Genomic DNA, 56,744 nt, shown 5'->3' with positions numbered 1-56,744 from the left:
GCATGAAAGTCGCCGTGGTCGAAAAGAACGCGACGCTGGGCGGCACCTGCCTCAACGTCGGCTGCATGCCGTCGAAGGCGCTGCTGCACGCGTCCGAGATGTTCGAGGAAGCCGGGCATTCCTTTGCGAAAATGGGCATCAGCGTTTCCGCGCCGAAACTCGATTTGCCGTCGATGATGAACTTCAAGCAGCAGGGTATCGACGGCAACGTCAAAGGCGTCGAGTTCCTGATGAAGAAAAACAAGATCGACGTCATCAGCGGCACGGGCAAAATTCTTGGTGCCGGCAAGGTCGAAGTGTCAGGGAGTGACGGCAAGGCGCAGACGGTCGAGACCAGGAACATCGTGATCGCCACCGGCTCCGATATCGCGCGGCTGAAGGGCATCGAGATCGACGAGAAGCGGATCGTGTCGTCGACCGGCGCACTGTCGCTCGACAAGGTCCCGTCGAGCCTGCTGATCGTCGGCGCCGGCGTGATCGGTCTCGAACTCGGTTCGGTGTGGCATCGTCTTGGCGCGAAAGTCACCGTGGTGGAGTTCCTCGACCGAATCCTGCCCGGCACGGATGGCGAGGTGGCAAAACAATTCCAGCGCATCCTCGAAAAGCAGGGCTTTGCGTTCAAGCTCGGCGCCAAGGTCACCGGCGTCGACACGTCAGGCAAGACGCTGTCAGTCAAGGTCGAGCCGGCCGCGGGCGGTGCGGCCGAGGCCATCGAAGCCGATGTGGTGCTGGTCTGCATCGGCCGCGTGCCCTACACCGACGGCCTTGGCCTGAAGGAGGCCGGTATCATCATCGACAATCGCGGCCGCGTCGAGATCGATGCGCATTTCTCGACCAGCGTGAAGGGCGTCTATGCGATCGGCGACGTGGTGGCGGGTCCGATGCTCGCGCACAAGGCCGAGGACGAAGGCGTGGCGTGTGCCGAGATCATCGCAGGGCAAGCCGGGCATGTGAATTACGACGTCATCCCAGGCGTTGTGTATACCACGCCGGAAGTGTCGTCGGTCGGCAAGACCGAGGAAGAGCTGAAGCAGGCGGGCGTCGCATACACCTCGGGCAAATTCCCCTTCACTGCCAACGGCCGCTCCAAGGTCAACCAGACCACGGACGGCTTTGTGAAGATTCTCGCAGATGCGAAGACCGATCGCGTGCTCGGCGTGCACATCATCGGCCGCGAAGCCGGCGAAATGATCCATGAAGCCGCCGTTCTGATGGAATTCGGCGGTTCCGCCGAGGATCTGGCACGAACCTGCCACGCGCATCCGACCCGCTCCGAGGCCATCAAGGAAGCAGCGCTTGCGGTCGGCAAACGGGCGATCCATATGTGATCGATGCCCGGCACACGCCGGGTCGAGATGACCCGATGATGCGCCGCCTACTTAAGCCGTTATGGGTTCTGCTTGCGATCATCTTCTTGATCGAAGCATGGCTGTGGGATCATCTCGAGCCGATCGTCGAGCGCGTTGTCGCGTGGATTCCGTTCCGTGCGTTCAAGCGATGGCTGTCCGAGCGTGTCGATACGCTGTCGCCGGCGATGACGTTGATCGTATTTGCGGTGCCGGTGATCCCGCTGTTTCCGCTCAAGCTGGTCGGGCTGTGGCTGCTGGCGAATGAATATTGGATCAGCGCGATCGTCGTCATCGTTCTCGGCAAGTTCGTCGGCGTCGGCGTCACCGCCTTCATCTTCGATGTGACGCGGCCGAAGCTGCTGAAGATGCAGTGGTTCAAAAAGGTTTATGAGTTCATCATGATGCTGCGCGCCAGGGCAGCTGCATTGGTCGAGCCGGTCAAGCGCCGGATCGCCGAGATGCTGCGCGGCGACGGCGAGGGCTGGTCAGGTCGGATGCTGAGGCTGATCCAGCGCTTTCGCAAACGCGTGCACGAAGCGCGGTAATCGAACTCACTCTCACTGAGATCGGCTTCACCTCCCCCGATGGGAGAGGTGAAGCACGCTACATCAAATGCACGGCATGCGGCGCGAACAGGCCGATCAAGGTGAATCCAATTCCGATCACGGCGAGCAGGGCGGAACCCCAGGCCAGCACGATCATGCCGGTGATGATGGTCGCCGATGCCAGCACGATGCCGATCTGGAACGCGGCCGAGGCGACTTCGTAGTGATGGTACTTGGCCATCGCCTCGTCGCGCAAATGTTCGGCTTGCTTGGCGCGCTTCATGAGCTCTTCCGAGCCCTCGCCGGTTTCCGGCTCCGAGCGATAGCGCGCCGCAGTCTTGGTCCAGTCGTCGATCTGCTTTTGCAGCGCCGCCTTTGCGGCCGGATCAGTAGTGACCCCGAGGCTCAGCTTGGCGTGCTCGGCGGTGGCCTGAACCGTGGTGCGGCGGATGCTCTTGGCCTGGAAGAACGCCCAAAGGTTCGACGCCTCGACATTTTTGCTGATCGATTCGGTCTGCGCGCCCTTGCCGAGGGTCTCCGACAGCGCAAGAAACAGCGCAATGACGGCGATCAGCAATGCGATTCTCTTGTTGGAGCTGGAAGCGTGCTCGGCGTGCTCCGCATGCTCCATACTTTCATGTGCGCCCATGATTCCCTCCTGCCAGGTGACCTGCTTACGATTGCCGGAACCATTCGGCCAGCGCAAGGGGCGGGCAGGGGAAGTGCACGATGTGACGATAGTATGTCGGAGCGCGGCCGGCGTTCAGCCGCGCGGATGCGCCGTCTTGTACACTTCCAGCAGCCGCTCGCTGTCGATGCCGGTATAGATCTGCGTGGTCGAGAGCGAGGCGTGGCCGAGCAATTCCTGGATCGCGCGCAGATCGCCGCCGCGCGACAGCAGGTGGGTAGCAAATGAATGCCGCAGCGCATGCGGCGTCGCGCTGTCGGGCAGGCCGAGCGCGCCGCGCAGCCGCTCCATGGTGAGCTGGATGATTCGCGGGCTGAGCGGCCCGCCGCGTGCGCCGACGAAAATCGGTCCCTCCGGGTTAAGCTGATGCGGGCAGACGGCGGTGTAATCGGCGATCAGCGCCAGCACGTTTTGCAGCACCGGCACCATGCGGGTCTTGTTGCCCTTGCCGGTCACGATGATGACGTCACCTTCGCCGGGCAGCGGAACGTCGCGCTTTTTCAGCCCGAGCGCCTCGGAGATGCGCAGGCCCGAACCATACAGCAGCGCCATCACGGCGGCGTCGCGCGCCCAGATCCAGGGATCGCGATCCTCGCCGGCGCGTTCGTCGGCATCGGCAAAACGTTTGGCGGCCGCCATCTGGATCGGTTTCGGCAGGCTCTTGCCGATTTTCGGCGCACGGATCGCCGAGAGCGCGCCGACCTTGCCCTTGCCTTCGCGCTCCAGGAAACGTCCGAACGAGCGCAGCCCCGCCAGCGCCCGCATCAGCGAGCGGCCCCCGATGTCGTCGGCGCGGCGCATCGCCATGAAGGCCCTGATGTCGCTGGCTTCCAGCGCTGCAAACCCCTTGAGCGTAACTTTTCGGCCCCAGTGCTCGGCGAGAAAGATCAGGCATTGCCGGAGGTCGCGGGCGTAGGCCTCCAGCGTCTTGGGCGACAGCCGCCGTTCGGCGCGCAGATGCGACAGCCAGCGCGTCATTTCCAGCGCCAGCGTCGCGTCGGCGCAATCGAGTTCGATCGGTTGAAGTGACGGAACAGGCTTGGTCATGGACTATGGGCGCCCTGATTCTCCTGATTATATCGCACCTCTTTCGTTTACCGTTCGCTAACTTGCCCCCAGCAGCGCCGGTGCCACTGGCCCTCGCCGTCGGGCGCCCCTAACTTGAGCGCCTCTTAACTTAAGTCCCTGCACCCCTTAAGCCTGATTCCCGATGGACCATTCGACGCGCAGCAGCAGTTCCTCCGCCTCATCGACACGCGTCGTCGATGTGCTGGTGCCGGTTGCGCTCAATCAGGCCTATTCGTATCGCGTGCCGCGCGGCATGGAGCTGAAGCCCGGCGACGTCGTCTGCGTGCCGCTGGGGCCGCGCGAGGTGGTGGCGGTGGTGTGGGCGGAAAACGCCAATCCGGATCCGCGACTGCATAACCGCTTAAAGGATGTCGGCGAAAAGCTCGATGTGCCGCCGTTGAAGGAGGAACTGCGTTCGCTCGTCGATTGGGTCGCCAATTACACGCTTTCCGCCCGCGGCATGGTGCTGCGCATGAGCTTGCGGATGGGCGAAAATCTCGGCCCCGAACGGATGCGCCTTGGCGTGCGGCTGGTCGGTGAGCCGCCGCGGCGCCTGACGCCGGCGCGACGGCGGGCGATTGACGTGCTGTCGGATGGCCTGCTGCACGGCAAGTCCGAAGCCGCCCGGGAGGCCGGCGTCAGTTCGGGCGTGATCGACGGGCTGGTCGATGAGGGAACGCTTCAAATCGAGGCGATGCCGCCGCCGCTGGCGCCGCCGGCACCCGATCCGTCGTTTGCCCAGCCTGAATTCTCCCGGCAGCAGCGCACCGCCGTGGACGCGATGCGGGCGCTGGCAGCGAATGGCAGCTTTCACGCCGCACTGCTCGACGGCGTCACCGGTTCGGGCAAGACCGAAGTCTATTTCGAGGCGATCGCCGAAATCATCCGCCGCGGCAAGCAGACGCTGATCCTGATGCCGGAGATCGCGCTGACAGGACAATTCCTCGATCGCTTCGCGCTGCGTTTTGGCGTGCGTCCTCTGGAGTGGCATTCCGAACTGACGCCGCGCACCCGCGCCCGCAACTGGGCGGCGATCGCAGCCGGCGAAGCGCCGGTCGTGGTCGGCGCGCGCTCGGCCTTGTTCCTACCCTATGCTGATCTCGGCCTGATCATCGTTGATGAGGAGCACGACCAGGCCTACAAGCAGGATGACGGCGCGCATTATCACGCCCGCGACATGGCGGTGGTGCGCGCGCATATCGCGAAAATCCCGATCATCCTGGCCTCGGCCACGCCGTCGATCGAGACCGAAGTCAACGCGCGCAAGGGGCGCTATCAGCGCGTCGCGCTGCCGTCGCGTTTCGGCGGCCAGCATATGCCGCAGATCGAGGCGATCGATTTGCGCCGCGAACCGCCGCCGCGCGGCCGCTTCGTCTCGCCGCGGCTTGCCGATTACATCGGGCAGGCGATCGAGAAGCGCGAGCAGGCGCTGTTGTTCCTCAATCGCCGCGGCTACGCACCGCTGACGCTGTGCCGCGCCTGCGGGCATCGCTTCTCCTGCACGATCTGTGACGCCTGGCTGGTGGATCATCGCTTTCGCCAGCGGCTGGTCTGTCACCATTGCGGCTTCTCGATGCCGCGCCCGAATATCTGTCCGCACTGCGCAGCCGAGGAATCGCTCGCCGCCATCGGGCCCGGTGTCGAACGCCTGCAGGAGGAGGCCGCGCAGTTGTTCCCGAACGCGCGCACCATGGTGCTGTCGAGCGACCTGATCACCTCGATCGAAACCATGCGCAGCGAGCTGAATGAAATCGCCGAGGGCCGCGTCGACATCATCATCGGCACGCAACTGGTGGCGAAGGGGCATAATTTCCCGCGGCTCAATCTGGTCGGTGTCGTCGATGCAGATTTGGGCCTGAGCAATGGCGATCCGCGCGCGGCCGAGCGGACGTTTCAATTGCTCAACCAGGTGATCGGCCGCGCCGGGCGCGACCAGGGCCGCGGCATCGGTTACCTGCAGACCCATCAGCCCGATCATCCCGTGATGAAGGCGTTGGTCGCAAGCGATCGCGAGGCGTTCTATGCCACTGAAATTGATCAACGCGAACGATCGGGCTATCCGCCGTTCGGTCGGCTCGCCAGCCTGATCATTTCCGCCGGCGACCGGCCGACCGCCGAAGGTTTTGCGCGCAAGCTCGCTGCCATCGCGCCGATCGATGAGCGCATCCAGGTGCTGGGCCCCGCCGAAGCGCCGCTGGCAGTGATCAAGGGCCGCTATCGCTTCCGGCTATTGGTGAAATCGCTGCGCAATGTCGATTTGTCGGACTATCTGCGCGAATGGCTGGCGGCGGGCCCAAAGACAAAAGGCAATCTCAAGCTCGAGGTCGACGTCGATCCGCAGAGTTTTTTGTAGAAGCCCATTATTTGCGGGTGGCAGTCCACCTCAACCATTCGACCACAGATTGGTCGTGTATCCCTGCTCGACAAAGGCATCGATTTTCGCCGCCTGATCCTCGTCGGCGCCGGCCCTCGCCGCGAAGACTTTTCCGAACGAGATGCGCTTGGGTTCCGGCCAATGCTCGGGTTGCCAGAGCTTTGACCGGAGCACCGAGCGCGCGCAGTGGAAATAGCAGCGTTCGATATGGATCCGGATCGCCAGCAGCGCCGGGCGGCCTTCCTTGCCAAGTGTCGCCAGCAGTTCGGCATCGTCAAAGATCTCGGCCCGGCCCGAGAGCCGCAGCGTCTCGCCGGTCCGGGGGCGCAGGAAAATCATCCCGATCCGGCCGGTCTCGATGATGTTCTGCAGGCCGAACGCAAGGTTGTTGCCCGCCCGTTCCGGGAGCAGAACCGTTGTTTCATTTTCGACGCGGACGAACCCGGGCTCGTCGCCTTTCGGCGATACCTCGATCGGCCCGTCGCGACCGGCCGTGGCCATCAGCCCAAACGGGCACGTTTGCAGGAAATCGATCGCCTGTTCGTCGAGATAGGGAGCTATCTTGGCCTTGGTGGTCGCCCGGGGTTCGGGAAGAACATTTCTCAGTTGTTCCACGGTTTTGATCTGGCTCATGATCGATCTCGTCAGTGCTGGTTCAAGGCTGCGGAAGGCGGTGCGCCTGTTGCCTTCGGAACCTAGCACGATCCTCCTGCCACCGTGGTGGCCAGAGCGGCTCCGCGCCGTGCGGGCGGGGTAGCAGCAAGTGGCCCTGCCGGCTCGAGCGCGCCCAAATAAAAAGCCTGCCGTCATTTGCGACGGCAGGCCCTTATCGGTGCGCGAAAGATTCCGCGATCGTTACGCTACGCAACGCTTACCAGGTCTGTTGAACCGGAAACGGCGCTTGATCAGCGCTTTTAGGAGACGACCTCGGCGGTGATGCGGCCGACGCCCTTGGCGCGGGTCAGTCCGACCGCGCTGGCAGCGCCGGTCGAAAGGTCGAGCACGCGCCCCTTAATGAACGGGCCGCGGTCGTTGATGGTGACGATGACGCTGCGGCCGCCATGGGTCACCCTGAGCTTGGTGCCGAACGGCAGGCTGCGGTGGGCGGCGGTCATGGCGTTCTGGTTGAAGCGCTGGCCGGATGCGGTCTTGCTGCCGGATTCATTGCCGTAAAAGGAAGCCATGCCCGAGAAGCTGCGCCCGGAGCTTGAGCCGATCGAGGCGTTGGCGTCCTGCCAGTTGCTGTTGGCCTTTTGGGCGTGGTGGGAATGGTGATGGTGATGACGGTGGTGCCTGGATTTGGCCGAAGCTTCGGTAATGCTGCCACCGGCCAGGAGAGTTGCGGCAATCAAAGCGAACGCTGTACGCGACCGGATGATAGATCCCGGCAGCAGGTTCTTCGTATTCAACATATAAATAATCCCTCAGACAGTATTGCCACATATGTGACAAGTGGAACCCCCGTTCCCGTGTGTGAGATGGCCGTTTGATTAGGCAATGAGGCATGAATTGGGCAGTAATCCTCGTTTTTCGCTGGCTGACATATCTTGTTACCTAGATCAACTAATCGAATCATATTTATTAATACATTGCTTTAACGAATTTTTAACCATTCCAATACTTGGAATTATTGATGAGTTAAGTGTTCGTTAGTGTTCACGACGTTACGGCAAGTAAACGGCGGGGAACTGGATTCGGGTTGTTCCGGAGATACATGGCGCCCATGCAAATACGGGCGGAACGATTGAGCTTGTCGCTGACGCGCCGTTCCGGTGCGGGCCTGCGCGGCAAAATCGTGACGGGCGTTTCGCTGCGAACTGGCGCTGGAAAACTGGCCGAAAAACTGGCCTTGGAAAATTGGATTAGAGGCCAACTAAAATAGTCGTGCGACAAGGCATCGCCCGCGCGCGCCGTCATGTTGCACCTGCGCGCTTGCTATGTTAGCAAAGCCGCGATTTTAACGATCCCGGCACCTCTCGTGCCGGTCGAAAATCGAAGTCCCGCTTGAATTCCAAGGGCTTGGATCGCTAGGCGCCGCTTCCGTGGCGACGGTTTTTCCCTTGCGAGTTTGACAGCAAAAAAGAGCGTCTCTGTGGCTGCTGAAGATCCGTCCGTTTCGGGAGTGTCAGGCCGTTATGCAACGGCCTTGTTCGAGTTGGCGCGCGACGAGAAATCGATCGACGCAGTAAAAGCCGATCTCGATAGATTCGAGGCCATGCTGGCCGACAGCGCTGATTTGAAGCGCCTGGTCCGCAGTCCGGTATTCTCGGCAGATGCGCAGTCGAAGGCGCTCACCGCGATTCTCGACAAGGCCGGAATTTCGGGCACTTCTGCCAAATTTCTCAAAGTCCTGACCGCCAATCGCCGGCTGTTCGCCGTCGGCGACGTGATCCGCGCCTTCCGCGCGCTGGTGGCGAAGTTCAAGGGCGAGGCTACGGCAGACGTCACCGTCGCCGAAGCGCTCAGCGACAAGAATCTCGACGCTCTCAAGGCCGCACTGAAATCAGTGACGGGCAAGGACGTCGCGCTCAACGTGAAAGTCGATCCCTCTATTATCGGCGGCCTGGTGGTCAAGCTCGGCAGCCGCATGGTGGATAGTTCGCTTCGCACCAAACTCAATTCGATCAAGCACGCGATGAAAGAGGCAGGCTGATGGACATCCGCGCCGCGGAAATTTCCGCGATCCTCAAGGACCAGATCAAGAATTTCGGCCAGGAGGCTGAAGTTACCGAAGTCGGACAGGTGTTGTCCGTCGGCGACGGCATTGCCCGCGTCTACGGCCTCGACAACGTCCAGGCCGGTGAGATGGTCGAGTTCGAGAACGGCACCCGCGGCATGGCGCTCAACCTCGAAACCGACAACGTCGGTATCGTGATCTTCGGCGCCGACCGCGAGATCAAGGAAGGCCAGACCGTCAAGCGCACCCGCGCCATCGTCGATACGCCGGTCGGCAAGGGCCTGCTCGGACGCGTCGTCGACGCGCTCGGCAATCCGATCGACGGCAAGGGTCCGATCCAGGCCACCGAACGCAAGCGGGTCGACGTCAAGGCGCCCGGCATCATTCCGCGCAAATCGGTCAACGAGCCGATGGCAACCGGCCTCAAGGCGATCGACGCGCTGATCCCGGTCGGCCGCGGCCAGCGCGAGCTGATCATCGGCGACCGCCAGACCGGCAAGACCGCGATCGCGCTCGACACCATTCTGAACCAGAAGCCGCTCAACGCGCAGCCGGACGAGAACCTCAAGCTGTATTGCGTCTATGTCGCGATCGGCCAGAAGCGTTCGACCGTTGCCCAGTTCGTGAAAGTGCTCGAAGAGCAGGGCGCGCTGGAATACTCGATCATCGTTGCAGCCACCGCTTCCGATCCGGCGCCAATGCAGTACATCGCGCCGTTCACCGGCTGCACCATGGGTGAATATTTCCGCGACAACGGCATGCACGCCGTCATCATCTATGACGATTTGTCCAAGCAGGCCGTCGCCTATCGCCAGATGTCGCTGCTGCTGCGCCGTCCGCCGGGCCGCGAAGCCTATCCGGGCGACGTGTTCTATCTGCATTCCCGCCTGCTCGAGCGTGCGGCCAAGCTCAACAAGGATCAGGGCTCGGGTTCGCTGACCGCGCTGCCGGTCATTGAAACCCAGGCCAACGACGTGTCGGCCTACATTCCGACCAACGTGATTTCGATTACCGACGGCCAGATCTTCCTGGAAACCGACCTGTTCTTCCAGGGCATCCGCCCGGCGGTGAACGTCGGTCTGTCGGTGTCGCGCGTCGGATCGTCGGCGCAGACCAAGGCGATGAAAAAGGTCGCCGGCAAGATCAAGGGCGAACTGGCGCAGTACCGCGAAATGGCGGCGTTCGCGCAGTTCGGCTCCGACCTCGACGCCTCGACCCAGCGCCTGCTGAATCGCGGTTCGCGCCTGACCGAACTCCTGAAGCAGCCGCAGTTCTCGCCGCTGAAGATGGAAGAACAGGTCTGTGTGATCTGGGCCGGCACCAACGGCTATCTCGATGCGCTCCCGCTCAACAAGGTGCGCCCCTTCGAAGACGGCCTGCTGTCGTTGCTGCGCGGCAAGAACGTCGAGATCCTCAATAGCATCCGCGAAAGCCGCGATCTCAGCGACGATACCGCGGGCAAGCTGAAGGCGGTCGTCGAAGGTTTTTCCAAGACGCTTGCTTGATGTGCCGGCCGACTAACTAAAGGTTTGGCCCGGCTTAACGCCGGGCCTGATGAAAGAGGGCTTGCGATCAGGTCATAGAGATCAGATCGCCGGGGTGAACTAAGAATGGCTTCACTGAAAGACATGCGGGTCCGCATCGCCTCGACCAAGGCGACGCAGAAGATCACCAAGGCCATGCAGATGGTCGCAGCCTCCAAGCTGCGCCGCGCGCAGACCGCCGCCGAAGCGGCGCGGCCCTACGCGGAAAAAATGGACGCGGTGATCTCGAACATCGCAACCGCAGCCGCGGGTTCACCCGGCGCGCCGGCGCTGTTGGCCGGTACCGGTAACGATCAGGTTCACCTGCTGCTGGTTTGCACCGGCGAGCGTGGTCTGTCGGGCGCGTTCAATTCCTCGATCGTGCGTCTGGCGCGCGAACGCGCGCTGTCGCTGATCGCCCAGGGCAAAGAGGTCAAGTTCTTCTGCGTCGGCCGGAAGGGCTACGAGCAGCTCCGCCGCCAGTTCGACAAGCAGATCGTCGAACATCTCGACCTGAAATCGGTGCGTCAGCTCGGCTTCATCAATGCCGAGGATATCGCCAGGAAGGTCTTGGCGCGCTTCGACGCCGGCGAATTCGACGTCTGCACGCTGTTCTATTCGCGCTTCAAATCCGTGATCTCCCAGATCCCGACCGCGCAGCAGATCATCCCGCTGGTGGTTGAAGAGCCGGCCGCGAATGCCGGTCCGTCGACGTCCTACGAATATGAGCCGGAAGAAGACGAGATCCTGACGCGCCTGTTGCCGCGCAATCTCGCGGTGCAGATCTTCCGCGCGCTGCTGGAAAACAACGCTTCGTTCTACGGCGCGCAGATGAGCGCGATGGACAACGCCACCCGCAACGCCGGCGACATGATCCGCAAGCAGACCCTTATCTACAACCGCACCCGTCAGGCCCAGATCACCAAGGAGCTGATCGAAATCATCTCCGGCGCCGAGGCACTCTAGCCATTCGCGCGACACCCTGACGGACTTCCAGAGACAAGAATTCGAAGGAGAAAGTTTTATGGCCGCAGCAGCAAACCAGACCGGACACATCGTCCAGGTCATCGGCGCCGTCGTCGACGTGCAGTTCGAAGGGCATCTGCCCGCCATTCTGAACGCGATTGAGACCACCAACAATGGTAACCGTCTGGTGCTTGAAGTCGCCCAGCATCTCGGCGAATCCACGGTGCGCACCATCGCCATGGACACCACCGAGGGCCTGGTCCGCGGCGGTGAGGTTACCGATACTGGCGCGCCGATCATGGTGCCGGTCGGTGCCGGCACGCTCGGCCGCATCATCAACGTGATCGGCGAACCGATCGATGAAGCCGGTCCGGTGGTGTCGGAAGGCATGCGGCCGATCCATGCGGAAGCGCCGAGCTATACCGACCAGTCCACCGAAGCTGAAATTCTCGTCACCGGCATCAAGGTCGTCGACCTGCTGGCGCCCTACGCCAAGGGCGGCAAGATCGGCCTGTTCGGCGGCGCCGGCGTCGGCAAGACCGTGCTGATTCAGGAACTGATCAACAACGTCGCGAAGGCGCACGGCGGTTACTCGGTGTTCGCCGGCGTCGGCGAGCGTACCCGCGAAGGCAACGACCTCTATCACGAGTTCATCGAGTCGAAGGTCAACGCCGATCCGCACAATCCCGATCCGAACGTGAAGTCGAAATGCGCGCTGGTGTTCGGTCAGATGAACGAACCCCCGGGCGCCCGCGCCCGCGTCGGCCTTACCGGCCTTACCGTCGCCGAGCACTTCCGCGATCAGGGCCAGGACGTGCTGTTCTTCGTCGACAACATCTTCCGCTTCACCCAGGCAGGCTCGGAAGTGTCGGCGCTCTTGGGTCGTATTCCTTCGGCGGTGGGTTACCAGCCGACGCTCGCCACCGACATGGGCGCGCTGCAGGAGCGCATCACCACCACGCACAAGGGCTCGATCACCTCGGTGCAGGCGATCTACGTGCCGGCCGACGACTTGACCGACCCGGCGCCCGCAACCTCGTTCGCCCATTTGGACGCGACCACGGTGTTGAACCGCGCGATTTCGGAAAAGGGCATCTACCCCGCGGTGGATCCGCTCGACTCGACCTCCCGCATGCTGTCCCCGCTGGTCGTCGGCCAGGAGCACTACGAGACCGCGCGTATGGTTCAGCAGGTGTTGCAGCGCTACAAGTCGCTGCAGGACATCATCGCCATTCTCGGCATGGACGAACTCTCCGAAGAGGACAAGATCGCGGTTGCCCGCGCCCGCAAGATCGAGCGCTTCCTGTCGCAGCCGTTCCATGTCGCCGAAGTGTTCACCGGCTCGCCCGGCAAGTTCGTCGACCTCGCCGACACCATCAAGGGCTTCCGCGGATTGTGCGAAGGCAAGTACGACCATCTGCCGGAAGCGGCCTTCTACATGGTCGGCAACATTGAAGAAGCCGTCGAGAAGGGCAAGAAGCTGGCTGCCGAGGCAGCCTAAGGCGAATGGCGAACAGGGAGTAGCGAATAGATATTCGCCTTTCCATTCGCCACTCACTATTCGCTACGCGCCACTTCCTATTCGCAGGACTGCTCCATGGCCACCTTCCACTTCGATCTGGTCTCCCCCGAAAAACTCGCCTTCTCCGGCGAAGTCGATCAGGTTGACGTGCCCGGCGTCGAAGGCGATTTCGGCGTGCTGGCCGGCCATGCGCCGGTTGTGGCCGCGGTCCGTCCGGGCATCTTGACCATCACCTCCGGCGGCACGCATCAGAAGATCATCGTGCTCGGTGGCCTTGCCGAAGTGTCGGAGAAGGGCCTCACCGTGCTCGCCGACGTCGCCATCTCGACGCAGGAGCTCGACAGGACGCAGTTCGCCGAGACGATTGCCGAGATGGAAGCCAAGCTCGCCGAGAAGGAAGGCTCCGAACTCGACCACGCCATCGAGCGGCTCGATCACTTCAAGAGCATCGAGCACCAGATCAGCACGACGGCGATGCATTAAGCCCCGGGGTCCCGCTCCGGGGCGCAATGAAGGCCCCTGATAACACCAGCGCTCGTCACACCGTGACGGGCGCTGAACTTTTTGCGGCAGTATTTCTTTCGCGAGCCGCCCCGGTCAACGAAGCTCTCAGCGGGTGCGCCAAGCGCGACACTGATTGCCGCATCGCCGCGATCGGACCAGTCACGGTCGGACCGAACTAGCGGCTTATATCAGCTCTGCTGCTTCATCCCGCGCAGCAATGCCGGCAATCCGGCCAGATCTTTCAGTATGAAATCGGCGAGCGCGGCATCGGGCCAGCGAACATGGTTGCGACCCCAAGGGCCGCGTTCAAGTAAGGCGGTCTTCATGCCAAAATTCCGTGCCGGAATGACGTCGTTATCGAGACGGTCACCGACATAGAGCACTTCGGCTGGATCGAACTCGGACATTGTGGAGGTCTTGGCGAGGGTCTCGCGATAGAAATCGAGTGAAGGCTTGTCGACGCCGAGCTCCGCCGAGGTCGTGATCAATCTGGCCTCCAGGCCGAACGATTCGAGCGCCGCTTTGGCCGTGGGCGGCTGATTGCCGGCGATACCGACAAACCAGCCGTCTTGCGTCAGTTCGGACAGGCATGGCCTGGCGTCGGCATAGAGATCGCGCGCTTCAATCCTGAAATCAGTTCCGCTTCGCTTGCGCTCGGCGGCGGCGGCACGGACGTCAAAACCCGGCCGCAGCCGCTCGAAGATCAGGCGGTAATTTTCGCCTTTGGCAATGATATCGTCGAGCACGGCCAGAAACTCGGCCCTATCGACGCCCATGGTGTCGGCCCAGCCGTGCAGCAGGCGCGTTTCGTCGATCAGCGTCTCGCCAACGTCGAAAAATATCGCGCGGATCGGCATCGGCACTTTCTCAAGTCGGCGTGGTTGAAAATCGTGCGAACGCCGCGGCGACGGCCATGTACACCTCGCGCCGGAACGGCACCACGAGATCGGCGACGCGGTCGAGCCGTTCCCAGCGCCATTGGTCGAATTCGGCCGGCTGCCCGTTGCGCGGCGTCAGCGGGTCGATCTCGTCGTCGCGCCCGGTGTAGCGCAGGGCAAACCATTTTTGCCGCTGGCCGCGGAATTTTGCGAGGCGATGCGAGGGCGGACCGTCATAGGGCGGAAACTCGTAAGTCATCCAGTCGGTTTCACCGAGATGCTCGGCGCTGACTGCGCCGGTCTCCTCCCAGAGTTCGCGCATCACGGCATCGCGCGGGTTCTCGTCGGCGTCGATGCCGCCCTGCGGCATCTGCCATTCGAGACCGGGGAGGATGATCTCGGGTCCATCGTCGCGAAAGCGCCGGCCGATCAGCACCTGACCGGCGGCATTGAACAAGGCGATCCCGACATTGGGGCGGTAGGGTTTTGTATCTGTCATCGAAGGTTGATGCGTTTGGCGTCATTCCGGGATGGTCCGAAGGACCAGATCACAGATGCGCAAATTGCGCATCGGGGAATCTCGAGATTCTCTGATGTGCAATAGCACATCGTAGTTCGCTCGCTTCGCTCACGCCCCGGAATGACGGATACATTACTTGCCCGCGAGGCCGGAAAATTCCTTCACCACGCGTTCATAGACCGGCCGCTTGAACGGCACGATCAGGTTCGGAAGATTCTTCATCGGCTCCCAGCGCCAACTGATGAATTCGGCTTTGTGGCCGCCGCCGGGGCTCGCGACATTGATCTCGCTATCCTTGCCGGTGAAGCGGACCGCAAACCATTTCTGGCGCTGCCCCCGGTAGCGGCCCTTCCAGGTACGGCCGGCCACGGTGCGCGGAATGTCGTAGATCAGCCAGTCGGAGACCTCGCCGAGCTTCTCCACCGATCGGACGCTGGTTTCCTCGTAGAGCTCGCGCTTCGCCGCCGCCCAAGTGTCCTCACCGGGGTCGACGCCGCCTTGCGGCATCTGCCAGACGTGCGTCTCGTCGACATGCTCGATGCCTCCGGCGCGGCGACCGATGAAGACCAGCCCCGCTGCGTTGATCAGCATCATGCCGACGCATGTCCGGTAAGGCAGGTCTTCGTAGCGCGCCATTCCGTCAGGTTTCCTACACACAGTTCGAGCGATCAGGCGGGCGAAGCCGGCAATGCCGGATCGGCGCCATCAGGTTGATCCCTAGCCTGATTTTGATTTCAGCATCGCCGTTGTCAATGGCACAAGCAGGATGCCACGGTTCTCGAGCGTCTTGATCCAGGCAGCGATCCGCTCGATCGAAATCGGCAGGGCAGAGGCGACGCCGACGGCCAAGCCGCGTTCCTTGGCCAAGGTTTCGAGCTTGAGCAGCGTCCGGTCGATCTCGGCCGAGGTCGGCACCGCGTCGATGGTGAAATCGGCCTTGGTGAAGGGCATCGCCTGTCCCGCCGCCAATGCGGGGGCGGCGCTACGCGGGGTGGAGCCGTCATCGAGATAGCCGAGGCCGCGCTTGGCCGCCTCGCGGAGGATCGGCTGCATCACGGCGTCCGTCGCCACGAAGCGCGCGCCCATGAAGTTGGCGATCCCCGCATAGCCCTGGATCCGGCTCATATGCCAATACAGACGGTCGATATTCTGCTCGGGCGCCAGCGTCGTCAGCAGGGTCTGCGGGCCGGGATCGTTGTCGGGATAATCGAACGGCTCCATCGGGACCTGCAGCAGGATCTCGTGGCGTTGCGCCCGCGCGCGCTCGGCGAGTTTCGTCGGGTCGGCCCCGTAGGGCGTGAACGCCAGCGTCACGGCGGGCGGCAACTTCATGATGGCATCAACCGTCTTGGCGGCGCCGACACCGAGGCCTCCAACGACGATGGCGACAACGGGCATTTTGGCGGCCTTCGCGCGGTCGGCGTCGGCGGCATAGACCGTAAACGGCTTCAGGCCGTCGGCAACCACCGGGATCATGCCGTAGCGCGACTTCTCCAGCAGGCGCGGATCGATGCCGGCCATCGCGGTTGCGGGCGCTGTCTCCGCATCGTTGTTGTTGCCGGCATCGCCGCCGATCACGACGTCCTGCCGCTTGCCGCTGGATCCGTCGATGATGGTGACAGTCTTGTTCTCGCCGACCGCAGTCTGTTTGGGCGCGGATTTCGCAGCCTGCTCGACGGGACCGGACGCGGCCGCGGTGGCTTTCTCGTCAGCCACGGGCGTCTTGCGCATGGCGACGTGCGCGATCGGCTCGCCGCCAAAGGGATTGTCCGTAAACAGGGCGATGGTGGCAAAGCCGACCAGGAACAGGCCAAGCAGCACGGCCAGTGCCTGCATCGCGGTGAACGGAAGCCGGAACCGGCGCTTTTTGCGCTTGGTTTCCTGTCCGAGCGGCGTGCTCAGCTCGTCGGCCGTTTCCGTCATGGACCTCCCCGAATCAACCGCGCCGACGATACCACGATGGACCGGATTCGAACGCTCGCGACCCGCTCAAAAGCCGTCCACCCCGGGATGCCGCGGGGGATAGTTGGAACCGGCAACAAAAAGGGCGGCCCGAAGGCCGCCCTTTTTCACGGGAATTGACTTAGGTTCGAACAGACTTGGGTTCGATCAGTTCGCCGCCTTGGTGGCGGGCTTGTCGATCGCCGCCTTGTCGCCGGTCGCGGGCGCCGCGGTGGCGGTAGACTTGATGCCGTGCAGCAGGTCGGCCGCGGTCTTCAGCGCCTTGTCGTCCTTGGCGTCCGGCGGCACGTAGGATTGCGAGCCGGTCTTCTCGTCGCCGTCGTTCTTCAGATGGCCGCGGAGCGAGGCTTCGCCCTTGGTGTCGGTACGCGACTTCAGCTCGTCGGGGACGTCCTGCAGCACCTCGATATCGGGAACGATGCCTTTGGCCTGGATAGATTTGCCCGACGGCGTGTAATAGCGCGCGGTGGTCAGACGCAGCGCGCCGTTGCCGCTGCCGAGCGGGATGATGGTCTGGACCGAGCCCTTGCCGAAAGAGCGGGTACCGATCAGCGTCGCGCGCTTGTGGTCCTGCAGCGCACCCGCCACGATTTCGGAAGCGGAGGCGGAGCCACCGTTGATCAGCACGATCACCGGCTTGCCCTTTGTCAGGTCGCCGACATGCGCAGCGCGGCGCTGGGTTTCCTCGGCATTGCGGCCGCGGGTCGAGACGATCTCGCCGCGCTCGAGGAAGGTGTCGGAAACCGTCACCGCTTCCTCCAGCAAGCCGCCGGGATTGTTGCGCATGTCGATGATGAAGCCCTTCAGCTTGTCGGCGCCGATCTGATTCGTCAGATTGCCGATCTCGCGCTTGAGGCCCTCGGTGGTCTGTTCGTTGAAGGTCGTGATGCGGATATAGGCGATATCTTCGCTTTCGACGCGGGCGCGCACCGAGCGGACGCGGATATTGTCGCGTACCAGCGTGACTTCGATCGGATTGTCCTGGCCCTTGCGGATGATCTTGAGCCGGATCTTGGTGTTGACCGGCCCGCGCATCTTCTCGACGGCCTGGTTGAGGGTGAGACCCTGCACGGCTTCGTCGTCGAGATTGGTGATGATGTCGTTGGCCATGATGCCGGCCTTCGACGCCGGCGTGTCGTCGATCGGGGACACGACCTTGATCAGACCGTCTTCCATCGTGACTTCGATGCCGAGGCCGCCGAACTCACCGCGGGTCTGCACCTGCATGTCGCGGAAGCTCTTGGCGTCCATGTAGCTGGAATGCGGATCGAGACCGGCCAGCATGCCCGAGATGGCGGACTCGACCAGCTTGGAATCGTCTGGCTTCTCGACGTAGTCGCTGCGCACGCGCTCGAATACATCGCCGAACAGATTGAGCTGGCGATAGGTGTCCGAGGTCGCCGCACGCGCGACCGATCCCATCAGCACAGAACGAGGCTGCGTCACGAAGAGCGTCAATGCTGCGCCGGTGGCGGCGCTGAGGAGAATTACTGAAGTCTTGCGCATCATCCGCGAACCTTTTCGCCTTCATTTGCGGCCCACCATGGGCCTGGATCGATTGGAGTGCCGTCCTTACGGAACTCAACATAGAGCACGGGCTGACTCGCGGTGGTGGCGAGAATGGATGCAACCTGGGATGTCGACCCCATGGTCGCGACCGGCTCCCCCGTAAGTACAAACTGGCCGATGTTAACCGAAATGCGCTCCATCCCGGCGATCAGGACATGATACCCGCCACCGGCATTGAGGATCAAGAGTTGTCCGTAGCTGCGGAACGGCCCGGCGTAAACAACCCAGCCGTCACACGGGGTTGTGACCTGGGCACCGGCCCGGGCTGCCAAGGAAATGCCTTTTTCGACGCCACCTGCGCCGTCGGAACCGCCAAAATCGCGAATCTTGCGGCCATTGACCGGCAGGGCGAACAATCCCTTGGCGGAGGCAAAGGCGATCGCCGGGCTGAGCCGGGCAGGATCCTTCAGCGCCCCCAGATTGGGCTTGCCGCCGGGGGTCACCGGGGCCCCCTTCAGGCTGGCGGTGGCGGCCGCCTTGGCGGCGCTTTTCAGGTCCTGCTCCAGTTTGGCGATCAGGCCCTGCAAACTGTCGACCTGTTTGGACAGCGTGATGGCGCGGGCGGCTTCCGCTTCCATGTCCTTTTCGATCGCGCTCTGCTTGCGCTGCCGCTCCTCGACCAGCGCCGCCATCCGGATCTGATCGTCTTTCAACTTGTCACGGTCGAGCGCCAGCGCATCGCGCTCGGTGGCGATGGTCTTGCGGAGCGCGACGAGTTCGCCGAGATCGTTGGCCAATCTTTCCGCGCGACCGCGGAGCTCGGGCACAACAGATCCGAGCAGCATGGCGGTGCGGAGCGATTGCAGCGCGTCTTCCGGGCGGACCAGCAGCGCCGGCGGTGTGCGCCGTCCAGCACGCTGCAGCGCCGCCAGCACCTCGATGATCTCGGCGCGGCGCGAGTCGAGGGAGCCGCGAATCTGCTGCTCACGGCTGTCGAGCGGACGCAGCCGCGCTTCGGCGTCGCCGATGCGCGTTTCCACGCCGCGCACCTGGGCGGCGATGTCGATCAGCTGCGCGTTGAGCTTGCTGCGGTCCTGCCCGATCGCTGCGATATCAGCTTTAAGCTTCTGCTGCAGCTCGGCGGCCTTCTTCTGCTGCTCGCGCGCGGCTTCCAGTTCCTGCTCGCGTTCCTTGATAGCTTCGGGGGAAGGCGCGGCGGCTTGTTGGGCAGGCAACTGCTGGGCAGGCGCTTGCTGGGATGGTGCCGGCTGTGCGGGCGCCGTCACCTGCGCGGCCGCCGGCGAAATCGAAAGACCCATCAGGCTTGCGGACAACAGCACGACGCAAAGCGGAACACGCGACGCCAACGAACCATCATGGCCGATGGCGTCAGCGCGTACTTGAATGTCCCGTGTTGTGTGCATCCAGTTATTCAGCGCTCTCTATTCACGCTACCGTGCCTAAGCGCGGTGATAGGGGTGGCCCGACAGAATCGTCGCGGCCCGGTAAATCTGTTCCAGAAGCATGACGCGGACCATTTGATGCGGCCAGGTCGCCGAGCCGAACGCAATGCGCAGCTTGGCTCTGCGCTGCAAATCGGGCGAAAGTCCGTCCGCGCCGCCGATTGTGAAAATTGTGTTGGCGACAGCTTCGTCACGCCAGCGGCCGAGCTGCTGGGCGAAGCTTGCGCTGTCGATGCTCTTGCCGCGTTCGTCGAGCGCCACCAGCACGCATTTCTCCGGGATCAGCGCTGAAATCGCAGCCGCCTCGTCGGCGATCCGGGTCGCGGCGTCGCGCGCGCGGCTTTCCGGAATTTCATGAATCTCGAGGCCGCGAAAGCCGAGCTTGCGGCCGATGTCCTCGAAGCGCTCGCGATAGCGTTCGGCCAGTTCCCGCTCCGGGCCCTGTTTCAGCCGGCCGATGGAAACGACGACGATCTTCATTCAAAGCATGCCGCGCAAAAAATTCGTCAAATCGTTTACTCGCGCGCCAACGGCGCACGCACGCTACATGCGCTGCAGCCGATTCGCATCGGCTCAAAAACTCAGATCGCCTTCGCCGCCGCCGGGTTTTGCGTCCACAATCTTTCCAGATTGTAGAATTCGCGCACCTCGGGTCTGAATACGTGCACGACCACATCGCCGGAATCGATCAGCACCCAGTCGCAATTGGGCAAGCCCTCGACATGGATGCCTTTGATGCCGGTTTCCTTCAGGGCCTTGGTGACGTTTTCCGCGATCGCGCCGACGTGCCGGTTGGCCCGGCCCGTGGTGACGATCATGTAGTCGGAAAAAGCCGATTTGCCGCGAAGGTCGATGGTGACCGTTTCTTCCGCCTTCATATCGTCGAGGCGGGAGAGGATCATATTCAGCGTCTTGTCGGCGTCGGGTTGCGCCTTCAAGGCCGCAGCTTTGGTCGATGTTTTGCGGGCGGTTTTTGCAGCAGGCTTTGCAGGAGTCGCCTTTGCAGGAGTCTTGGAAACCTTGGGCAAAACAGACTTGGACAATACAGATGTGGCCAGGGACCATTCCTTTCACTGTATCGCGAACGCCGAATCCTTGGCGCCCACGGGCTATATTAGGCATGTGGGGTTAACGGTTTCAATATTCCAGTGAGCCCCAAAGCTGACTTTCAAGGCTCACTTCGTCCTCCAGCTTCCGTCCGAGTTCCGAAGGCCGGTCGAAGACAGGTTCAGTTTCATGCCGGTGAGGAAAGCCCAGGCGGGGGTCTGCTGATCCGCCAGCCGGGCGGCCTGATTCTCGGGCAGGCGGTAGCGCGCCAGCGCCTGTGCGGCAGGGGCGGCAAGCGCCCGGAAACTCTGTGGGGGGCGGTCGATCACAGCGATCGGCACCTCGGACGCGATGCGCCGCCAATCCTTCCAGCGATGGAACTGCGCAAGATTATCAGCGCCCATGATCCAGACAAAATGCACACCGGAGACGCGGCGCCGCAAATGGATGATCGTATCGACAGTGTACCTGACGCCAATGACAGCTTCGAGACAGCTGATATCGATGCGCGGATCGTCGGCGACTTTCCGCGCGGCATCGGCGCGTTCGGACAGGTCGTGCAGCCCGCCATTATCCTTCAACGGATTGCCCGGTGTCAGCAGCCACCAGACGCGATCGAGCTTCAGACGCTTCAGCGCGAACTGGCTGATGGCGCGGTGCGCCGCGTGCGGCGGATTGAACGAGCCGCCGAGCAGGCCAACGCGCATGCCGTTGGTGTGGAACGGGATCGCTTGCGAAGCGGATTGCGGCGGCATCAATGCCGCCACTGCGCGCGCGGGGTTTTGCTCGAAAGCGTCGTTAGGGTCACGGCCGCGTCTGCCCGGTGCCGTGGACGCGATATTTGAAACTGGTCAGTTGCTCGGCGCCGACAGGGCCGCGGGCGTGGAATTTGCCGGTGGCAATGCCGATCTCGGCGCCGAAGCCGAATTCGCCGCCATCGGCGAACTGCGTTGATGCATTGTGCAGCACGATCGCCGAGTCGACTTCGCTCAGGAATTTCTCGGCGGCATCGGCGTCTTCCGTCACGATCGCATCGGTGTGGTGCGAGCCGTGATTCTGGATATGCGCGATCGCGTCATCGAGCCCATCGACCACTTTCGCCGCGATGATCGCGTCCTCATATTCGGTGTCCCAATCTTCGTCGGACGCGGGTTTCACCCTGCTGTCGACGCGCTGCACGGCGGCGTCGCCGCGCACTTCGCAGCCGGCATCGATCAGCATTTCGACCAGCGGCTTGAGGTTAACAGACGCGCCGGCGCGATCGACCAACAAGGTCTCGGCGGCCCCGCAAACGCCGGGTCGGCGCATCTTGGCGTTGAGCACGATCGACTTCGCCATTTCGAGCTTGGCGGTGTGATCGACATAGACGTGGTTGACGCCTTCGAGATGCGCGAACACCGGCACGCGCGCTTCGGCTTCGACGCGCGCGACCAGGCTCTTGCCGCCGCGCGGCACGATCACGTCGACGCCGCCGTTCAAGCCGGTCAGCAGCAGGCCCACCGCGGCACGATCGCGGGTCGGCACCAGCGTGATCGCGGCCTCGGGCAGGCCGGCTTCGCGAAGACCCTGCACCAGGCAATCATGGATCGCGCGGCAGGAACGGAAACTGTCGGAGCCGCCGCGCAGGATCACGGCGTTGCCGGATTTCAGGCACAGCACGCCGGCGTCGGCGGCGACATTGGGGCGGCTTTCGAAGATCACGGCGATGACGCCGAGAGGCACCCGCACGCGCTCGATGGTCATGCCGTTGGGGCGCTGCCAGCTTTCGGTGACGGCGCCGATCGGATCGGCAATCCCGCGCACGGTCGCGACACCCTCGGCCATCGCTTCGACCCGGGCCGGCGTCAGCGTCAGGCGATCGATGAAGGCCGAGGTCGCGCCGCCGGCGCGCACTTCGGAGACGTCCTCGGCATTGGCGGCGAGGATATCAGGTGCGTGGCTGCGGATCGCGGATGCGATGGCGTCGAGCGCCCGGTTCTTCTGGTCGGGCGAGGCGAGCGCCAGCACCCGCGCAGCAGCGCGCGCGCGGGAAGCGAGTTCGGTCATCAAAGCGGGCAAATCGGCGTTGCCGTCGATGGCTTTCAGCGGCGCAGTCATGGTGGTCCCAAGTAGACGTCAGGTATCAGGTTAAGGCCATGTCCTAGCACGGAAATCCCGCATTTGCGAGGTGCGGACCCGGCATGGCTGGTGGGCTGGGCAGGGCGGAGAGGTCGGCCACTGGCCTAGAGCCCGTTGGAGGCTCTAGTTCTTTGTTGGTCGCGTTTTCCTGGCGCGAACCGGTGCCCACTTCGCTCGAAAACGCTCTATTTGACCGGAACAGTCCCGGCCGGCCCCACCACCAAATCATCGCGGTGGATCATCTCGGCCCGGCCGCTGATGCCCAGAATGGCCATGACGTCAGGCGAGGAGCGGCCTTTGATCTTGTCGGCGTCCTCGGCATCATAGGCCACAAGCCCGCGGCCGATTTCATGGGTATCCGGGCCGCGCACCACCACGGCGTCGCCGCGGGCGAACTGGCCGTCGATCCGGATCACGCCGGCCGGCAGCAGGCTCTTTCCGGCACGCAGCGCCGTAACCGCGCCGGCGTCGATGGTCAGCGTGCCCTTCGGCTCCAGCGATCCCGCGATCCAGCGTTTTCGCGCGGTGACGGGATTGGCCGGCGTCAGGAACCAGGTACAGCGGCCGCCGTCCGCGATGGCCTGCAGCGGATGCTCGATCTTGCCCGAGGCGATCAGCATGTGCGTGCCTGATGTGGTCGCGATCTTTGCCGCCTCGATCTTGGTGTACATGCCGCCGCGCGACAGCTCGGATTCGGCAGCCCCCGCCATCGCCTCGATCTCCGAGGTGACGGATTCCACGATCGGAATCAGTTTGGCATTGGGGTTGGCGCCGGGCGGCGCATCGTAAAGGCCGTCGATGTCGGACAGCAGGATCAGCAAATCGGCGCTCGTCATGGTGGCGACGCGCGCGGCGAGGCGGTCATTATCGCCGTAGCGGATTTCGTTGGTGGCGACCGTGTCGTTCTCATTGATGACGGGCACCGCGCGCCATTCCAGCAGTTTGGCGATGGTGGAGCGGGCATTGAGGTAGCGCCGGCGCTCTTCGGTGTCCTGCAGCGTCACCAGGATCTGCCCGGCCCCGATGCCGTGGTCGCCGAGCACTTCCGACCAGATCCGCGCCAGCGCGATCTGTCCGACCGCCGCCGCCCCCTGGCTTTCCTCCAGTTTTAACGGCCCGCGCGGCAGCTTGAGGCGGCTGCGTCCGAGCGCAATTGAGCCCGACGAAACCACCAGCACATCGCGGCCCTCGCCGTGGAGTTTGGCGATATCGGCGGCAAGGGCAGCCAGCCACGGCGCCCGCACCTCGCCCGCATCGGAATCGATCAGCAGCGACGAGCCGACCTTGACGACGATACGGCGAAAACTCTTGAGCGCGGGGCGTTTCATGGATTGAGGTCTTCGAATGCTCTGGAAGGGGGCTGTTTTGCAGCAGGACGCGGGCCGGTGCAAGCGACCCGGCACCGTATGAGCTATGTTTCAATGGTGGCCCCAGTCTGGTGTAATGGGGCAAATCTTGCAGGGGGAAGATAAATGGATCGTCGGTCGTTTTTGGCGGGATGTGCTGGACTGTCATTGGTCGGTCGCACGGGCGAGGCGCTTGGCCAGTCCGGCCCGCTGACGAAGATCATTTTCCCGTTTGCGGCGGGCGGCAGCGGCGATGCGCTGTGCCGCCTGATCGCGCAGTATCTCGGGCCTGCGCTCGATCGCAACGTGATTGTCGAGAGCCGTACCGGGGGCGACGGGTTGATCGGTATCCGGGCAGTGAAGGGCGCGAGCCCCGACGGCGCCACCGTTCTCGTGACCACCGGTCCCACCATGTATCTGCTGCCGATGGTCGAGACCGCGCCAAGCTTCGATGCGGCGAAAGATTTCGTGCCCGTATCGCAACTTGTTCGCTTCGAGTTTGCCATCGCGGCGAGCTCCGCGATTGGCGTCAAGGATTTTAGGGAATTGGTGGCTTGGCTGAAGGCAAACCCTGCAAAGGCGACCTACGGCGTGCCGGGCAGCGGCAACATCCCGCATTTCACCGGTTGGCAGCTCGAGCAGGTGCTCGGCCTTTCGATGACCAAGGTGCCGTACCGCGGCTCCGCGTTAATCGTGAACGACCTGATCGGCGGCCATTTACCGTTCGGTATCACAACAGTGTCAGATGCGATCGCGCAGCATCGCGCCGGGGGATTAAAGATCGTTGCGATTGCCAGTGCCACGCGCTCGTCGTTCTTGCCGGACATTCCTACTCTGAAGGAAAGCGGCGTCGATCTGGTGGCCGATGCCTGGTACGGCATGTGGCTGCCGGCGGGCAGCTCGCCGGACTTCGCGAAAAAGGTCAGCGCCGCGGTTGCCGAGGTGCTGACGAAGCCGGATGTGAAGGAGAAGCTGCTCGCGATAATGCTTATCCCGGTCGGCTCGACACCGGAGGAATTGACGCAAAGGCTCGCCGCCGACACCGCATTCTGGCAGCCGATCGTGAAGGCAACCGGCTACAAGATCACGAATTGAGGCTGGCGCGCACTGATATCGGTTCGAGGACTACCCTCATTTCGCTCCGGCCTTTTCCAGGATGGCCACCATCTCGCGATAGCCGTGACCTTTCGCGAGTTTGAGCGGTGTCGCGCCACTGCCGTCCGGAATGTTCACGTCGGCGCCGGCCTCGACCAGGGCGCGCAGCGTCTCGGTGTGGTTCCTGCCGCCGTCGCCAAGCACGATGGATTCGATCAGCGCGGTCCATTTCAGATTGTTGACGTGATCCAGCGGTGCCTTCGCGGCGATCAGCATTCGCACCACTTCAGCATGGCCAAGATGAGCTGCCGCGATCAGGGCCGTGCCGTCGTAGCGGCTGGTGACGGCCTTTGGGTTGCCTCCGCCCTCGATCGCGATTCGGAGCATCGGCACATCGTTGGCGACCGCCGCGATCGTGATGATGTCGTAACGATCGATCTCAAGCTTGTTGGGATCGGCGCCGAGCCGGATCAGGGCGCGGGCGGCATCGTGCTTTTTCAGGTAGACGGCGACGTGCAGCGGCGTTCGTTGCCGGCTGTCGGTCGCTTCCTTGTTTTCATTTGAGCCGATGCGCTGTTCGATTTCGGCGATGTCGCCGCGGGCGGCGGCGGCATGCAGGCCGCCATAGGCACGCACTTCCGTCTCGGTCGGGGCGATCTGGGCGGAGGCGGGCAGGGTGGTCACGAGCGCGAGAAGCAGGGCAGCGAGGACATGCATGGGAGAGCCTCCCGGCGCTATTGCGTTGCAATCCGCTTGCGGATCGCGGCGAGCTCCGCCTCGTCCCAGATCCCGATCAGTACGCCGTTCTTGACCTGAAGCTGGTTCTCCGCGTAGGCGGCGATCTTCGCGTTCGGCGTGGTGATGTGCATCTTGGGATGCAGCGCCCAGTCGAACAGCGCCGCCTGCAGCCGCCCGATCACGTCAGCGCATGACGGATCTTCGCCGCGATCGACAAATTCCTGCGGATCGCTTTCGAGGTCGTAGAGCATCGGGCGGAAGCCTGAGGCCTGAACGTATTTCCAGCGGCCGTCGAACGCCATGAACAGGCGGCATTGTTCGATCGGCTGGTTCAGCTTCAAGCGAACGTCCTGCATGCAGTAATCGTACTCGGAGAACGCCACCTTGCGCCAATCGGCGGGAGTAGCGCCGTGCAGCAGGGGCATCAGGGAGCGGCCTTCGAGAATATGATCCGGCGCCTTGCCGCCGAAATACTCGATGAAGGTCGGCGCCAGATCGATCGCCTCGACCAGCGCATCGCTGACAGTGCCGCGCGTCGCGTCGGCCTCGCGTGACGGATCGATCACGATCAGCGGAATTTTGGCGGATTGATCGTGGAACAGATCCTTCTCGCCCATCCAGTGGTCGCCGAGATAGTCGCCATGGTCAGAGGTGAACACGATCATCGTGGTGTCGAGCAGGCCGCGGCTCTCCAGGAACTGCATCAGCACGCCCATCTGGTCGTCGATCTGCTTGATCAGGCCCATATAGGTCGGGATGACTTTTTCCCGCGCCTCGTCGCGCGCCATGTTGCGCGAGTAGCGCATGTCCATATAGGCGGCGAACACCGGATGGGCTTCCAGACGCTCCTTCTCCGAGCGTACCGCCGGCAAGATGTCGGCGGCGCTGTACATGCTGGCGTAGGGCTCGGGGGCGATATAGGGCCAATGCGGCTTGATATAGGACAGATGCAGGCACCAGGGACGTCCGTCCGCTTCGGCCTCTGTGATAAAATCCATCGCGCGGCGGGTCATGTAGGGCGTTTCGGAATGCTCTTCGGAAACGCGCGCGGCCTTGTCGGCGTGCACCAATAGCCAGCCATTCTGCAGCGCGCCGTCGTCATCCGCGCCTGAATTGGCCCAGTGCTCCCAGGGATTGGTGGCCTCATAGCCCTGCTCACGAAGATAATTGTCGTAACGCGGGCGGGGCCGGTTATCGGGATGCAGGCCGTCGTCGCGTTCATAGGGCTCAAAACCGCATTCCGACACATGCACGCCGATGATGGAATCCGGCGCGATCCCGAGCGCCTTCAGGCCTTCGATGTCAGGGGCCATGTGAGTCTTGCCGACCAGCACGTTGCGGACGCCGATCTTGTTCAGGTGATCGCCGAGCGTGGGCTCGCCCACCCGCAGCGGCCAGCCGTTCCAGTGCGAGCCGTGCGAGCGCATGTAGCGGCCGGTGTAGAACGACATCCGCGAGGGGCCACAGATCGGTGACTGCACATAGGCTTTTGAAAAGCGCACGCCGCGTTTCGCCATCGCATCGATGTTCGGCGTGGTCAGCGTCGGGTGGCCGGTACAGCCCAAATAATCATAGCGAAGCTGATCGCACATGATCCAGAGGACGTTCTTGGGCTGCGGCATGCTTCACACAGGGTACGATTTCAATCGTCCGATGCTGCAATATCGAACGGCTGATTGCAAACCGCCTTGCGCCGCAAGCTTCAGCCCTGCGGCGTCGCCGGGGTCCAGGGTTCGGCCTGTGCCGCGCCGCCCTTGGCCTTCAGCGAAACCGGGGCTTCGCCGATCACCTCGACCAGCGCCTTCAGGGCTTCCGGCATGCCTTCGCCGGTCACCGCCGAGATCAGCAGCGGCGTCTTCTTCGCCGCGCGCTTCAACCGGTCCTTTTGCTTCTTCAGCTCGTCCGGCGTCACGGCATCGATCTTGTTGAGAGCGACGATTTCGATCTTCTCGGCGAGATGTCCCTCATAGGCATCGAGCTCGGTGCGGACCGTCTTGTAGGCCTTGCCGGCATGTTCGCAGGTCGCATCGATCAGATGCAGCAGCACGCGGCAGCGTTCGACATGGCCCAAGAACCTGTCGCCGAGGCCGGCGCCTTCATGCGCGCCCTCGATCAGGCCCGGAATATCCGCCAGCACGAATTCACGGCCCTGCGCATTCACGACGCCGAGCTGCGGATGCAATGTGGTGAAGGGATAGTCCGCGATCTTCGGCTTTGCCGCGCTGACGACCGAGAGGAAGGTCGACTTGCCGGCGTTGGGCAGGCCGACGAGGCCGGCATCGGCGATCAATTTCAGCCGCAGCCAGATCCAGCGTTCCTCGCCTTCCTGGCCGGGATTGGCGTTGCGCGGCGCGCGGTTGGTGGAGGATTTGAAATGCGCATTGCCGAAGCCGCCATTGCCGCCTTCGGCCAGCACGAATTTTTCGCCGAGCGTGGTGAAGTCGTGGATCAGGGTCTCGCGATCCTCGTCGAAGATCTGCGTGCCGACCGGCACCTTGAGCACGATCGACTTGCCGTTGGCGCCATGGCGGTCCTTGCCCATGCCATTGGTGCCCTTCTGCGCCTTGAAGTGCTGCTGGTAGCGATAGTCGATCAGCGTGTTCAGTCCATCGACCACTTCGATGACGACGTCGCCGCCGCGGCCGCCATTGCCGCCGGAGGGGCCACCGAACTCGATGAACTTCTCGCGGCGGAACGCAACGCAGCCGTTGCCGCCGTCGCCGGAGCGGATATAGACCTTTGCTTCGTCAAGGAATTTCATGATGGCTTCTATGGCGTTTTCGAGCGAATTGGGCAGCGGATCGCGGTGCAATCAAGTTTACGCAGATTGCGTAGACTTATCTGCGGTAAACGCGTCAAACGAGCGCTGGAGCCTCGTTCCGATCAATCGGTGCAGAATAGGTACTAGGTAAGGCAGGGGGGCCGCTGCGGCAACCCTCAAGCCACCAAACATTGGCGAAAAGCCTTAATTTTCGGGCCTTTTTACGGCCTTGGGCGATATTCCGGCCGCTCAGGCGTGATATCGCTCCAACCAGCTTACATCGGGGCCTGGGGTGATCGAAAGAGACGCGATCAGCTCGGCCGCTTGCGGATCAAAAACTTCTGCATGCCTTCCAGCACCAGTTCCTTGCGCTGATTGAACACGGTCGAGCGCAGCGTCACCACGCCGGTGCTGCGGCCGGGGACAAGTTCGGTTACTTCAAGCGCGGGATAGATGGTATCGCCGGCATAGACCGGCTTGAGGAACCTACTCGACTGTTCGAGAAATCCGATCAGCGATTCCTCGACAATGTAAGGAAACAGCCCGGCGCCCGGCGCGGTGTGGACCAGGGTCTGGAATCCATGCGCGAGCAGGTCCGGCATGCCGCGGGCGCGGCAATATTCGACATCGTAGTGGATCGGGTGGGTATCGCCGCTCGCGGTCTGGAACGCGGCGAACACGGCCGAGGTCTGGGTCCGGCTCGGGATCACGAAACGCTCGCCGAGCTTGAAATCCTCGAACCAGCGCTGCTCAGACACCATACGATGTTGGGCGGGGTCGAAGTCGGTCATGGCTCGGATTCCTGTTGTGCCTTGCGAGATGGCGTACCGGTATCGCAGAGGGGATACTGCGACAATCCGTTCAATTCGTCATGAGGGGTAAACGCACAAAGCGCGCCTTCGCACTGGACATCCCGGGCGTCCACGTCTTTAAAACATCGCAGCAACAAAAAGACGTCGATGGCCGGAGCCTTGGCGTAAAGACGCGCTTCGCGCTTTTGTCCGGCCATGATGGGAAACGCCGAATTCATCGATGAGCCTCTTCGCAAAACCATCCACCTATGACGAGCGTTCCGCGCGGCTGGCCGGCATCGGATTGATGCTGCTGTCGATCTTCATGTTCTCGTTCGGCGACGCGCTCGGCAAGTTCATGGTCGCGACCTATTCGGTCGGGCAATTGCTGTGGCTGCGCGCCTGCGCGGCGCTCCTGGTGCTGCTGCCGATCATCTGGAAGCAGCGCGCCGAATTCACGCGCCTGGAACGGCCATGGCTGCAATTGCTCCGGGTGACGCTCTCCACGCTGGAAGTTGCCGCCTTCTTTATCGCGACCGTCTATCTGCCGCTCGCCGACGTCATCACCTATTATCTGGCGGCGCCGATTTTCGTCACGGCGCTGTCGGGGCTGGTGCTGGGCGAGCGCGTCGGCTGGCGGCGCTGGACCGCCATTCTGATCGGCTTCGCCGGCGTATTGATCGCGCTGCGGCCATCGGCACAGACCGTGAGCTGGCCCGCAATGATCGCGCTCGCCGGCAGCTTTTCATTCGCGTTGCTGATGCTGATCACGCGCTCGCTGCGGGCGACGCCGGATATCGTGCTGGCGTCATCGCAATTCGCCGGCACCTTCCTGCTCGGCGCGGTGATGTCGCCGTTTGGCTGGGTGACGCCGTCGCCCGGCAGCCTGGGCCTGTTTGCCGCGGCGGGCATTATTTCGGTGTGCGCGCTGCTATGCGTCAACCGCTCGCTGAAACTGGCGCCGGCCAGCGTCGTGGTGCCGTATCAATATTCGATGATCGTGTGGGCGGTGATCTTCGGCTTCGTGGTGTGGGGAGACGTGCCGTCACCGGCGACCATCGTAGGCGCCGCGATCATCATCGGCGCCGGACTTTACATCTTCCTGCGCGAGCAGCAGCTCGGGCGCGAGGAGACGGTGGTCAATCCACCGGCGTGATGATTCTTCCCTTCTCCCCTTGTGGGAGAAGGTGGCGCGAAGCGCCGGATGAGGGGTCTCCATCCGCGGAGACAACCCCTCACCCGTCACGAACGCGCTTCGCGCGTCCGTGCCACCCTCTCCCACAAGGGGAGAGGGGAAGGGAGACGGCTACCGCTCTCTCCTCGTCGAAGTGCCCCAGTTCTTCAGCGACGACCAGACGCTGCGCGACAGACGGAAACAGTCGACCGGGGTCGACGATCCCAGCGCCTCGAAGCGGTGCAGTTCGACGCCGCTCCACTGGAAGCCGCATTTCTCCAGGATGTTGCGCGAGGAGGGGTTGGCGACGCGGGCGCCTGATATCAGGTGCTCGGCATCGAATTCCTCGAAGTGAAAATCGATCACCGCGCGCGCAGCTTCGGTGCCAAAGCCCTGGCCCCAATGCTCGACGCCAAGCCAATAGCCGAGTTCCGGTGCGTCCTGCTCGCGCCAGTCGATGCCGACCATGCCGAGCGGCGAATGATTGTTCTCGATCAGGAACACGGTTGCCCGGCCACCGCCCAACGCGCGCACGAATTCGACGGCGTGATCCCTTGAGTACGGATGCGGCAGGCGGCGGGTGTTTTCCGCAATGCGGCGATCGTTGGCGAGGTACGCAATCGCTTTTACGTCCGCGAGCGTCGGCCGGCGCAAGGTCAGCCGCTCGGTCTCGAGGACGCATGGACTCGCTTCACGCAATGTCGGGGTCGGGATGTCCTGCAACATGTCGGGCTCCTGAAATGCGAAAACATACGCAAACAAAAAGGGAGGCCGGTTTCCCGCCTCCCCTTGGAGCCTTTTTTGACTCCGCCGGTTCAACAGGACCCGGCGGACTCATGTTGTCCACCGTCTATTCGGCCGCCTCCGCCATCGGAACAACCGATACGAAAGTGCGGCCATTGCCTTTTGCACGGAACTCGACGTGACCTTCGATCTTGGCGAAGAGAGTATGGTCGGTGCCCATGCCCACATTAAGGCCGGGATGCCAGGTGGTGCCGCGCTGACGCGCGATAATGTTGCCGGGGATCACGTGCTCGCCGCCATACGCCTTGATGCCAAGGCGCTTGCCTGCTGAATCACGTCCGTTCCGCGATGAACCGCCTGCTTTTTTGTGAGCCATGGCCCGTCTCCAACTTCGCCGTAATCTAGATCAATTCCTTGACGGAATCATTTCACGCTTTGTCACGCATCACATTCTGATGCGCTGATATCACTTCTTGGCTGCAGCCTTCTTGGCCGGAGCCTTTTTTGCGGGCGCCTTCTTGGCCGCCGGTGCCTCGTCGCCCTCGGCGGGCGCCGCGACGACCTTTTCCTTCTTCGGCCGCGGGCCGATCGAAGGCTTGGCGTTATCGGCCAGGATCTCGGTGATGCGAAGCACCGTGAGCTCGTCGCGATAGCCGCGCTTGCGGCGCGAATTCTTGCGGCGGCGCTTCTTGAACGCGATCACCTTGGCGCCGCGCTTGTGGTCCAGCACTTCTGCCGCGACCGAGGCGCCGGCGACCGTGGGCATGCCCAGCACCGGCGTGTCACCGCCGAGCACCAGAACTTCGCCAAGTTGCACGATCGTGCCGACGTCGCCGGCGATCTTGCCTATCTCGAGTACATCATTCGGAACGACCCGGTATTGCCGGCCGCCGGTTTTGATGACTGCGAACATCGTTTTATTCCTTCGTGTTCGATCCCGGCCTCGGACGTCTCCCCATAGGGGCATGTCCGGGTCGGCTTTTTGGTCAGTCGTTATGGGTACGATTTTCGCACGGTCGGGGTGTGAGCCCTCAAATTCGCGCAAAAACAAGCGGCGCGAGAAATCCCGCGCCGGATGCCGGGACTTATAGCCGCTGGCAGCCCCGAGTCAAGGCAAAGGAGCCCAAAAACCGGGCCAAATGAAGGATTTGGATCAGGAAACGGCGAATAGGGCGGCCCATTCGCTGCTCGCCCTTCGCCATTGGCCACTCGCCCAAGTGAAACCAATGGGTTCCCCGCCCGTTGTGTCACCGAAATCCGGTTGGGCTAGGGCAAAAATGGCAGAAGACACAGTCACGACAACGGGCATCGCCCGCCACGGCGCAGGCCGTCTACCGTCCGTCGAGGTCGACAGCTTTAATATAGAGCTGAAGGACGATGACGGGTTCCTCGGTGACCGCGCCAGCAAGGGCGCGTTTCGCAAGATATTGGATACGCTGCGCAAGCCGCTGAAGAAAAACGGCGACGATCCGTTGGGGAAAAAATCCACTGACGAGATCGCCAAGGGCGACCTCGACGAGGCGCTGGTGGGCGACGATCTCGCTGCCGCCGCGCTGGTGCATGGCGCGATCGAGGAATTCGCGCAGGAGCTTGCCTATGTGACCGGGCGCTTCCTCAAGACCAAGGCCTGGGCTGATACCGAGCGCATTGTGGTCGGTGGCGGATTCCGGCAAAGCCGGGTCGGCGAACTCGCGATCGCCCGCACCGGGCTTCTCCTCAAGGCCGAGGAGTATGACGTCGATCTGGTGCCGATCCGTTTTCATCCGGATGACGCCGGCCTGATCGGCGCGCTGCACCTGGCGCCGTCATGGATTTTCGAGGGCTATGACAGCATCCTGAGCGTCGACATCGGCGGCACCAACATCCGCTGCGGCGTGGTCGAGACGCGCTGGAAGAAGACGCCCGATCTTTCGAAGGCCGAGGTTTGGAAGTCCGAACTGTGGCGGCATGCCGACGACGAGCCGACGCGCGAGGGCGCGGTAAAACGGCTGGTCAAGATGCTGAAGGATCTGATCGCCGAGGCTGAAACAGAGGGCCACAAGCTGGCGCCTTTCATCGGCATTGCCTGTCCCGGTGTGATCAACGGCGATGGCTCGATCGAAAAAGGTGCACAGAATCTGCCGGGCAATTGGGAGAGCAGCAAATTCAATCTGCCGGCAAGTCTCGTGGAAGCTATACCGATGATCGGCGATCACGACACGGCGGTGTTGATGCATAATGACGGCGTCGTGCAGGGGCTTTCCGAGGTCCCTTACATGCAGGATGTCGAACGATGGGGCGTGCTGACCATCGGTACCGGTCTCGGCAATGCGCGCTTCACCAATCGCAGGAAAGAAAACGGCAAGAGCGAAAAGGCCAAAGACAAGGGCGACAGCGACAAGGACGACAAGAAAGCAAAGAAGGGTAAAGATTAACGGGCGCGTTCGAGTTCGGTTAATGCCGGCCGCAGCGAGCAAAACCCCTGAAAACAAGGGACCGGAGCGATTTTTCCGATTCCAGCGGTGCGCGCGATGAGAGTTCCGTCGGCGCGCGGTAAGGTTGACTGGTTAGGTTAAAACCGGGATCGCGTTGCCCTTTCCGCGCGCGCCGCTACCGTCAAATCGTCGCTCCAGCTGACCGGCGAAGCCGCACTTCCCGGCCAGAATTTCAAAGTAGCGGCACGGGGCCGTCAGTGTTTTGTCGCGTCTGGCGGCCCCACCTTTATCTCCCACTCAGCTCCAACCTATGCGTTTGAAGAACGCCGCGATCTCGGATGCTGCGCGCTCGGGATCTTCGCGATGCGCGAAGTGCCCGACGCCTTCAAACATCGCAAGATCGAGATTTGAAAAAGTCTCGCCGAGCCGATCGGTCCAGGCGTAGGGAAACAGCGGGTCGTGTTCGGCCCAGCGAACGCAGGTCGGCAGATCGATCGGTGTCAGCCTGGGCGCCTCGCCCTTCAGCATCCGGATGCGCCCGGCATGCGCGCCGCGATAATACGCAAAGCCGCCGGCGAGGTTTCCGTCTTTCAGGAAATTGTCGACGAACGCTTCGAGCACGTCGTCGAATGCCTGGCGGCGATGGCTCCAGTGTTTCAGGAAATAGCCGATATAGGCGCGGCAGCTGTCGCGGCTGGCGCCGATCAGCATGGGTGCGATCTCGAGCTGGTTGAGCGACTGGTACCAGATGTGGTTCAGCCGGTCCGGCTCCGCCATCCGCCGCCCGATGCCGGGATGGACGAAATCGAAGAAGAACAATCCGGCAATGCGCTCCGGCGCGGCGCGTGCCAGCGGCTGCATCAGCCCGCCGCCGACATCGTGGCCGACAATGCCGGCCTGCGCGAGGCCGAGCGCATCCATCAGCGCCAGCATGTCCTCGGCGTGCCGATCGGGACCGTGCGGCCCATTGGGCTTGTCGCTGTCGCCGAAACCGCGCAAGTCGGGCGCATAAAGCGTGAAGCGATCGGCGAGCCGCGCCATGACAGGCTCCCAGGTCAGCCAGAATTCGGGCCAGCCATGCAGCAATATCAGCGGCTGTCCTTTCCCGGCGCGGGCGACATGGAACGCGGCGCCATTGGCCCGAACCGTCAAATGCTCCATTTTTCGGCTCCTTTATTGGTGTCCTGGGTGCGCTTGGGTGTCAGCGAAAATCTTGCCCCCGCGCCTTGTCTGGCCCGCCGTCCTCGCCTAGAACTCGCCCCGACCGCGGGTGAGGAATCACCCCAAAATGGCGCCTGGAGAGGTGGCAGAGTGGTCGAATGCACCGCACTCGAAATGCGGCATAGGTGCAAGCCTATCGGGGGTTCGAATCCCTCCCTCTCCGCCACCGCAGCTTCCGTAGTCATTCGCCGCCGTTCGCCACGGTCCGTCAAGCTGGTGATAAGATTAGCTTTATTCGGTAATTTCCTTCTTTACAGGTTCGTTGCCGTCCGTCAAAATCCGCTTGATATTTGTGGATTGATTTGTGGACAAGATGACATGCCGCGAATGATCGGGAAGCTAACCGCATTGAAGGTTCAGAAAGCCCGTAAGGCCGGCATGTATGCCGACGGCGGGGGATTGTACTTGCGTGTCACCGACAGCGGCGCAAAGAATTGGGTGTTCCGCTTTATGCTAAACGGTCGGGCGCGCTGGATGGGTATGGGGCCGCTGGCGCTCTACGGACTGCAGGATGCTCGCGCAAAGGCGTTGGATGCCCGGAGGCGTCGCTATGAAGGCACCGACCCTATCGAGGCCCGAAAAACTGAACGCATGCGAGTGCGGCTAGATGAGGCTAAAGCGACCACGTTCAGCGAGTGTGCGAAAGGTTACATCAAGTCACATCGTGCGGGTTGGCGAAATCCAAAGCACGCTGCGCAATGGGAAGCAACCCTTGCTACCTATGCCGATCCAATCATTGGCGAGCTGCCGGTGCAGTCTATCGATATGGCGCTAGTGCTCAAAGTGCTCGAACCCATTTGGACCTTAAAGTCCGAAACGGCGGGTAGGTTACGAGGGCGGATCGAGGCTGTGCTCGATTGGTCGAAAGTGCATGGGTATCGAGAGGGTGAGAACCCGGCGCGGTGGCGTGGCCATCTCGATGTAATATTGCCGGCACGCTCCAAAGTGCGCAAAGTTCGGCACCACGCAGCAATGCCGTACGCATCGCTTCCTTCGTTTTTAGCGAAATTGCGCGGCCAAGAGGGCATCGCGGCCTGCGCGCTTGGATTCGCGATCCTGACGGCAGCTAGGACCGGCGAGGTGCTCGGCGCGAGATGGGGCGAGATCAATTTGCGCGAAAAGGTTTGGGTTGTCCCGCCAGAACGAATGAAGGCTGGCGCGGAGCATCGCGTTCCACTATCGACGCCTGCGGTTTTCATCCTAGAGCAAATGCAGAGTTGTCAGCGGACAGATGATCAGGATGGTTTCGTGTTTCCCGGCGGGAAAGCCAGTAAGGCCTTATCCAACATGTCGCTTCTGATGACGCTTCGGCGCATGAGCCACGACGGCATCACCGCACATGGCTTCCGTAGCAGTTTTCGCGATTGGTGTTCCGAGCGTACAAATTTTCCCGCCGCGGTTGCTGAGATGGCGCTCGCGCACACCGTCAGTGACAAAACGATTGCCGCGTACAGCCGGTCCGATCTCTTCGAGCGGCGACGCCGCCTCATGAACCAATGGGCTACATTCTGCAATACGACTGAGCCGCACGAGCAACGCAAAGTAACGGCGATTGGCCGTTTGTGAAGTCCTCTGTCCGGCAATTCATGCATAAGAGGCTGCAGTTGCCAGGGGTAAAAGGCCTTTGAAATAATCCGGGGAGTTTTTGTGGAGACCTACAAAGCCGGGTGTTTTGGTCGGCGCTAAGCTGCGTGGGTGCAGGTATCTGCACGCAGATATCGGTTTTTACCCCCTAAAGGTATAAAGGAATACCAAGTAATAGGGTGCCGTGTTTTTCGCCTTTCAAAGTGAACTAAGCCTTTGGGCCGTAAGGCATGCTCGTTCGGTAATGCGTAAAGAAATCCGGGGGTGCCGAGCCATTAGCGTCTTATACGCTGTGTGATTTATATGGCGACTGCAATACGCTGTCATGCGCGGCCCAACTACGGAATGCCTTACGGTGTCATACACGGCCCAAAGGGACGCTTCTGCATTACGGTGTCATACAGACAGAGTTTTGAGATTTTTTCCCGAAAATTTTCGAAACATTACAAATACGAGCGATCTACCTCGGGGTTCTCGGTTTTGAACTAAGGGTGGGGCTATTTTAGTCGGGTCGACCCTTTCATTGTGCGAAAAGGGATTACGTTGGTGGCTATTTCTAAGCTTGACTGGGACTTCGACGACGTTCGGAGATTCGACAACGAACGGGCAGAGCGACTTGAAGGGGCCCCCGATTTCAATACGCTGGGCGATCAAGTTTGCGATGCTCTAGTTTCCGCGTTGTCGAGTGGATCGATAAGATTTGCCGTTGACTCTTATCGTGACGCACAACGTGCCATTGTGCAGTTTCGCTTACATCCCAACTTGTACGATTTGTTTTTTAATGCACGATCTGGATACCGGGCGCAGTACTGGATTAGTGCTGAAAGTGGCCTGTCGGCCAATAAGAACCTGATGCGTCTTGTTGTACGCAGATTGAGCTTGGGTGGGATTTTGCCGGAAACAATCGCGGCCCGGCTTATTCAAGTTGAAGATGACGGGTTTGGACGAAAAGATGTAGACATCGGCGAAACAGTTGTAGCCCGCGAATTCGTTCTAAAATCACTGAGTTCGGATAGCTCAAAAATATGGGTAAGTGAGCGACTAATCGGGCGATGCATCGGTCCGCTGGAGGACTTAATGACAGAGACGCTTCGTTCAGCATGCGCGCTTAACGTCAAACATTGGCCGACCGCCCAGGCACCTTTGCCGCAAGCTGATCAATCGTGGTTCGACATCAAAGGTGCTTATGAAGGAATAGACCAGCCGAAATCCGCTTTGGTTCGTGCTCTTGATTTGCACAACACGGGATGGTCTTGACGGTTCGGACCGCAGTCATTTTTAAGATCGGCGCAGGTGCCTGCACGCCATAGGTTTAAAGGCGAAGGCGTTATACGAAGTCCGCTTTGCTGCGCATAACGGACTCTAGTCGGACATCGCTCCATGTCCGAAAAGTGCCAGAAGCGATATCATGCGGGAGCAAAGGCTTGGGCTCAGCTTTTACCGCGGCGCCCCAAAGAGACGGACTGGCATGACGGAACGGCTACCAGCCACCCCCGCTGGTCGATTGATCGCTTCCACAATCGCTCGACGCATTATTTCTGCTTCCGCTTTATCACCATCGATGGTGATGAGACCGAGATCGAGCGCCGTTCGAGCCTGCATCGTGCCATTGAGCAACGCAGCAAGGATGGCCTCGCTGGTCACGATGACGGTGTCACCAGGCAATGCGCCTGACGTGTGGGCTTGAAGTTCATAATTCTGACGTCCCGGACTGAGCCTTGCCCACAGATTTGAATCGATGAACAGAATCGAAATGGCGGGCGATTGTCCCTCGACAGCGGGCGTGGACGAGAGCAACCGTTGAAATGCGTTAAGCCGCCCCACCGCTCGCCAGTAGCCTGCGGAACCCGGGAGAATAGGATCGGTCGTTGACTTGTCAATGAGGCCCGCCGCGACGGCATCACTGATAGCGAAGGCAACCATCATCGACCTTGGATGGGCGGCACTGAAGCCACCACCCAGCAGACCGTCGAAACCGCAAGCCTTGGCAGACGGTGCTCCTGCTCCAAAGAACAGAAGCACCGCCGCTGTTGTAGCAATCCAGAATGCAGATCGCATGTCGAAGTGCCGCACTTTATGGCGTCACAATATTGAACCAGAACGGAAAGTTGTCGAGCATGCCGACAAACTCCGCCAAGGCTTCACGTTTGCCGTCCACTTTCATATCGCCCGACGTGATCGCCTGTTCGGGCGTGATCTCGGCGAGCTGAATACGATCGAGCGTGGCCTTGGTCAGCGTAATCTTGGCGTCGGCGTTCGCCGCCGCCTTCTTAGCGTAGTTGAGAACGCCGTTCTCGATCGTCAGTGCATACGGCTGTTTGAGATCGGTGAACTCGACATTAAGTATGAGCTTCTTGCCTGCCGCTTTCTCGCCGTTGAGCCGCACCGCGAAGTAGTCAAACGTCATCTCTGGCGGCATGGCCTTAATGGTGTCCGGGCCTGCTGTGCTCATTCCGCCCGATTGCGGCACCCCGTTGCGCAGCTCGAAGGCGCCTTGCAGATAGACCGAACGCCAGGGTCCGGACTCCGCCTGATACCCCAGCTGCTCATATGTATCGGCAAGTAACTCCTTGGCATCCTTGTTGTTGGGGTCGGCAAACACGACGTGCTTCACCGTCTCCGCGACCCAGCGGTATTCGCCTTTGTCGAAGTCGGCCTTAGCTTTCGCCAGTACCGCGGCGGCGCCGCCCATATACTCGATGTATTTTTTCGCTGCATCTTCGGGCGGCAACTGGTCGAGCGTCGATGGGTTGGCATCATAGAAACCCATGTAACGCTGATAGACTGCGCGAGTGTTGTGCCGCACGGTTCCGTAATAGCCGCGGTTATACCATTGCTTGTCGAGTTCCGGCGGCAACTTCACCATGTTTGAGATTTCGATACCGGTGTAGCCCTTGTTCATCAGGTTCACGGACTGATCATGAATATACTTGTATAGATCGCGGTGCTTTTTCCAGTAATCTATAATCTGGGCATTGCCCCACATCGGCCAGTGGTGGCTTTGGAATTTGACTTCGACGTCGGGTCCGTAGGTGTCGATTGTCTCATTTAGAAAGCCCGCCCACTTGAGGGGATCGCGGACTTGGGCGCCGCGTAGCGTCAGAACATTGTGCAACGTGTTGGTGGAGTTTTCGGCCATCCACATTGCTTTGAATTGCGGGAAGAAGGTGTTCATTTCGGCAGGCGCCTCTGTGCCGGGCGTCATCTGAAACACCATGGTCACGCCATCGATCTCGACTGTCTCGCCGGTCTTCTTAATTTCGCGGGTTGGCAAGATCAACCCGGCGGTCCCGGTCGATATGGTCTGGCCAAGGCCGCCATTGACGCCGCCCTGCGAGTTACGCGGCAGCATCGCTCCGTACATATAGACCGCGCGGCGGCTCATCACATTTCCAGCAATTACGTTCTCGCTGATAGCGTGCTCGGAGAAGTGTTCCGGCGCGATGATCTGAACTTTCTTAGCGTTGACGTCAGCCTCGTTCACCATGCCGCGCACACCGCCGTAATGGTCGGCGTGCGAGTGGCTGTAGATCACGGCGACCACGGGCAGCGTGCCTAGATGTTGACTGACAAGCCCGTAGGCGACCTTTGCGGTCTCCTCGGAAAGCAGCGGATCGAACACGATCCATCCACTATCGCCGCGTATAAAAGTAGCGTTGGTGAGGTCATAACCGCGAACTTGGAAAATACGGTCGTGTACCTTGAACAAGCCATACTGCATGTTGAGCTGCGCGTTGCGCCAAAGGCTCGGATTCACACTGTCGGGCGCTGGTTTGTCGTCGCCGATGTAGGCCTTGTATTCCTCCAAATCCCAGACAGCATTGCCCTTCGCGCCCTTGATGGTGAGCACATCGTGCTTGCCGATGAGGCCCCGCTTCGCGTTGTCAAAATCCGTACGATCGTTGAAATTGAGCGTCTGCTGCAACGTGCGGTTGGCTGCCTTGGTGGCCTCGGTGGCGGCCTTGGGTTGAGACTGAGCAAACCCGGGACCCGCGAACGGCACCGCGAGCGCAGCGATCACCGTTCCTCGCATAAGCGACACTAGTAATTTCATGATTAGCCCCCTTGCAAATACTGTCGATGATGGGCGCGGTGCTTGGCTGCGGATCGAGATCCAACAAGCTTTGAGCTTAGCAGACTCCTGCAGAACAATGATATGGCCCTTTAGGGCACCATGGCTCAGCCGAATGGGAAATGTCCGTTATGGGTCATTCGCGTCGGTGCGACCGGACCACGGCGACTTCCGGTCTACCCCGGTGAACGGACATCGTTAGAGCCGGTCGGCAGGTCCGTTTCGTGCCATAGGCGTACCTTGCTTGGCCTCAGTCTCGGTTTTCCTTTGTGCTGTCCGCCACGACAGGGCGTATCTTGTTCAGCCTCGGATCAGGGCAAAACCGCCCCCATTCCGGTTGGCCTCGACCAATGGGATGCGGTCCGACCGTTTTGCGACGCGCTATTAGACGTGGAGATACGAAGATATCCTGTTACAAGCGGGCTGGACAATCCAAAATTCTCGTCAATGAAAGGTCACCCAAATGGGTACGAGTGCCGGTGTCGGGATGAGCCATCATCGCAACCCGAAGGTAGCCGGGCGCGAGGCCGCAGAGAAAGCATTGGCGGCGGCCGGGATCGACCGGCCCGACTTCGTCTTTATGTTTGCTTCCGTCGGATATGAACAGCGCGCACTCTTAGACGCCGTTCGCGTAGCCACCGGTGGTGCTCCACTCGCCGGCGGGTCTGGCGGGGGAGTCATCGCAGGTGTCGAAGCCGACGAGTCGAACTTCTCAGTAGCCGTGATGACCATCAGCTCCGACGAATTGAGTTTCAAGAACGCAATAGCCTCCGGCCTCAAGGCCGATTCGGAAACCGCCGGAAGGACCATCGCCCAGAATTTAGCTTGCGAGGTGCAGCCCGATACGCTTGGGCTGATTATGCTCGGCGACGGGTTAACCCTGAATTTTGACCGGTTCGCTGCAGGCCTCAAGAGTGAATTGCAGCTTGATCGTCACCTGCCTTTGTTTGGGGGTACGTCGGCCGATAACATGGAGTTTAAACAAACTTATCAATACTGCGACGATCAGGTCACATCCGATGGTATCGCCTGCGTTCTGCTCTCGGGATCCGCACGGCTTGCTTGGTCGGTTAACCACGGCTGCCTGCCGATCGGTGGCGAACGTAAGGTGACTCGCTGCTCCGGCAACGTCATCTACGAGATCGACGGTATGCCAGTTCTCGACGTCCTAAAGGAATATCTCGTCGGTGATGAGATCGACAATTGGAGCAAGGCGGTCCTCAGTCTCTGCATGGCATTCAAAGCGCCCGAACGGATCAAGGGCTACGACGACTATTTAATCCGCTTCATGCCAACGAAGGATGATAAGGCGGGATCAATCACAATTCCGACCGAAGTTGAAGAGGGTACGAGCATCTGGATGAGCCGACGCGACCACGAAAAGATATCGGCCGGCGTCGAACGCATTGGCGAAGAAATCAAGTCAACATTGGGTAATAGCGCGGCGAAGATGGTGTTTCAGTTCGACTGCATAGGGCGCGGGAAAGCCGTGTTTCGCGACCAGCAAAAAAGCCAAATACTGGAAAAGCTTCAGCAAAAAATCGGACCCACCGTGCCATGGATAGGTCTGTACACCTATGGCGAGATTGGTCCGATAGGAGGGCAAGACTATTTCCACAACTACACCGCCGTAGTATTAGCAGTATACTGAGTTAGCCTTGTCAGTACCGCTATACTCCCGCGTCCTATTGAAAGACCGGTAGCATGAGTGAGATTGATCGGCTTCGGGCCGAAAACCAGCGCCTCTCGGATGAGGTCAAGCGCCTGGTGACGACCGAGAGTCAGCTCTACGAAGTCCAAGAGCATCTCGACGGCCAGATGAGCGCGTATCGCCAGCTCTACGAGCTTGGTAAAAAATTCAACACAACCGTCGACCTTCCTACGATCCTTCAGCTTGCTGCCCAATTCGTTTTATACGAACTCAATTTCGAGCGCTGCCTATTTCTTCTGAAGCAATCCGGCGGGAATATCTTCTCTATCGAGACGATGGATGGATACTATGACGATACCGAGAGTACTAGCGTCGCCAGCCTGGTGCTCCCCACCGCCTCACTGGCGCTCGCACCACTTTATACCGGCGTCGAGCGGGTACTGTGTTTGCCCGATTGCCGTCGCAGCGAGCTAACCTCGCTGCGACGTCTTATCGGTATGGACGAGTACGTCGTCTTGCCGTTGGGCGGGGAGCCGAAGAACCCAACTCGCTTGCTGGTCGCAGGAAATACAGCGGGGCGAGCGCCTTATCAGCGCCGGATTGTCCAAGAAGGCGAGGCGCTACTCGGGCTAGCCAACCTGGTAAGCCAGACCTCTACGGCGATTAACAACGCGAACTTCTACCAAGCGCTCGAATGGGAGCGTCAGTCTCTCGAAGAGAAAGTTCGCGAGCGTACGCGGGAGGTCTCGCGCTCACTGGAAGATTTGCGCGCCGCGCAGGATCGGTTAATCCAAACTGAAAAGCTTGCCTCGCTAGGCCAGCTCACCGCCGGCATCGCCCACGAAATCAAGAACCCGCTTAATTTTATCAATAACTTCTCGGCGCTGTCGGCGGAGCTGGTCGACGAACTAGACGAGATCCTCAAGCCCGCGCCATTGACCGACCTGATGCGCCAAGAGACTAACGAAATCGCAAAGCTGCTGAAGGGCAATCTTGGAAAAGTAGTGCAGCACGGCAAGCGCGCCGACACGATCGTCAGGAATATGCTGATGCACTCGCGCGATGGCTCGGGTGAGCGGCGCACTGTCGACATCAATACGCTGGTTGGCGAGAGCCTTAACCTCGCCTACCACGGCGCTCGCGCCGAGAAGCGGGTTGTTCAGATTAGGCTGGACCAGGATTTCGATCCCGCCGCCGGCGAAGCCGAACTGCTGCCGCAGGAGATCACGCGCGTGCTGCTCAACCTGATCTCGAACGGTTTCTACGCGGCAATGAAACGCAAGGCGGAAGATGACCTTGATGGTTATGAGCCTGCGCTTACCGCCGCGACCAGAAACCTCGGTGACCGCGTCGAAATCCGAATTCGCGACAACGGCGCGGGCATTCCGCCGGAGGTGAGGGAGAAGATGTTCAACCCATTCTTCACTACCAAGCCGCCGGGCGAAGGCACCGGTCTCGGGCTTTCGTTGAGCTTCGACATCGTTGTCAAGCAACATGCCGGATTGATTGAGGTTAACACTCAACTCGGCAAATTCACGGAATTCAGGGTCGTCCTGCCGCGCTCCGCCCCCGCTGCGGGCAAAGCTGAGGCACATACATGAAGCCTCTTATACTCGTGGTGGATGATGAACCCGACGTCGAAGACCTGTTTTGTCAGCAATTCAGACGCGACATCCGTGCCGGCCGCTTTACAATGGAGTTTGTTAAGTCGGGAGATAGCGCCCTTCAGAAAATTAGTGATGCTAATGCGGTGCCTTTGATGCTGATTTTGTCCGACGTCAATATGCCCGGTATGAGCGGGCTTGAACTCCTGCCAAAAGCGAAAGCGTCACGACCGGATGTCCCGGTGATCATGATCACCGCCTACGGTGATGGCGATACCAGACGAATAGCATTGGAGGGAGGTGCAGAGGCCTTATTGACTAAACCAATCGACTTTACTGCGCTCCGTAGTGAAATAGATAGGCGACTCAAGCCTCGGCAGTAGTCCCATGTCCGCTTCGGGTCATTCGCGTCGGTTTCACCCTCGTCCAGCCACTTCCGGTCTTCCCCCAAGAGCGGACCTTTAGCGCGGGCTACCTCAAAGGTCGGTGCAGATGTCTATGCGGCCCCAAAGCTTCTACAACCTGTCCCTCACGGGTTTGCCGATATCGATGTCTTCGTGTTGTCGGCGGAGTATAGTGTTTTCATCGCTCCCTCGCCTTCCAGTATCGTCGGCTGGACGTGCCGGATGGCAGTCCGAGCCTCTTGTCAGTTTCCCGAAAATCGCGTTCCATCCCGCAGGCTTTGCCCCAGCCATAGCAGGTGTCATTGAGTTTAGTTTGCAGGTCGCGGTCGACCTTTGCTGTGAGCTTAGGTCGTTTCTTGTGCTGCTCACAGAAGAATGCGTAATCTGTAGCTGGCAACAGTAATTCGTAATAAGTTTCTTCCGAGCTTCGCGACCACTCGCACCATTGTTTTTCAAATGGTGGGCTAACTGCGACGGTGGCACCGCTGGACAGATAGGCAATAAGAAACCATTTCATGACCTACCCCACACGATCCGTGTGCTGTGCTTGGTGCAGTATTCCGCCATGTCGATCGGTTGCGAACTGATACGCTGGGTCTAATCATAGACGCATCGGCATCCGGCGCAATTTATAGAACAATACGCTTTTGGACGTTGCGGACCTGTGCTGCAGACCATGCCCCGCCCCGACAGGCCGTAATGCCCTTGGAATTAAGGCCATCTGCAATGGCCCGCAGGGAACGGGCGCCCTCAGACCAAAGCTGCCGGATCGTGGGGGCAAGGTCAAAAGCCCGGCAATCCGCTTTGGCGGCCCGTATGGCTCTCGCTTTGGCTAGGTCGGTGCAGGTACCTGCACGGCCCCGGAAACCGCCCAGAACCGTTCCCCGGGCCTTGGCGGCTGCTAGGGCGGCCTTGGTGCGCTCGGATATCATTTTTGCTTCGTGTTCGGCGACCGCCGCAAGAATGTGGATCGTCAGTCTATTGGCCTGAGGGAAATCGCAGGCCGAGAACTCGACCCCGGCTTCCATGAGCGCGGATACGAAAGCAACATTGCGGGCAAGCCGGTCGAGCTTTGCGATGATGAGAATGGCCCGGTGAAGGCGGCATGCTGAGAGGGCTTCCGCAAGCCGCGGCCGGTCAGTCCGTCTTCCGCTTTCGACTTCGGTGTACTCGGCGACCAGTTCGCCCCCGTCGCATAAGCGGTCAAATACGGTCTTTCGCTGGGCAGCTAAACCCAGACCGGACAGGCCTTGGCGCTTTCGGCTGACCCGGTAGTAAGCAACGTATCGACCCTGCTGCATTGCACTGCCTGTAACATTGTGTGCGACGTTCGTTCGATAGAATGATACAGCCACCAACCCGACCTTCCTGCAAATCTTGTTTTCGGGCCGCTTTCAATCCGGTGCTGAAAATAATATTCAGCTTGAGCCCGAAGAGATGCAGCGAAAGCCCCGCGGACGCCTCGCAAAGCTGGTCTTGTTTGGTTGTGCCGTACCATGGTAACAACTCGAATATGGTGAATTGCTTCATCGAGCCCTCAAGTTGGAAGCGCCCTGATGTCAAATGAAACGTATAAGACGTTACTCGATGCGGCAGTCGAGGAACGCGCCAAGGAATTGTCAACAGACGCGTCGGAGGCGTTCGAGAACCTTGCCGTTACGCTTGCAATGATGCCGTATGATTTGAGCGTAGACGAAATTGATGCTGGCATGACCGATGGAAGCGGTGACGGCCAAATCGATGCAATGTTTGTCGTTGTCAACGGGACCGTTCTGTCGGGCGAAGAGACGGATGAACTACCAGAGAAAGGGCCTCTGGAAATTGATATTGTCCTCATCCAATCGAAGAAGTCGGACAGCTTCGCTGAAAACCCGTTGAAGAGCATTCGAGGAACGGTAAATGACCTGCTCGATCTTAATCAGCAATATCCGGCGTACCTTCCTCAGTATAGCCAGTTATTGCAGGACAAATTCCGGTTGGCCCGTAAGGCCCTTTTAGCATCCGCAGGCAGAGTATCGAAGATCCACGTGAGGGTTTACTACGCGTCGACAGGTAGCACCGCAAACATTCATTCCACCGTGCATGCGACTGCGGCGGCACTGAAGAATGATCTCGCGGCACGTGCTGCCACCCCAGATGTCGCTGTCGAATTCTACGGTGCCGAAGAACTTGTTGCCATTTCGCGAATGCCCAACAATCGGAAGAAAGAGTTGGAGGTGCAGCAATCCATTTCCTCAGACAACGGCGATTCGTTTGCCTGTTTAGTGACGATTAACGCTCTAATCGCGTTCCTGAGCGACGAAAAAGGAACCCTCATCAGAGGTCTATTCGACGCGAATGTACGGGATTTCCTCGGGAAAACCGAGGTGAATGATGCCATCTGGGCAACTCTCGAGAACCTCGCCGAAGAGGATTTTTGGTGGTTGAACAACGGCATTACTATTGTTGCATCGAATGCGGACCAGAAGGGAAAGAAGCTCTCAATGACGGAGCCGCTCCTGGTGAATGGCCTTCAGACGTCGAATGTCATCTTCACATTCATGAGCGATCCAGCGGTGAAACCAGAAATAAAGGAGCAGCGTGGCAAAAACATGGTGCTAGCGAAAATCATCGTGCCGCCTGATGAAAAGGTGCGGGATGAGATCATCAAAGCAACCAATAGCCAGACTCACATTCCTAAGCCGTATCTCCGGGGAATGGATCGCGTGCATCGAAACATCGAAGACCATCTCAAAGCTAATGGTCTCTTCTACGAACGGCGCAAAAACCAATACAAGAATCTCGGCAAGGCACGTACGTCTATCGTTACTCTTTCGGAATTAGCCCAGGCCATGATGGCCGCCCTCTTGTTCAGAGGGAGCGATGCGCGCGGTCGACCAAATTCTTTGTTGAAGTCCGACAGCGACTATCAATCATTGTTCTCCGAAGGGTACGCTCTCGACTCCTTTAAAAACGTAATCCTTAGTAAGCGCGAAATTGCAAAAAGACTAGCTTCCCAGTATCCCGATGAGGGCGCCGGCTTCAGGAACAACGTAATATTTCATATTCTCGCTTACCTGAGTCTTTCCAAGTTTCACACGACGTCACACGCTGCGGCGGGGTGGGCAAATCTCCAGTTGGAAACTTCGGAGATGGATAAGGCAATCGAAAGAGTCGTCACGTCGTTCAACGCGGCCGGTGGGACAGATCAGGTTGCGAAATCACCCTCTTTTCAAGCGACGATTTCCGCCGCGGCCAAAGAATTGAGAGACAAGAAGACCGCTTCCGAAGGGAGCGAGAACTCCGAATAACCGATCAGTCCGGTGCGAGGCTTGGTGGCGAAGCCAGCCGATCTTCGGCTCTGCGGCACGAGCGGCAACCTAGCACGGACGCGGGCAAGCGCCTTGGCGACGTCGATCGCGAGCACTCGCCAGACGCTTGCACGATCAATATACCCACTTCACAACTATCGGGCTCTTCCGATACATTATTTTGACTTCGGCCGGGTCCAGCTAGGCAGGTAGCTCGGTAGCCGATAAAACGCACAGAAATGTCTGGGCACGCGCGTACGGAGGGTCGGATGACTGCTAGAAAGCGGATTAGAGTATCAAATCGCTTGCGTGTTAAGCCGTCGAGCCAGTGATCTGGCTGTACGATGTCCCCCCAGATAAATGTCGAAGTAATGTACTAGGAAGCTACCGATGCGCCGCCGGCCGTCGAGCGTTCCGGCGATAGATCGTCCGGATATATGGGCCGGATGTGCTTGCCTCAATCGCCGGCGCCGTCTCACACAGTCGTACAACCAGTTGATTATTGATGTATTGCGTGGCGAAGTGACTATGAGACGATTCGCTTTCGAGTAGCGCCTTTATCTCAGGCGTGGGGGGCTCATTTTGGCTGGGAAGTCGCTGGCAAGCGCAATATCGGATTTTGGCGCGAGCACGAAATCGAAACTAGCGAACGTTGCGATCAGTGGTGCGCCGGAAGATCAATTGCGCGGTCCCCTTGAAGCACTCGTCAAAGAGCTGGCTGACCTAAGTGGCTTGCCGCCAGACTCTGTTCACCTCGTCGGTGAAACCAGTCTTTCCGAAATCAAAACGCGTCCTGACTATGCTGTAATTGTCAACAAGGCGCTCGTCGGGTTCATTGAAATTAAGGCGCCGGGGAAGGGTGCTGATCCGCGAAAATTTGGCGATCCGCACGACAAAGCGCAGTGGGATAAGCTGAAGTCGCTGCCCAATCTGATTTACACGGATGGCAACGCATTTAGCCTGTGGCGGGATGGCAACCTGGAAGGCAAGATTGTTGAATTTGATGGCGATGTCGAAACCTCGGGCGTAAAGCTCGCGGCGCCGCCCACTTTACTCCCGCTCATCTCCTCCTTTCTTCAATGGAATCCCATTGCGCCGAAGACGGCCAAGAAACTCGCCGAAGTCAGTGCCCGCTTATGCCGGTTGCTGCGCGACGAAGTAATTGAGCAGATGGCATTGGGGAATGCAGGTTTAACGGCGCTGGCCGCGGACTGGCGAAAGCTATTGTTCCCGCTGGCAGACGATGGCCAATTTGCAGACGGTTACGCGCAAGCAGTCACCTTCGGTCTTTTGGTCGCGCGTGCGCGTGACATTTCGCTGTCGGGCGGAATCGACAAGGCTGCGCAAGAATTACGAAAATCGAACTCACTTATCGGCACGGCACTCCGACTCCTAACCGATGACGCGACCAATCAAGATGCGCTAAAGACCTCGCTTGGGACGCTGATGCGAGTTCTCGACGAAGTGAATTGGCATACCATCAGCAAGGATAAGCCGGAAGCGTGGCTATATTTTTATGAGGATTTTCTGGAGGTCTATGACAACACCCTTCGCAAGCGCACCGGCTCCTATTACACCCCGCCGGAAGTCGTGGCTTCGATGGTCCGGCTTGCTGACGAAGCTTTGCGCGGAGTCCTGTTTGAGCGACCGGCGGGATTTGCATCTACTGACGTCACGGTCGCAGATCCCGCGGTTGGGACTGGGACTTTTTTGCTCGGCGTGCTGCGTCGAATCGCGCAGACAGTTGAGGAAGATCAAGGTCTTGGTGCCGTACGCGGAGCGATCGAGGGGGCTGCTAAACGCGTAATAGGTTTCGAACTTCAGTTTGGACCGTTCGCGGTGGCACAACTTCGAATTATTGCCGAGATGCAGGCTCTGATGAAGACGCCCAAGAATCCGACGCCTGCAATCCCCAATCTAAAACTCTTCATTACCGACACGCTTGGCAATCCATTCGTCGAGGAGGAGGCGCTTGGGCAAGTCTACGAGCCGATCGCGAAGTCGCGTCGCGATGCAAATACGATCAAGAAAACTCAACCGATCACTGTAGTCATTGGCAACCCACCCTACAAAGAGAAGGCAGAAGGCCGCGGCGGCTGGATCGAAGCTGGCTCGGGTGGAAAATTGGTCGCACCTTTGGACCGCTGGAGGCCGCCGGCGGAATGGGGTGTCGGCGCGCACGGCAAGCATTTGAAAAATCTCTATGTCTATTTTTGGCGCTGGGCGACATGGAAAGTGTTTGGCTCTGGCAATTACGCAGCGACCGGCTTCCCTGACAAGGATGAGGAAGGAATCGTGTGTTTCATCACGGTCGCAGGTTTCCTTAATGGTCCCGGCTTCGAAAAGATGCGCGACGATCTGCGGCGCGCATGTTCCGAAATCTGGATCGTCGATTGCTCGCCTGAGGGGCACCAACCGAACGTGCCAACACGCATCTTTCAAGGGGTGCAGCAGCCAGTCTGCATCGTGCTTGCTGCGCGTCAGCTCGGCAAGAGCAGCGACGAGCCGGCGCGGGTGCACTTCCACAGCTTGCCGAAGGGCCAACGCGAAGAAAAGTTCGCGGCACTTGAAAGGCTATCACTTACCCACTCTGACTGGGTCCATTGTTCGACAGGTTGGCGCGACCCATTCTTACCCGAGGCAACGGGCCCATGGGCGATATTTCCTTCGCTCACGGACATATTCGTCTACGACGGTTCCGGTGCCATGCCCGGACGAACCTGGGTTATTGCCCCAGATGCCGGCTCGTTGAAGGCGCGGTGGGCGCGGCTTATTGCCGAGAACGATGTAGGTAAGAAGGAATTGCTGTTCCATCCCCACCTTCGTAACAACAAACCTGGCGACAAACACGTTCGAAAGCCCCTCGCCGAATGCTTGGCAGGTCACGAAGCAAGGACCGAAGCCGTCGTAGGCGACAAGAAGCCGGCAGTTGAGCCGATTCGCTACGGTTTCCGATCGTTTGATCGACAATGGATTATTCCGGACGGGCGCCTCATAAATCAATCCAATCCGACCCTCTGGAAAGCGTACTCACCTCGTCAGGTTCACTTGACGGCGCTTGAGGCGCATTCGCCATCGTCTGGTCCCGCCGTGACGTTCACGGGCTTGATACCCGACCTACATCATTACAAGGGTTCGTTTGGCGGCCGCGTCTATCCACTTTGGCGAGATCGAGCCTCCTCGCAATCAAACATCAAGTCGAACCTGCTTATTTATCTCGCGAAAATCTATGGACGCCCCATCAAGGCGGAGGAGGTTATAGCTTATATCGCTGCAGTCATGTCGCATCCAGGATTCACGGCGAGGTTCCGAAGTGATCTTGTCCAACCGGGTCTTCGTGTTCCTGTCACGGCGGACGAAAAGTTGTTCGCCGAAGCCGTAACGATAGGCAATGAGATAATTTGGCTACATTGCTACGGTGATCGTTTTGCTGACCCGTCGGGGAGCCGGCCTAAGCAGGCGCCGCGCCTACCAAAAGGGCGCGCGCCTACGGTTCCTGCCGGCGGAATGATACCATCTGCGCCGGAGTTACTGCCAGATGTGATGGATTACGATCCGGGGACACGGCGACTTACTATTGGCAAAGGATATGTCGAAAATGTCTCCCCAGAAATGTGGGCTTACGAAGTGTCGGGCAAGCAGATAATATGGCAGTGGTTCAGTTATCGTCGTCGAAATCGAATGAAGCCGCTTATCGGTGACAAACGCCCACCATCTCCGCTCGATGCCATCCAATCCGACGGATGGTTGCCTGACTACACTACGGACTTGCTTGATCTGCTGAATGTTATCGGCCGGCTTGTCGCGCTGGAGCCTGCGCAGTCAGACCTGTTGAAGCGCATCTGCGCAGGGCCGCTGCAGAGCCGCGAGGAGTTGAGAGCGGTTGGGGCGTTCGCTACGCCAGAGACGGCAGGCCCGAAGCCAAAAGGTAAAAGCAAGAGCTAATTGGCAGGCGGTGAGGTGCGGGGACAAGTCCGACAAGTACTCGCGCCGCTCCGCTAGATCGGGCATGATTCTCATGATTCGGCATCTAAATCGTGTGATCCATGGCCTCTGCCCGACAAAGTGACCTCTTCCAGGACGAAGAACAATCTGACCAGTTCGACGAGGACTCCCCTACGCCCGAATATAGGCCCGACCCTGACTCTGTACGTGCTGAACTCTACAAGATTCTCGCCGAAGCCCGCGCAGCAAATAAGCTTCCATGGGAAGCCAAGACCGTTCTGCTTTACCGAACCATTTTTCCCCAAATGGCGAACTGGTTGCCGGACGATGAGGGTGCGCAATTGAGGTTCGAGTTCGAAGCGGAGCTCTCCCGACTAAAGGCAGCTTGAGATCATACTTCGCGCACGCATAGAGAGAAGGCCGTCTAAGGACGGCGCGTGCGGTTGGGCTCGTTGCCTTCGATGGGCAAGCCGAAAATGCTTCAGCGTACCATTTCTTGTGCGCGTGTACGGAAATCGACATCATATCCGGGTTCGATCAAGAGTATGAGACCATTGGCAGACGCCGTTGCTAGGTCAATGACAAGAATCCATCCAAGGGACAATCGCTTCACATTTGGTCGAGCCACACCTCGACCGAAGCATTCGCGGGGGATGAAGAGCCGTAAGCAGCAACAGTCAGAACGCATCTTCGTATGTCGTGTAACCAAACACTGGACCGACTGGGTGGCGTCTTTGACTACATGCAACGCAAGGAAATTATCAAGGTCGCGGTTGGTACTGGGGTCGGTGGCATTGCTTCATTGCCGGGAGGTGAAATGGCGATGCCTCAATTTGAGGAGCGCTGGACCGGCGGCTACATTTTCGAGAATGAATGGCAAAGCTTCCGTACCCGTCAGAACCGCGAACTTGAGTTGACTACCGCCGTGCACACGTACGACCGGTCGGGACGGTACACCGTGGCCGTTAAGGTGATCGATATCTTTGGCAATGACACAATGACGCTCGTGCCGGTCAACGTCGGCTGAATGAGAGGTTTGTGCAGGTGCCTGCACGGCTTTCTGCTAATCGTGCTACGGGAATGGCCTGTTTCGGGTCAGGCCCGGAATAGTGGCCTTCCCGAACTTTTTTAGCGATGTTTTCGCGGGGAGCTAGGGTGGTAGCCGGCGTCCCGGTTAAACGCATAGGCGAGTCTGGGAAACCTTCGTGGAGGGGTTTGGTCGATCTTCGCATTCGGCATCTGAGGCCCGGACGCCCATCGACATCAAATGCCGGCAGAAATGGAAGGTATCTCACGTCGGGACCATCGCCCGGTAGCCGAAATAACGCATAAAAATGTTTGGCACGTGGGCACGCGTCTATGAGGGGTCTAATGAGAATGCTGAAAAGCGCAGGGGCAGAAAATGAAATTGGAAGAAGTAGTCTTTGGCTGGACTCCCAAGCAATGGGATTGGCACCCCACAACAGGCCAAATTGATGTAGGGCTGATTGGCGACCGTCGTTGGGCGGCTATGTTTGGAAAGACCGAGGGGGCACTCGCGCCTGAGTGGCGGACGATGCCGAATCGCGAGAGGCGTATGTTTCAACTTTTCAATTTGATTGTGGTCGCCGATGGAATTGATCCGCAGATGGCTCACGCTGCATTCTTGAAGATCGACGAATATCGGTGGGGAATTGCGCGCGATGTACCCGGCGCAGAAGCACGGCCTTAGCTTGGGTCTCGAACGGCAATATTTGTGGTTCCGTCAGCTTTTTAGCTTTGATAGAATTCCGGGCCGATCTTCGCTTTTGTACGTGCCCTCATTGCTTCGAGCTTTCGGAAAACGCCTCGTTTCTCTAGGATCGCCGTATCAAGAAATCTCTCTCGGACTGCATCGACCAATAAAGGTTCATAAAATACACGTTTAGCGGCCCTTTCCGAGTTCGGAAGAAAGGGAGCGCGGGGTGGCTGCCGTCCGCTGCCTCTCGGCCTAGGATTGTCCAAGACTGCCTCGCGAACGACGCCGATTAGATGGCGTCGAAAGTTTACATTTCGATTCCGGATAATCTCCTCCTGTTCGTCCTGTAAGGCCGCTTCGTCCCAAATCGGTTCAATCCGGTACATTTGCGAAAGCGTTTTTCTATTCAAGACAAGAACTGCTCCAGAAAATCCATCTACCTCACCGCCTTCCATTAGCGCGAAGTAAGCTGCAATAAATGGCGACCGCGTAAATGGTATCGCGATGAATGTTGGTGAGGAGGGGATGAAGCGACCGGAACGGAATAATTCGATTGCGTGGTGAGTGCCATGGAACAGTACATCATGGCCCTTCGACAAGGCCAATGCGCGTCGACCCAGAGACATTTCTCGGCCTGTGAATGGAAGAAACGTTGGCATCCGAAGCTGCGTCGCTTCGATTTTTTTAGAGCTTTTCATGAGTTTTTCTCATTTTAAGTAGTTCGTCGCCTATCGAGCTTTCCGACGTGTTGATCGCTCTTCGGATGTCGGAAACCGAACGTGGCGAGCCGATCATCTTCAGCGGGGAAAGTTGGCCTTGTAGCGCCGCTCGCATCAGGGGAGGAGGATCGGGCCCTCAGCCGGGCTTTTGTCATCGCATGCCGATATTGGGTGATCATGGATTATTGCTTCGCTTTTGCTTGGTTCGGATAGATCGAGGGTTTGGTGTATTTTTATGTTCGCGATTGATGTCCCGGTAGGGGGATAACGGGGTACACGAAATAACTCACGGAAACCTCCGAAACCCCTCGTTAGAGGCGTTTTGTGCCTGCTCCGGCTCGTCAGGTCTTGATTGCGGGCGTGCTCATCTGTTGATGCCGCAGTTTCAGTTCGATGATCTTGGCTTCATCCAACTTTCCTTCCCGGTGCAGTCGAAAGATGATGACGATTTCTTCCCCCGGCAGTGCCATCAATATTTCCCAACCGTTTTCGCCGAGACGCTCGGCGATCTGTTTTTCAAGCGTCCCTTGCTGGCTGTGTGGCACATATGCCCGCGCCGCGTTCGAAGAACGCGGCATACTTTCCATTGCAGAGCCTCTTGCGGTGTTATCCACACTGTGCACATGGAGGGGAGGGAGGAGTATTTGTTCTGAGTCTTTACTTATTGTTTTGGCGGCTTTCGGAGAAACCGGAAGCGGCAAATCAGGACGCGGCTCCGCTTCCGGTTTTTCAGGACGCGGCTTTGCCACAGGTTCGTCGTACACGACGTAGTCAACCGATTTAAATGAACCAGTCACCGAGTCTCGCTCTTGGCGGCGTTCGATGTATGCCTTCTCAGCAAGCGAATTGAGCACTGAGTATGTTTTGTCGCGCCCCCAGCCCATCCGCTTCTTCAGTGCGGGTAGTCTGATGCTCCAGTTGTGCGGCCGCGAAAGCAGATAGCCCAGCACGCCAAGCTCCTCGCCGCGCAGCCGCAGATCATTGAAGCAGTCGTTAGCAATAACGGTGTAGTTCCGAGTGACTCTGCGCTTGATGATGGTCATTGCAGCTAGCGCCCGCCTCCCTCAGTAAGGCGACGCGCTATGTACCGTTCGATCGAAGCAATGGTGATCTTTCTAGATCGACCGTCTAAGAACGAGTCAATCTCGCCCGCAGCCAAGAGTTGGTATCCTCGGGTGTTGCTACAGGCAAGCAGCTTCCAAGCTACCTTCGGCTTGACGACGAGAGGCTTCGGGTCGAATTTCTGCGAACTGCTGATGGACATTAGTGAGTCTCCGCGCACGGTGGATGCCGTCGGCGGAGATTGTCAAAAGGCGGCGTCGCTGTAAAAATGGGTCCAAAAGAATATTAAATTTCTTCTATTGGACCCAACGCCTATTTGCTTTGGCGCTTGGATTTGCGGCGGGTCCGATTTCCACGGACGTTCTTGAGTGCACGCGCGACAGTGTGGGCCGAAATGGGCGCACCTATCTCTTTGAAAACGGTGACAGCAAATCTGACGAAGGGGCCATCGGGGGTTTTTTTTCCGCTCGGTAGCGAAACGCCTGCAGCTCGGGGGAAATGCCGATTGTACACTACCGGCAGTCTGTCTCCAGCGAGCCAATCAGTCGGCGAGCGATCCAATAATCGGTCTGTCGACAGCTTTCCGAACGTTTTTACGTGACCTTCCGCTGCGTCAACAACCCGTTGCAAATTCTCTAGAAACAGATTGCGCGCTGCTTCCTCCTCGTTAGAAATACGTTCGGCATCTGGCTTGATTATCGCGTCGGCATAATAAGGTGGGCAGCGATCATGTTGATTTAACGCGTCTCTAAATCTTGAGCCGTGTTTTGCTATGTCGGCGAATTGCTTTTGCTTGGCGCGCGCGTCGCCGCGTGAGTTGGCCTTCGACAAGTACCGCCATACGTAGACTACGCCATCCAATTCAGCGCCCAACGCCTCATGGTCGGGATTGCCCCGATACGGCTCTTCTACCGAAGATATTATTCGTTCGATCTGGTCAGGCTGTAGCATGGTGCGGCACCGGATTGCTCTGGCGGTCGAAATCTATCTCACGCGCTAGCATTCGCTACAATTCGCTTCCAGTCCGAACTGCACCCCGACTGGACTCGACCGAGTTTCCTTTGTGGTGCGATTTGTGGACACGGCCCCATGCAATTTATTAAGCTGCTGAAAAGGCGCATGTTTCTAACTTTGTCAGCGGACTCCCTCTCCGCCAGAACCACCTGAAACTGCTACGATTTATTCGAAATTTGGAATCTGGCCCCCGGATCAACCCCCGGATCGGTTTCCCACTTGCCGTCGCTAAAGCGAAACCGCGGCGAGAGGCGAGCGCGGTGTTTGCGCTTGGGCTAGGCAGAAACTTCAGGAATTTGGGACGCTCCGACCCCGGATTTGGGTTCAGCCGCAAGAAGAAAGAAACCTCGTCGCGGCTCGGTTACGAGAGTGTCCGCCGAAAACGATGACAATTATTGCTTATTCAGCCACTTAGCTATTTGTAACCAATTCATACACCTTAGCATACACCCTTTCGCAGAGCCGCCGATCAACCGTCGTAGCACTGTTGAGAGTGTGGCGATGCAGCTTGCACGCGTTTAGCGCTTCCGGTTCAATTGAGAAGAAGCGGGGTCGGGCCGTCAATCAAGCATATTCGATGGGCTGCCACTCTAGTCCGGTCGTGAATTAAGGGGCCTACGTTGGCAACGCTAGACCGATGGCGATCATTTCTGATCACTCCGAAAGTTCTCACTTTCCCTAGGAT

Annotated in this window: 52 protein-coding genes, 1 tRNA gene and 1 pseudogene (1 of these 54 running past the window's edge); 22 read left to right on the top strand and 32 right to left on the bottom strand. The window is 59.8% G+C overall.

The features are described 5' to 3' along the window. Together lpdA and JQ611_RS24700 are read left to right on the top strand one after the other, a co-directional pair. Positions 1-1,328 carry the 3' portion of a dihydrolipoyl dehydrogenase gene (gene lpdA, locus JQ611_RS24705; RefSeq protein ID WP_212466845.1) on the top strand. Its footprint begins 76 nt before the window's first position, so the window shows 1,328 of its 1,404 coding nt (coding positions 77-1,404); its start codon lies off the left edge, out of view; its stop codon occupies positions 1,326-1,328. A gap of 35 nt (positions 1,329-1,363) precedes the next feature. Beyond that, positions 1,364-1,894 (top strand): hypothetical protein, encoded by a 531-nt coding sequence (locus JQ611_RS24700; RefSeq protein ID WP_212389503.1) that lies wholly within the window; start codon positions 1,364-1,366, stop codon positions 1,892-1,894. 58 nt (positions 1,895-1,952) lie between these two features. On the opposite strand, the gene JQ611_RS24695 is transcribed toward JQ611_RS24700, so the two are convergent. Further along, positions 1,953-2,543, bottom strand: coding sequence for a DUF4337 domain-containing protein (locus JQ611_RS24695; protein WP_212267694.1), 591 nt, complete (start codon positions 2,541-2,543; stop codon positions 1,953-1,955). Positions 2,544-2,657: 114 nt separating this feature from the next. Then, on the bottom strand, positions 2,658-3,629 hold the full coding sequence (locus JQ611_RS24690) for a tyrosine recombinase XerC (protein ID WP_212267696.1): 972 nt from the start codon (positions 3,627-3,629) through the stop codon (positions 2,658-2,660). Positions 3,630-3,792: 163 nt separating this feature from the next. On the opposite strand from JQ611_RS24690, the gene JQ611_RS24685 reads away from it, so the two are divergent. Then, positions 3,793-6,003, top strand: coding sequence for a primosomal protein N' (locus JQ611_RS24685; RefSeq protein ID WP_212466844.1), 2,211 nt, complete (start codon positions 3,793-3,795; stop codon positions 6,001-6,003). A 30-nt stretch (positions 6,004-6,033) separates the two neighbouring features. On the opposite strand, the gene JQ611_RS24680 is transcribed toward JQ611_RS24685, so the two are convergent. The 3 genes from JQ611_RS24680 to JQ611_RS24670 all read right to left on the bottom strand — a co-directional run bounded on the left by JQ611_RS24680 (position 6,034) and on the right by JQ611_RS24670 (position 7,941). Continuing rightward, on the bottom strand, positions 6,034-6,657 hold the full coding sequence (locus JQ611_RS24680) for an MSMEG_1061 family FMN-dependent PPOX-type flavoprotein (RefSeq protein WP_212437031.1): 624 nt from the start codon (positions 6,655-6,657) through the stop codon (positions 6,034-6,036). Between the two features lie 281 nt (positions 6,658-6,938). Beyond that, entirely contained in the window at positions 6,939-7,436 is a 498-nt protein-coding gene (locus tag JQ611_RS24675) for a septal ring lytic transglycosylase RlpA family protein (protein ID WP_212267701.1), read from the bottom strand. A gap of 244 nt (positions 7,437-7,680) precedes the next feature. Then, positions 7,681-7,941, bottom strand: a complete 261-nt coding sequence (locus JQ611_RS24670; protein WP_212466843.1) for a hypothetical protein — start codon at positions 7,939-7,941, stop codon at positions 7,681-7,683. Between the two features lie 175 nt (positions 7,942-8,116). Between JQ611_RS24670 and JQ611_RS24665 the strand changes: the two genes are divergently transcribed. The 5 genes from JQ611_RS24665 to JQ611_RS24645 all read left to right on the top strand — a co-directional run bounded on the left by JQ611_RS24665 (position 8,117) and on the right by JQ611_RS24645 (position 13,195). After that, a complete protein-coding gene (locus JQ611_RS24665) occupies positions 8,117-8,677 on the top strand; it encodes a F0F1 ATP synthase subunit delta (protein WP_212466842.1) in 561 nt (186 codons plus the stop codon). Further along, entirely contained in the window at positions 8,677-10,206 is a 1,530-nt protein-coding gene (gene atpA, locus JQ611_RS24660; protein ID WP_212413589.1) for a F0F1 ATP synthase subunit alpha, read from the top strand. Before JQ611_RS24665 ends, atpA begins: the two co-directional genes overlap by 1 nt. A gap of 105 nt (positions 10,207-10,311) precedes the next feature. Next, positions 10,312-11,190, top strand: a complete 879-nt coding sequence (locus tag JQ611_RS24655) for a F0F1 ATP synthase subunit gamma (RefSeq protein WP_212267706.1) — start codon at positions 10,312-10,314, stop codon at positions 11,188-11,190. Between the two features lie 58 nt (positions 11,191-11,248). Further along, positions 11,249-12,691 carry a F0F1 ATP synthase subunit beta gene (gene atpD / locus JQ611_RS24650; protein WP_212267709.1) on the top strand — a complete coding sequence of 481 codons (1,443 nt, stop codon included), beginning with the start codon at positions 11,249-11,251 and terminating at the stop codon, positions 12,689-12,691. A 96-nt stretch (positions 12,692-12,787) separates the two neighbouring features. After that, on the top strand, positions 12,788-13,195 hold the full coding sequence (locus JQ611_RS24645) for a F0F1 ATP synthase subunit epsilon (RefSeq protein WP_212267712.1): 408 nt from the start codon (positions 12,788-12,790) through the stop codon (positions 13,193-13,195). A 209-nt stretch (positions 13,196-13,404) separates the two neighbouring features. Here JQ611_RS24645 and JQ611_RS24640 read toward each other — a convergent pair whose 3' ends face one another. From JQ611_RS24640 to proB, 11 genes are all read right to left on the bottom strand, one after another. Then, complete coding sequence (locus JQ611_RS24640) at positions 13,405-14,073, bottom strand: HAD family hydrolase (protein WP_212466841.1); 669 nt, start codon at positions 14,071-14,073, stop codon at positions 13,405-13,407. Positions 14,074-14,083: 10 nt separating this feature from the next. After that, positions 14,084-14,593: an RNA pyrophosphohydrolase gene (locus tag JQ611_RS24635; protein WP_212267718.1), complete on the bottom strand. Its 510-nt coding sequence runs from the start codon at positions 14,591-14,593 to the stop codon at positions 14,084-14,086. 153 nt (positions 14,594-14,746) lie between these two features. Continuing rightward, positions 14,747-15,250, bottom strand: a complete 504-nt coding sequence (locus JQ611_RS24630; protein ID WP_212267721.1) for an RNA pyrophosphohydrolase — start codon at positions 15,248-15,250, stop codon at positions 14,747-14,749. 81 nt (positions 15,251-15,331) lie between these two features. Next, on the bottom strand, positions 15,332-16,537 hold the full coding sequence (locus JQ611_RS24625; RefSeq protein ID WP_212466840.1) for a divergent polysaccharide deacetylase family protein: 1,206 nt from the start codon (positions 16,535-16,537) through the stop codon (positions 15,332-15,334). A gap of 186 nt (positions 16,538-16,723) precedes the next feature. Continuing rightward, positions 16,724-18,085 carry a S41 family peptidase gene (locus JQ611_RS24620; protein ID WP_212267728.1) on the bottom strand — a complete coding sequence of 454 codons (1,362 nt, stop codon included), beginning with the start codon at positions 18,083-18,085 and terminating at the stop codon, positions 16,724-16,726. Continuing rightward, on the bottom strand, positions 18,082-19,404 hold the full coding sequence (locus JQ611_RS24615; RefSeq protein WP_212466878.1) for a murein hydrolase activator EnvC: 1,323 nt from the start codon (positions 19,402-19,404) through the stop codon (positions 18,082-18,084). Before JQ611_RS24615 ends, JQ611_RS24620 begins: the two co-directional genes overlap by 4 nt. Positions 19,405-19,545: 141 nt before the next feature. After that, a complete protein-coding gene (rlmH, locus tag JQ611_RS24610) occupies positions 19,546-20,028 on the bottom strand; it encodes a 23S rRNA (pseudouridine(1915)-N(3))-methyltransferase RlmH (protein WP_212267731.1) in 483 nt (160 codons plus the stop codon). A 101-nt stretch (positions 20,029-20,129) separates the two neighbouring features. Beyond that, complete coding sequence (gene rsfS / locus JQ611_RS24605) at positions 20,130-20,486, bottom strand: ribosome silencing factor (protein WP_212267734.1); 357 nt, start codon at positions 20,484-20,486, stop codon at positions 20,130-20,132. Between the two features lie 237 nt (positions 20,487-20,723). Continuing rightward, positions 20,724-21,350, bottom strand: a complete 627-nt coding sequence (locus tag JQ611_RS24600) for a nicotinate-nucleotide adenylyltransferase (protein WP_212267737.1) — start codon at positions 21,348-21,350, stop codon at positions 20,724-20,726. A gap of 49 nt (positions 21,351-21,399) precedes the next feature. Continuing rightward, a complete protein-coding gene (locus JQ611_RS24595; RefSeq protein ID WP_212466839.1) occupies positions 21,400-22,692 on the bottom strand; it encodes a glutamate-5-semialdehyde dehydrogenase in 1,293 nt (430 codons plus the stop codon). 206 nt (positions 22,693-22,898) lie between these two features. Further along, positions 22,899-24,041, bottom strand: a complete 1,143-nt coding sequence (gene proB / locus JQ611_RS24590; RefSeq protein WP_212466838.1) for a glutamate 5-kinase — start codon at positions 24,039-24,041, stop codon at positions 22,899-22,901. 144 nt (positions 24,042-24,185) lie between these two features. Between proB and JQ611_RS24585 the strand changes: the two genes are divergently transcribed. After that, positions 24,186-25,154, top strand: coding sequence for a Bug family tripartite tricarboxylate transporter substrate binding protein (locus JQ611_RS24585; protein ID WP_212466837.1), 969 nt, complete (start codon positions 24,186-24,188; stop codon positions 25,152-25,154). 36 nt (positions 25,155-25,190) lie between these two features. On the opposite strand, the gene JQ611_RS24580 is transcribed toward JQ611_RS24585, so the two are convergent. The 5 genes from JQ611_RS24580 to JQ611_RS24560 all read right to left on the bottom strand — a co-directional run bounded on the left by JQ611_RS24580 (position 25,191) and on the right by JQ611_RS24560 (position 29,683). Continuing rightward, positions 25,191-25,871, bottom strand: a complete 681-nt coding sequence (locus JQ611_RS24580) for an ankyrin repeat domain-containing protein (protein ID WP_212389379.1) — start codon at positions 25,869-25,871, stop codon at positions 25,191-25,193. Between the two features lie 17 nt (positions 25,872-25,888). Next, the gene (locus JQ611_RS24575; protein WP_212389378.1) at positions 25,889-27,514 is read right to left on the bottom strand and encodes an alkaline phosphatase family protein; all 1,626 of its coding nucleotides are present in this window, start codon (positions 27,512-27,514) and stop codon (positions 25,889-25,891) included. Between the two features lie 80 nt (positions 27,515-27,594). Further along, positions 27,595-28,653, bottom strand: coding sequence for a GTPase ObgE (gene obgE / locus JQ611_RS24570; RefSeq protein WP_212204199.1), 1,059 nt, complete (start codon positions 28,651-28,653; stop codon positions 27,595-27,597). A 311-nt stretch (positions 28,654-28,964) separates the two neighbouring features. Then, positions 28,965-29,444 carry a MaoC family dehydratase gene (locus JQ611_RS24565; RefSeq protein WP_212267753.1) on the bottom strand — a complete coding sequence of 160 codons (480 nt, stop codon included), beginning with the start codon at positions 29,442-29,444 and terminating at the stop codon, positions 28,965-28,967. After that, positions 29,441-29,683 (bottom strand): hypothetical protein, encoded by a 243-nt coding sequence (locus JQ611_RS24560; RefSeq protein ID WP_212389377.1) that lies wholly within the window; start codon positions 29,681-29,683, stop codon positions 29,441-29,443. Before JQ611_RS24560 ends, JQ611_RS24565 begins: the two co-directional genes overlap by 4 nt. A gap of 2 nt (positions 29,684-29,685) precedes the next feature. Here JQ611_RS24560 and JQ611_RS24555 point away from each other — a divergent pair, with 2 nt between their 5' ends. Beyond that, entirely contained in the window at positions 29,686-30,600 is a 915-nt protein-coding gene (locus tag JQ611_RS24555; protein ID WP_212267757.1) for a DMT family transporter, read from the top strand. A 150-nt stretch (positions 30,601-30,750) separates the two neighbouring features. Here JQ611_RS24555 and JQ611_RS24550 read toward each other — a convergent pair whose 3' ends face one another. The 3 genes from JQ611_RS24550 to rplU form a co-directional block, all read right to left on the bottom strand. Then, positions 30,751-31,344: a GNAT family N-acetyltransferase gene (locus JQ611_RS24550; RefSeq protein WP_211999220.1), complete on the bottom strand. Its 594-nt coding sequence runs from the start codon at positions 31,342-31,344 to the stop codon at positions 30,751-30,753. Between the two features lie 124 nt (positions 31,345-31,468). Then, complete coding sequence (gene rpmA, locus JQ611_RS24545) at positions 31,469-31,738, bottom strand: 50S ribosomal protein L27 (RefSeq protein ID WP_192739055.1); 270 nt, start codon at positions 31,736-31,738, stop codon at positions 31,469-31,471. A 90-nt stretch (positions 31,739-31,828) separates the two neighbouring features. Then, positions 31,829-32,275 carry a 50S ribosomal protein L21 gene (gene rplU / locus JQ611_RS24540; protein WP_212267759.1) on the bottom strand — a complete coding sequence of 149 codons (447 nt, stop codon included), beginning with the start codon at positions 32,273-32,275 and terminating at the stop codon, positions 31,829-31,831. Positions 32,276-32,639: 364 nt separating this feature from the next. Here rplU and JQ611_RS24535 point away from each other — a divergent pair, with 364 nt between their 5' ends. Beyond that, the gene (locus tag JQ611_RS24535; protein ID WP_212267761.1) at positions 32,640-33,776 is read left to right on the top strand and encodes an ROK family protein; all 1,137 of its coding nucleotides are present in this window, start codon (positions 32,640-32,642) and stop codon (positions 33,774-33,776) included. 297 nt (positions 33,777-34,073) lie between these two features. Here JQ611_RS24535 and JQ611_RS24530 read toward each other — a convergent pair whose 3' ends face one another. Further along, positions 34,074-34,937 (bottom strand): alpha/beta fold hydrolase, encoded by an 864-nt coding sequence (locus JQ611_RS24530; protein WP_212389376.1) that lies wholly within the window; start codon positions 34,935-34,937, stop codon positions 34,074-34,076. A 136-nt stretch (positions 34,938-35,073) separates the two neighbouring features. Here JQ611_RS24530 and JQ611_RS24525 point away from each other — a divergent pair. The 3 genes from JQ611_RS24525 (at position 35,074) to JQ611_RS24515 (ending at position 37,838) form a co-directional block, all read left to right on the top strand. Beyond that, positions 35,074-35,163, top strand: a tRNA-Ser gene (locus tag JQ611_RS24525). Between the two features lie 152 nt (positions 35,164-35,315). Beyond that, complete coding sequence (locus tag JQ611_RS24520; protein WP_249133422.1) at positions 35,316-36,563, top strand: site-specific integrase; 1,248 nt, start codon at positions 35,316-35,318, stop codon at positions 36,561-36,563. A 564-nt stretch (positions 36,564-37,127) separates the two neighbouring features. Continuing rightward, positions 37,128-37,838, top strand: coding sequence for a hypothetical protein (locus tag JQ611_RS24515; RefSeq protein ID WP_212466836.1), 711 nt, complete (start codon positions 37,128-37,130; stop codon positions 37,836-37,838). Positions 37,839-38,018: 180 nt separating this feature from the next. Here JQ611_RS24515 and JQ611_RS24510 read toward each other — a convergent pair whose 3' ends face one another. Both JQ611_RS24510 and JQ611_RS24505 read right to left on the bottom strand, forming a co-directional pair. Continuing rightward, positions 38,019-38,639 (bottom strand): hypothetical protein, encoded by a 621-nt coding sequence (locus tag JQ611_RS24510; RefSeq protein ID WP_212466835.1) that lies wholly within the window; start codon positions 38,637-38,639, stop codon positions 38,019-38,021. A gap of 16 nt (positions 38,640-38,655) precedes the next feature. Then, on the bottom strand, positions 38,656-40,635 hold the full coding sequence (locus JQ611_RS24505; protein WP_212466834.1) for an alkyl/aryl-sulfatase: 1,980 nt from the start codon (positions 40,633-40,635) through the stop codon (positions 38,656-38,658). Positions 40,636-41,116: 481 nt separating this feature from the next. On the opposite strand from JQ611_RS24505, the gene JQ611_RS24500 reads away from it, so the two are divergent. The 3 genes and pseudogenes from JQ611_RS24500 to JQ611_RS24490 all read left to right on the top strand — a co-directional run bounded on the left by JQ611_RS24500 (position 41,117) and on the right by JQ611_RS24490 (position 44,291). Further along, positions 41,117-42,304, top strand: a complete 1,188-nt coding sequence (locus tag JQ611_RS24500; RefSeq protein ID WP_212466833.1) for an FIST signal transduction protein — start codon at positions 41,117-41,119, stop codon at positions 42,302-42,304. Positions 42,305-43,002: 698 nt separating this feature from the next. Further along, positions 43,003-43,905, top strand: a pseudogene (locus JQ611_RS41835) (sensor histidine kinase); the annotation flags it as partial. Continuing rightward, positions 43,902-44,291 (top strand): response regulator, encoded by a 390-nt coding sequence (locus JQ611_RS24490; protein ID WP_212466831.1) that lies wholly within the window; start codon positions 43,902-43,904, stop codon positions 44,289-44,291. The pseudogene JQ611_RS41835 and the gene JQ611_RS24490, both read left to right, overlap by 4 nt. A 199-nt stretch (positions 44,292-44,490) precedes the next feature. Here JQ611_RS24490 and JQ611_RS24485 read toward each other — a convergent pair whose 3' ends face one another. Further along, complete coding sequence (locus JQ611_RS24485) at positions 44,491-44,829, bottom strand: hypothetical protein (RefSeq protein ID WP_212466830.1); 339 nt, start codon at positions 44,827-44,829, stop codon at positions 44,491-44,493. A 112-nt stretch (positions 44,830-44,941) separates the two neighbouring features. Further along, entirely contained in the window at positions 44,942-45,667 is a 726-nt protein-coding gene (locus JQ611_RS24480; RefSeq protein ID WP_312012143.1) for a recombinase family protein, read from the bottom strand. Between the two features lie 201 nt (positions 45,668-45,868). On the opposite strand from JQ611_RS24480, the gene JQ611_RS24475 reads away from it, so the two are divergent. From JQ611_RS24475 to JQ611_RS24455, 5 genes are all read left to right on the top strand, one after another. Continuing rightward, on the top strand, positions 45,869-47,602 hold the full coding sequence (locus JQ611_RS24475) for an AIPR family protein (RefSeq protein ID WP_212466829.1): 1,734 nt from the start codon (positions 45,869-45,871) through the stop codon (positions 47,600-47,602). Between the two features lie 582 nt (positions 47,603-48,184). Beyond that, positions 48,185-51,547 carry a type ISP restriction/modification enzyme gene (locus tag JQ611_RS24470; protein WP_249133421.1) on the top strand — a complete coding sequence of 1,121 codons (3,363 nt, stop codon included), beginning with the start codon at positions 48,185-48,187 and terminating at the stop codon, positions 51,545-51,547. Positions 51,548-51,648: 101 nt separating this feature from the next. Next, positions 51,649-51,936 carry a hypothetical protein gene (locus JQ611_RS24465; protein WP_212466828.1) on the top strand — a complete coding sequence of 96 codons (288 nt, stop codon included), beginning with the start codon at positions 51,649-51,651 and terminating at the stop codon, positions 51,934-51,936. Between the two features lie 353 nt (positions 51,937-52,289). Then, positions 52,290-52,574 (top strand): PKD domain-containing protein, encoded by a 285-nt coding sequence (locus tag JQ611_RS24460; RefSeq protein ID WP_212466827.1) that lies wholly within the window; start codon positions 52,290-52,292, stop codon positions 52,572-52,574. Positions 52,575-52,949: 375 nt separating this feature from the next. Beyond that, positions 52,950-53,258, top strand: a complete 309-nt coding sequence (locus tag JQ611_RS24455) for a hypothetical protein (protein ID WP_212466826.1) — start codon at positions 52,950-52,952, stop codon at positions 53,256-53,258. Between the two features lie 41 nt (positions 53,259-53,299). On the opposite strand, the gene JQ611_RS24450 is transcribed toward JQ611_RS24455, so the two are convergent. The 3 genes from JQ611_RS24450 to JQ611_RS24440 form a co-directional block, all read right to left on the bottom strand. Continuing rightward, complete coding sequence (locus JQ611_RS24450) at positions 53,300-53,962, bottom strand: hypothetical protein (protein WP_212466825.1); 663 nt, start codon at positions 53,960-53,962, stop codon at positions 53,300-53,302. 362 nt (positions 53,963-54,324) lie between these two features. Continuing rightward, on the bottom strand, positions 54,325-55,026 hold the full coding sequence (locus JQ611_RS24445; RefSeq protein WP_212466824.1) for a hypothetical protein: 702 nt from the start codon (positions 55,024-55,026) through the stop codon (positions 54,325-54,327). 331 nt (positions 55,027-55,357) lie between these two features. Then, complete coding sequence (locus tag JQ611_RS24440) at positions 55,358-55,996, bottom strand: hypothetical protein (RefSeq protein WP_212466823.1); 639 nt, start codon at positions 55,994-55,996, stop codon at positions 55,358-55,360. Positions 55,997-56,744: the final 748 nt, after the last annotated feature.

This window comes from Bradyrhizobium sp. AUGA SZCCT0182, assembly GCF_018130185.1.
In the GTDB taxonomy this organism is placed as follows: Bacteria; Pseudomonadota; Alphaproteobacteria; order Rhizobiales; family Xanthobacteraceae; genus Bradyrhizobium.
This window is presented reverse-complemented; position numbering and strand designations above follow the sequence as displayed.

What these genes read in the sequence shown, in the direction of transcription:
- JQ611_RS24700 (WP_212389503.1), top strand. Translation starts at nt 1,364, where the DNA reads ATGATGCGCCGCCTACTTAAGCCGTTATGGGTTCTGCTTGCGATCATC.
- JQ611_RS24695 (WP_212267694.1), bottom strand. Translation starts at nt 2,543, where the DNA reads ATGGGCGCACATGAAAGTATGGAGCATGCGGAGCACGCCGAGCACGCT.
- JQ611_RS24690 (WP_212267696.1), bottom strand. Translation starts at nt 3,629, where the DNA reads ATGACCAAGCCTGTTCCGTCACTTCAACCGATCGAACTCGATTGCGCC.
- JQ611_RS24685 (WP_212466844.1), top strand. Translation starts at nt 3,793, where the DNA reads ATGGACCATTCGACGCGCAGCAGCAGTTCCTCCGCCTCATCGACACGC.
- JQ611_RS24680 (WP_212437031.1), bottom strand. Translation starts at nt 6,657, where the DNA reads ATGAGCCAGATCAAAACCGTGGAACAACTGAGAAATGTTCTTCCCGAA.
- JQ611_RS24675 (WP_212267701.1), bottom strand. Translation starts at nt 7,436, where the DNA reads ATGTTGAATACGAAGAACCTGCTGCCGGGATCTATCATCCGGTCGCGT.
- JQ611_RS24670 (WP_212466843.1), bottom strand. Translation starts at nt 7,941, where the DNA reads ATGACGGCGCGCGCGGGCGATGCCTTGTCGCACGACTATTTTAGTTGG.
- atpA (WP_212413589.1), top strand. Translation starts at nt 8,677, where the DNA reads ATGGACATCCGCGCCGCGGAAATTTCCGCGATCCTCAAGGACCAGATC.
- JQ611_RS24655 (WP_212267706.1), top strand. Translation starts at nt 10,312, where the DNA reads ATGGCTTCACTGAAAGACATGCGGGTCCGCATCGCCTCGACCAAGGCG.
- atpD (WP_212267709.1), top strand. Translation starts at nt 11,249, where the DNA reads ATGGCCGCAGCAGCAAACCAGACCGGACACATCGTCCAGGTCATCGGC.
- JQ611_RS24645 (WP_212267712.1), top strand. Translation starts at nt 12,788, where the DNA reads ATGGCCACCTTCCACTTCGATCTGGTCTCCCCCGAAAAACTCGCCTTC.
- JQ611_RS24640 (WP_212466841.1), bottom strand. Translation starts at nt 14,073, where the DNA reads ATGCCGATCCGCGCGATATTTTTCGACGTTGGCGAGACGCTGATCGAC.
- JQ611_RS24635 (WP_212267718.1), bottom strand. Translation starts at nt 14,593, where the DNA reads ATGACAGATACAAAACCCTACCGCCCCAATGTCGGGATCGCCTTGTTC.
- JQ611_RS24630 (WP_212267721.1), bottom strand. Translation starts at nt 15,250, where the DNA reads ATGGCGCGCTACGAAGACCTGCCTTACCGGACATGCGTCGGCATGATG.
- JQ611_RS24625 (WP_212466840.1), bottom strand. Translation starts at nt 16,537, where the DNA reads ATGACGGAAACGGCCGACGAGCTGAGCACGCCGCTCGGACAGGAAACC.
- JQ611_RS24620 (WP_212267728.1), bottom strand. Translation starts at nt 18,085, where the DNA reads ATGATGCGCAAGACTTCAGTAATTCTCCTCAGCGCCGCCACCGGCGCA.
- JQ611_RS24615 (WP_212466878.1), bottom strand. Translation starts at nt 19,404, where the DNA reads ATGGGTCTTTCGATTTCGCCGGCGGCCGCGCAGGTGACGGCGCCCGCA.
- rlmH (WP_212267731.1), bottom strand. Translation starts at nt 20,028, where the DNA reads ATGAAGATCGTCGTCGTTTCCATCGGCCGGCTGAAACAGGGCCCGGAG.
- JQ611_RS24600 (WP_212267737.1), bottom strand. Translation starts at nt 21,350, where the DNA reads ATGCCGCCGCAATCCGCTTCGCAAGCGATCCCGTTCCACACCAACGGC.
- JQ611_RS24595 (WP_212466839.1), bottom strand. Translation starts at nt 22,692, where the DNA reads ATGACTGCGCCGCTGAAAGCCATCGACGGCAACGCCGATTTGCCCGCT.
- proB (WP_212466838.1), bottom strand. Translation starts at nt 24,041, where the DNA reads ATGAAACGCCCCGCGCTCAAGAGTTTTCGCCGTATCGTCGTCAAGGTC.
- JQ611_RS24585 (WP_212466837.1), top strand. Translation starts at nt 24,186, where the DNA reads ATGGATCGTCGGTCGTTTTTGGCGGGATGTGCTGGACTGTCATTGGTC.
- JQ611_RS24580 (WP_212389379.1), bottom strand. Translation starts at nt 25,871, where the DNA reads ATGCATGTCCTCGCTGCCCTGCTTCTCGCGCTCGTGACCACCCTGCCC.
- JQ611_RS24575 (WP_212389378.1), bottom strand. Translation starts at nt 27,514, where the DNA reads ATGCCGCAGCCCAAGAACGTCCTCTGGATCATGTGCGATCAGCTTCGC.
- obgE (WP_212204199.1), bottom strand. Translation starts at nt 28,653, where the DNA reads ATGAAATTCCTTGACGAAGCAAAGGTCTATATCCGCTCCGGCGACGGC.
- JQ611_RS24565 (WP_212267753.1), bottom strand. Translation starts at nt 29,444, where the DNA reads ATGACCGACTTCGACCCCGCCCAACATCGTATGGTGTCTGAGCAGCGC.
- JQ611_RS24560 (WP_212389377.1), bottom strand. Translation starts at nt 29,683, where the DNA reads ATGAATTCGGCGTTTCCCATCATGGCCGGACAAAAGCGCGAAGCGCGT.
- JQ611_RS24555 (WP_212267757.1), top strand. Translation starts at nt 29,686, where the DNA reads ATGAGCCTCTTCGCAAAACCATCCACCTATGACGAGCGTTCCGCGCGG.
- JQ611_RS24550 (WP_211999220.1), bottom strand. Translation starts at nt 31,344, where the DNA reads ATGTTGCAGGACATCCCGACCCCGACATTGCGTGAAGCGAGTCCATGC.
- rpmA (WP_192739055.1), bottom strand. Translation starts at nt 31,738, where the DNA reads ATGGCTCACAAAAAAGCAGGCGGTTCATCGCGGAACGGACGTGATTCA.
- rplU (WP_212267759.1), bottom strand. Translation starts at nt 32,275, where the DNA reads ATGTTCGCAGTCATCAAAACCGGCGGCCGGCAATACCGGGTCGTTCCG.
- JQ611_RS24535 (WP_212267761.1), top strand. Translation starts at nt 32,640, where the DNA reads ATGGCAGAAGACACAGTCACGACAACGGGCATCGCCCGCCACGGCGCA.
- JQ611_RS24530 (WP_212389376.1), bottom strand. Translation starts at nt 34,937, where the DNA reads ATGGAGCATTTGACGGTTCGGGCCAATGGCGCCGCGTTCCATGTCGCC.
- JQ611_RS24520 (WP_249133422.1), top strand. Translation starts at nt 35,316, where the DNA reads ATGCCGCGAATGATCGGGAAGCTAACCGCATTGAAGGTTCAGAAAGCC.
- JQ611_RS24510 (WP_212466835.1), bottom strand. Translation starts at nt 38,639, where the DNA reads ATGCGATCTGCATTCTGGATTGCTACAACAGCGGCGGTGCTTCTGTTC.
- JQ611_RS24505 (WP_212466834.1), bottom strand. Translation starts at nt 40,635, where the DNA reads ATGAAATTACTAGTGTCGCTTATGCGAGGAACGGTGATCGCTGCGCTC.
- JQ611_RS24500 (WP_212466833.1), top strand. Translation starts at nt 41,117, where the DNA reads ATGGGTACGAGTGCCGGTGTCGGGATGAGCCATCATCGCAACCCGAAG.
- JQ611_RS24490 (WP_212466831.1), top strand. Translation starts at nt 43,902, where the DNA reads ATGAAGCCTCTTATACTCGTGGTGGATGATGAACCCGACGTCGAAGAC.
- JQ611_RS24485 (WP_212466830.1), bottom strand. Translation starts at nt 44,829, where the DNA reads ATGAAATGGTTTCTTATTGCCTATCTGTCCAGCGGTGCCACCGTCGCA.
- JQ611_RS24475 (WP_212466829.1), top strand. Translation starts at nt 45,869, where the DNA reads ATGTCAAATGAAACGTATAAGACGTTACTCGATGCGGCAGTCGAGGAA.
- JQ611_RS24465 (WP_212466828.1), top strand. Translation starts at nt 51,649, where the DNA reads ATGGCCTCTGCCCGACAAAGTGACCTCTTCCAGGACGAAGAACAATCT.
- JQ611_RS24460 (WP_212466827.1), top strand. Translation starts at nt 52,290, where the DNA reads ATGCAACGCAAGGAAATTATCAAGGTCGCGGTTGGTACTGGGGTCGGT.
- JQ611_RS24455 (WP_212466826.1), top strand. Translation starts at nt 52,950, where the DNA reads ATGAAATTGGAAGAAGTAGTCTTTGGCTGGACTCCCAAGCAATGGGAT.
- JQ611_RS24450 (WP_212466825.1), bottom strand. Translation starts at nt 53,962, where the DNA reads ATGAAAAGCTCTAAAAAAATCGAAGCGACGCAGCTTCGGATGCCAACG.
- JQ611_RS24445 (WP_212466824.1), bottom strand. Translation starts at nt 55,026, where the DNA reads ATGACCATCATCAAGCGCAGAGTCACTCGGAACTACACCGTTATTGCT.
- JQ611_RS24440 (WP_212466823.1), bottom strand. Translation starts at nt 55,996, where the DNA reads ATGCTACAGCCTGACCAGATCGAACGAATAATATCTTCGGTAGAAGAG.